The organism is Janthinobacterium sp. TPC_1 (assembly GCF_056037845.1).
In genome coordinates, this window is record NZ_CP195157.1 from 4625234 (window position 1) to 4681649 (window position 56416).

At 62.4% G+C, this 56416-nt stretch carries 49 protein-coding genes and 9 pseudogenes (1 of these 58 only partly in view); 34 read left to right on the top strand and 24 right to left on the bottom strand.

Annotated features, from left to right (window positions below; translation table 11 throughout):
• Window positions 1-27, top strand: a pseudogene (locus ACQVLG_RS22525) (hydantoinase B/oxoprolinase family protein); it begins 3545 nt to the left of the window's first position.
• On the opposite strand, the gene ACQVLG_RS22530 reads toward ACQVLG_RS22525, so the two are convergent.
• Window positions 9-956 carry an AraC family transcriptional regulator gene (locus tag ACQVLG_RS22530; protein WP_474291065.1) on the bottom strand — a complete coding sequence of 316 codons (948 nt, stop codon included), beginning with the start codon at window positions 954-956 and terminating at the stop codon, window positions 9-11. The pseudogene ACQVLG_RS22525 and the gene ACQVLG_RS22530 overlap by 19 nt on opposite strands.
• Window positions 957-1129: 173 nt before the next feature.
• Here ACQVLG_RS22530 and ACQVLG_RS22535 point away from each other — a divergent pair.
• The 4 genes and pseudogenes from ACQVLG_RS22535 to ACQVLG_RS22550 all read left to right on the top strand — a co-directional run bounded on the left by ACQVLG_RS22535 (window position 1130) and on the right by ACQVLG_RS22550 (window position 5573).
• Window positions 1130-2175: pseudogene (locus ACQVLG_RS22535) on the top strand (NAD(P)-dependent alcohol dehydrogenase).
• A 749-nt stretch (window positions 2176-2924) separates the two neighbouring features.
• A pseudogene (locus ACQVLG_RS22540) lies at window positions 2925-3899 on the top strand (PQQ-binding-like beta-propeller repeat protein); the annotation flags it as partial.
• 94 nt (window positions 3900-3993) lie between these two features.
• Window positions 3994-4911, top strand: a complete 918-nt coding sequence (locus ACQVLG_RS22545; protein WP_474291066.1) for an outer membrane protein assembly factor BamB family protein — start codon at window positions 3994-3996, stop codon at window positions 4909-4911.
• 11 nt (window positions 4912-4922) lie between these two features.
• Window positions 4923-5573, top strand: a complete 651-nt coding sequence (locus ACQVLG_RS22550) for a TetR/AcrR family transcriptional regulator (protein WP_474291067.1) — start codon at window positions 4923-4925, stop codon at window positions 5571-5573.
• Window positions 5574-5609: 36 nt separating this feature from the next.
• On the opposite strand, the pseudogene ACQVLG_RS22555 reads toward ACQVLG_RS22550, so the two are convergent.
• Window positions 5610-7060 (bottom strand): annotated as a pseudogene (locus ACQVLG_RS22555) (serine hydrolase).
• 251 nt (window positions 7061-7311) lie between these two features.
• On the opposite strand from ACQVLG_RS22555, the gene ACQVLG_RS22560 reads away from it, so the two are divergent.
• The 3 genes from ACQVLG_RS22560 (at window position 7312) to ACQVLG_RS22570 (ending at window position 9388) form a co-directional block, all read left to right on the top strand.
• Window positions 7312-7614, top strand: coding sequence for an HNH endonuclease (locus ACQVLG_RS22560; RefSeq protein ID WP_474291068.1), 303 nt, complete (start codon window positions 7312-7314; stop codon window positions 7612-7614).
• Window positions 7615-7689: 75 nt separating this feature from the next.
• On the top strand, window positions 7690-8172 hold the full coding sequence (locus tag ACQVLG_RS22565; protein ID WP_474291069.1) for a MarR family winged helix-turn-helix transcriptional regulator: 483 nt from the start codon (window positions 7690-7692) through the stop codon (window positions 8170-8172).
• A gap of 121 nt (window positions 8173-8293) precedes the next feature.
• Complete coding sequence (locus tag ACQVLG_RS22570) at window positions 8294-9388, top strand: S41 family peptidase (protein WP_474291071.1); 1095 nt, start codon at window positions 8294-8296, stop codon at window positions 9386-9388.
• 222 nt (window positions 9389-9610) lie between these two features.
• On the opposite strand, the gene ACQVLG_RS22575 is transcribed toward ACQVLG_RS22570, so the two are convergent.
• Both ACQVLG_RS22575 and ACQVLG_RS22580 read right to left on the bottom strand, forming a co-directional pair.
• Window positions 9611-9928, bottom strand: a complete 318-nt coding sequence (locus tag ACQVLG_RS22575; protein ID WP_474291072.1) for a hypothetical protein — start codon at window positions 9926-9928, stop codon at window positions 9611-9613.
• Window positions 9892-11238, bottom strand: a complete 1347-nt coding sequence (locus tag ACQVLG_RS22580; protein WP_474291073.1) for a response regulator — start codon at window positions 11236-11238, stop codon at window positions 9892-9894. The genes ACQVLG_RS22575 and ACQVLG_RS22580 overlap by 37 nt, the downstream gene beginning before the upstream one ends.
• 347 nt (window positions 11239-11585) lie before the next feature.
• On the opposite strand from ACQVLG_RS22580, the gene ACQVLG_RS22585 reads away from it, so the two are divergent.
• The 3 genes and pseudogenes from ACQVLG_RS22585 to ACQVLG_RS22595 all read left to right on the top strand — a co-directional run bounded on the left by ACQVLG_RS22585 (window position 11586) and on the right by ACQVLG_RS22595 (window position 17416).
• On the top strand, window positions 11586-12650 hold the full coding sequence (locus ACQVLG_RS22585) for a GGDEF domain-containing protein (protein WP_474291074.1): 1065 nt from the start codon (window positions 11586-11588) through the stop codon (window positions 12648-12650).
• 199 nt (window positions 12651-12849) lie between these two features.
• A pseudogene (gene purL, locus ACQVLG_RS22590) lies at window positions 12850-16894 on the top strand (phosphoribosylformylglycinamidine synthase).
• Between the two features lie 219 nt (window positions 16895-17113).
• Window positions 17114-17416 (top strand): cyclic-phosphate processing receiver domain-containing protein, encoded by a 303-nt coding sequence (locus tag ACQVLG_RS22595; protein ID WP_474295766.1) that lies wholly within the window; start codon window positions 17114-17116, stop codon window positions 17414-17416.
• 94 nt (window positions 17417-17510) lie between these two features.
• On the opposite strand, the gene ACQVLG_RS22600 is transcribed toward ACQVLG_RS22595, so the two are convergent.
• Window positions 17511-18308: a type II toxin-antitoxin system death-on-curing family toxin gene (locus ACQVLG_RS22600; protein ID WP_474291075.1), complete on the bottom strand. Its 798-nt coding sequence runs from the start codon at window positions 18306-18308 to the stop codon at window positions 17511-17513.
• A gap of 64 nt (window positions 18309-18372) precedes the next feature.
• On the bottom strand, window positions 18373-19179 hold the full coding sequence (locus tag ACQVLG_RS22605) for a lipid II flippase Amj family protein (protein WP_474291076.1): 807 nt from the start codon (window positions 19177-19179) through the stop codon (window positions 18373-18375).
• 359 nt (window positions 19180-19538) lie between these two features.
• Between ACQVLG_RS22605 and ACQVLG_RS22610 the strand changes: the two genes are divergently transcribed.
• A complete protein-coding gene (locus tag ACQVLG_RS22610; protein WP_046685140.1) occupies window positions 19539-19994 on the top strand; it encodes a tellurite resistance TerB family protein in 456 nt (151 codons plus the stop codon).
• A 26-nt stretch (window positions 19995-20020) separates the two neighbouring features.
• Here ACQVLG_RS22610 and ACQVLG_RS22615 read toward each other — a convergent pair whose 3' ends face one another.
• The 5 genes from ACQVLG_RS22615 to ACQVLG_RS22635 all read right to left on the bottom strand — a co-directional run bounded on the left by ACQVLG_RS22615 (window position 20021) and on the right by ACQVLG_RS22635 (window position 23369).
• Window positions 20021-20545, bottom strand: a complete 525-nt coding sequence (locus ACQVLG_RS22615; RefSeq protein ID WP_474291077.1) for a hypothetical protein — start codon at window positions 20543-20545, stop codon at window positions 20021-20023.
• 63 nt (window positions 20546-20608) lie between these two features.
• Window positions 20609-21001, bottom strand: a complete 393-nt coding sequence (locus ACQVLG_RS22620) for a hypothetical protein (RefSeq protein ID WP_474291078.1) — start codon at window positions 20999-21001, stop codon at window positions 20609-20611.
• A 33-nt stretch (window positions 21002-21034) separates the two neighbouring features.
• Window positions 21035-21484, bottom strand: coding sequence for a hypothetical protein (locus ACQVLG_RS22625; protein ID WP_474291079.1), 450 nt, complete (start codon window positions 21482-21484; stop codon window positions 21035-21037).
• Window positions 21485-21664: 180 nt separating this feature from the next.
• Entirely contained in the window at window positions 21665-22399 is a 735-nt protein-coding gene (locus tag ACQVLG_RS22630) for a helix-turn-helix transcriptional regulator (protein ID WP_474291080.1), read from the bottom strand.
• A 499-nt stretch (window positions 22400-22898) separates the two neighbouring features.
• Window positions 22899-23369, bottom strand: a complete 471-nt coding sequence (locus ACQVLG_RS22635) for an RDD family protein (protein ID WP_474291081.1) — start codon at window positions 23367-23369, stop codon at window positions 22899-22901.
• A 209-nt stretch (window positions 23370-23578) separates the two neighbouring features.
• Here ACQVLG_RS22635 and ACQVLG_RS22640 point away from each other — a divergent pair, with 209 nt between their 5' ends.
• The 6 genes from ACQVLG_RS22640 (at window position 23579) to ACQVLG_RS22665 (ending at window position 30094) form a co-directional block, all read left to right on the top strand.
• Window positions 23579-24262 carry a vWA domain-containing protein gene (locus tag ACQVLG_RS22640; RefSeq protein WP_474291082.1) on the top strand — a complete coding sequence of 228 codons (684 nt, stop codon included), beginning with the start codon at window positions 23579-23581 and terminating at the stop codon, window positions 24260-24262.
• Between the two features lie 14 nt (window positions 24263-24276).
• Window positions 24277-25035 carry a PP2C family serine/threonine-protein phosphatase gene (locus tag ACQVLG_RS22645; protein WP_474291083.1) on the top strand — a complete coding sequence of 253 codons (759 nt, stop codon included), beginning with the start codon at window positions 24277-24279 and terminating at the stop codon, window positions 25033-25035.
• Between the two features lie 993 nt (window positions 25036-26028).
• A complete protein-coding gene (locus ACQVLG_RS22650; RefSeq protein WP_474291084.1) occupies window positions 26029-27354 on the top strand; it encodes a hypothetical protein in 1326 nt (441 codons plus the stop codon).
• Window positions 27355-27363: 9 nt separating this feature from the next.
• A complete protein-coding gene (locus ACQVLG_RS22655; RefSeq protein WP_474291085.1) occupies window positions 27364-27558 on the top strand; it encodes a hypothetical protein in 195 nt (64 codons plus the stop codon).
• Window positions 27540-28709, top strand: coding sequence for a toxin-antitoxin system YwqK family antitoxin (locus ACQVLG_RS22660; protein WP_474291086.1), 1170 nt, complete (start codon window positions 27540-27542; stop codon window positions 28707-28709). The genes ACQVLG_RS22655 and ACQVLG_RS22660 overlap by 19 nt, the downstream gene beginning before the upstream one ends.
• Window positions 28694-30094: a toxin-antitoxin system YwqK family antitoxin gene (locus ACQVLG_RS22665; RefSeq protein ID WP_474291087.1), complete on the top strand. Its 1401-nt coding sequence runs from the start codon at window positions 28694-28696 to the stop codon at window positions 30092-30094. The genes ACQVLG_RS22660 and ACQVLG_RS22665 overlap by 16 nt, the downstream gene beginning before the upstream one ends.
• Window positions 30095-30553: 459 nt before the next feature.
• Here ACQVLG_RS22665 and ACQVLG_RS22670 read toward each other — a convergent pair whose 3' ends face one another.
• From ACQVLG_RS22670 to nadB, 4 genes are all read right to left on the bottom strand, one after another.
• Window positions 30554-31087: a hypothetical protein gene (locus ACQVLG_RS22670; protein ID WP_474291088.1), complete on the bottom strand. Its 534-nt coding sequence runs from the start codon at window positions 31085-31087 to the stop codon at window positions 30554-30556.
• A 231-nt stretch (window positions 31088-31318) separates the two neighbouring features.
• Window positions 31319-32047, bottom strand: a complete 729-nt coding sequence (locus ACQVLG_RS22675; RefSeq protein ID WP_474291089.1) for a hypothetical protein — start codon at window positions 32045-32047, stop codon at window positions 31319-31321.
• 370 nt (window positions 32048-32417) lie between these two features.
• Entirely contained in the window at window positions 32418-32831 is a 414-nt protein-coding gene (locus tag ACQVLG_RS22680) for a hypothetical protein (protein ID WP_474291090.1), read from the bottom strand.
• A gap of 140 nt (window positions 32832-32971) precedes the next feature.
• Window positions 32972-34585 (bottom strand): L-aspartate oxidase, encoded by a 1614-nt coding sequence (gene nadB, locus ACQVLG_RS22685; RefSeq protein WP_230538106.1) that lies wholly within the window; start codon window positions 34583-34585, stop codon window positions 32972-32974.
• 204 nt (window positions 34586-34789) lie between these two features.
• On the opposite strand from nadB, the gene ACQVLG_RS22690 reads away from it, so the two are divergent.
• The 8 genes and pseudogenes from ACQVLG_RS22690 to ACQVLG_RS22725 all read left to right on the top strand — a co-directional run bounded on the left by ACQVLG_RS22690 (window position 34790) and on the right by ACQVLG_RS22725 (window position 41901).
• Window positions 34790-34972 carry a hypothetical protein gene (locus tag ACQVLG_RS22690; protein ID WP_474291091.1) on the top strand — a complete coding sequence of 61 codons (183 nt, stop codon included), beginning with the start codon at window positions 34790-34792 and terminating at the stop codon, window positions 34970-34972.
• 689 nt (window positions 34973-35661) lie between these two features.
• Window positions 35662-35913, top strand: a pseudogene (locus tag ACQVLG_RS22695) (sugar transferase); the annotation flags it as partial.
• A 568-nt stretch (window positions 35914-36481) separates the two neighbouring features.
• On the top strand, window positions 36482-38326 hold the full coding sequence (gene prsK, locus ACQVLG_RS22700; protein WP_474291092.1) for an XrtA/PEP-CTERM system histidine kinase PrsK: 1845 nt from the start codon (window positions 36482-36484) through the stop codon (window positions 38324-38326).
• Window positions 38247-39602: a PEP-CTERM-box response regulator transcription factor gene (prsR, locus tag ACQVLG_RS22705; protein ID WP_474291093.1), complete on the top strand. Its 1356-nt coding sequence runs from the start codon at window positions 38247-38249 to the stop codon at window positions 39600-39602. Before prsK ends, prsR begins: the two co-directional genes overlap by 80 nt.
• 97 nt (window positions 39603-39699) lie before the next feature.
• On the top strand, window positions 39700-40143 hold the full coding sequence (locus ACQVLG_RS22710; protein ID WP_474291094.1) for a hemerythrin domain-containing protein: 444 nt from the start codon (window positions 39700-39702) through the stop codon (window positions 40141-40143).
• Window positions 40144-40177: 34 nt separating this feature from the next.
• Entirely contained in the window at window positions 40178-40474 is a 297-nt protein-coding gene (locus tag ACQVLG_RS22715; RefSeq protein ID WP_474291095.1) for a hypothetical protein, read from the top strand.
• A gap of 13 nt (window positions 40475-40487) precedes the next feature.
• A complete protein-coding gene (locus ACQVLG_RS22720; protein ID WP_474291096.1) occupies window positions 40488-41126 on the top strand; it encodes a hypothetical protein in 639 nt (212 codons plus the stop codon).
• A gap of 205 nt (window positions 41127-41331) precedes the next feature.
• A complete protein-coding gene (locus ACQVLG_RS22725) occupies window positions 41332-41901 on the top strand; it encodes a DUF1439 domain-containing protein (protein ID WP_474291097.1) in 570 nt (189 codons plus the stop codon).
• 138 nt (window positions 41902-42039) lie between these two features.
• On the opposite strand, the pseudogene ACQVLG_RS22730 reads toward ACQVLG_RS22725, so the two are convergent.
• Window positions 42040-42141: pseudogene (locus ACQVLG_RS22730) on the bottom strand (DUF7661 family protein); the annotation flags it as partial.
• Window positions 42142-42297: 156 nt separating this feature from the next.
• Between ACQVLG_RS22730 and ACQVLG_RS22735 the strand changes: the two are divergent.
• Together ACQVLG_RS22735 and ACQVLG_RS22740 are read left to right on the top strand one after the other, a co-directional pair.
• Complete coding sequence (locus tag ACQVLG_RS22735) at window positions 42298-43014, top strand: hypothetical protein (RefSeq protein WP_474291098.1); 717 nt, start codon at window positions 42298-42300, stop codon at window positions 43012-43014.
• A gap of 119 nt (window positions 43015-43133) precedes the next feature.
• Window positions 43134-45184 (top strand): annotated as a pseudogene (locus ACQVLG_RS22740) (M13 family metallopeptidase).
• Between the two features lie 31 nt (window positions 45185-45215).
• Here ACQVLG_RS22740 and fdx read toward each other — a convergent pair.
• The 4 genes from fdx to lpxO all read right to left on the bottom strand — a co-directional run bounded on the left by fdx (window position 45216) and on the right by lpxO (window position 47697).
• Window positions 45216-45548, bottom strand: a complete 333-nt coding sequence (gene fdx / locus ACQVLG_RS22745; RefSeq protein ID WP_474291099.1) for an ISC system 2Fe-2S type ferredoxin — start codon at window positions 45546-45548, stop codon at window positions 45216-45218.
• Between the two features lie 89 nt (window positions 45549-45637).
• Window positions 45638-46270, bottom strand: a complete 633-nt coding sequence (locus tag ACQVLG_RS22750) for a carbonic anhydrase (RefSeq protein ID WP_230538096.1) — start codon at window positions 46268-46270, stop codon at window positions 45638-45640.
• A gap of 30 nt (window positions 46271-46300) precedes the next feature.
• Window positions 46301-46711, bottom strand: coding sequence for a DUF6331 family protein (locus ACQVLG_RS22755; RefSeq protein ID WP_474291100.1), 411 nt, complete (start codon window positions 46709-46711; stop codon window positions 46301-46303).
• 86 nt (window positions 46712-46797) lie between these two features.
• The gene (gene lpxO / locus ACQVLG_RS22760; RefSeq protein WP_077404091.1) at window positions 46798-47697 is read right to left on the bottom strand and encodes a lipid A hydroxylase LpxO; all 900 of its coding nucleotides are present in this window, start codon (window positions 47695-47697) and stop codon (window positions 46798-46800) included.
• A gap of 142 nt (window positions 47698-47839) precedes the next feature.
• Here lpxO and ACQVLG_RS22765 point away from each other — a divergent pair, with 142 nt between their 5' ends.
• The 5 genes from ACQVLG_RS22765 to ACQVLG_RS22785 all read left to right on the top strand — a co-directional run bounded on the left by ACQVLG_RS22765 (window position 47840) and on the right by ACQVLG_RS22785 (window position 52285).
• Window positions 47840-48274, top strand: a complete 435-nt coding sequence (locus ACQVLG_RS22765; RefSeq protein ID WP_474291101.1) for a hotdog fold thioesterase — start codon at window positions 47840-47842, stop codon at window positions 48272-48274.
• A 266-nt stretch (window positions 48275-48540) separates the two neighbouring features.
• The gene (locus tag ACQVLG_RS22770; RefSeq protein WP_474291102.1) at window positions 48541-50121 is read left to right on the top strand and encodes a methyl-accepting chemotaxis protein; all 1581 of its coding nucleotides are present in this window, start codon (window positions 48541-48543) and stop codon (window positions 50119-50121) included.
• 80 nt (window positions 50122-50201) lie between these two features.
• Complete coding sequence (locus ACQVLG_RS22775; RefSeq protein WP_230538092.1) at window positions 50202-50738, top strand: hypothetical protein; 537 nt, start codon at window positions 50202-50204, stop codon at window positions 50736-50738.
• A gap of 58 nt (window positions 50739-50796) precedes the next feature.
• Window positions 50797-51651, top strand: coding sequence for a hypothetical protein (locus tag ACQVLG_RS22780; protein ID WP_474291103.1), 855 nt, complete (start codon window positions 50797-50799; stop codon window positions 51649-51651).
• Window positions 51652-51787: 136 nt separating this feature from the next.
• Complete coding sequence (locus tag ACQVLG_RS22785) at window positions 51788-52285, top strand: VOC family protein (RefSeq protein ID WP_474291104.1); 498 nt, start codon at window positions 51788-51790, stop codon at window positions 52283-52285.
• On the opposite strand, the gene ACQVLG_RS22790 is transcribed toward ACQVLG_RS22785, so the two are convergent.
• Both ACQVLG_RS22790 and ACQVLG_RS22795 read right to left on the bottom strand, forming a co-directional pair.
• Window positions 52282-53982: a TonB-dependent siderophore receptor gene (locus ACQVLG_RS22790; RefSeq protein WP_474291105.1), complete on the bottom strand. Its 1701-nt coding sequence runs from the start codon at window positions 53980-53982 to the stop codon at window positions 52282-52284. The genes ACQVLG_RS22785 and ACQVLG_RS22790 overlap by 4 nt on opposite strands.
• A 13-nt stretch (window positions 53983-53995) precedes the next feature.
• Window positions 53996-54517: pseudogene (locus ACQVLG_RS22795) on the bottom strand (TonB-dependent receptor plug domain-containing protein); the annotation flags it as partial.
• A 16-nt stretch (window positions 54518-54533) separates the two neighbouring features.
• Here ACQVLG_RS22795 and ACQVLG_RS22800 point away from each other — a divergent pair.
• Window positions 54534-54737: a hypothetical protein gene (locus ACQVLG_RS22800; protein WP_474295897.1), complete on the top strand. Its 204-nt coding sequence runs from the start codon at window positions 54534-54536 to the stop codon at window positions 54735-54737.
• A gap of 93 nt (window positions 54738-54830) precedes the next feature.
• On the opposite strand, the gene ACQVLG_RS22805 is transcribed toward ACQVLG_RS22800, so the two are convergent.
• Together ACQVLG_RS22805 and ACQVLG_RS22810 are read right to left on the bottom strand one after the other, a co-directional pair.
• A complete protein-coding gene (locus tag ACQVLG_RS22805) occupies window positions 54831-55766 on the bottom strand; it encodes a FecR domain-containing protein (protein WP_474291106.1) in 936 nt (311 codons plus the stop codon).
• Window positions 55767-55777: 11 nt separating this feature from the next.
• Window positions 55778-56284 (bottom strand): sigma-70 family RNA polymerase sigma factor, encoded by a 507-nt coding sequence (locus ACQVLG_RS22810; RefSeq protein ID WP_474291107.1) that lies wholly within the window; start codon window positions 56282-56284, stop codon window positions 55778-55780.
• Window positions 56285-56416 lie beyond the last annotated feature (132 nt).

Genomic DNA, 56416 nt, shown 5'->3' on the forward strand with positions numbered 1-56416 from the left:
GGGGGCGGTTACGGCAAGTTGGAGTAAGCCGTGCCGGCGCCGCTCAGTTGCGCCCGCACCTGGCCCACGTCGCGCATGGGGGCGCGGCCGAACTGGCGGCTGTATTCGCGGCTGAATTGCGATTCGCTGGCGTAGCCGACCCGGTAGCCGGCCGTGCCGGCGTCGATCTGCTCGACCAGCATCAAGCGCCGCGCTTCCTGCAGGCGCAGCAGCTTCTGGTACTGCATCGGCGTCATGGCCGTAATCGCCTTGAAGTGGTGGTGCAGCGACGACATGCTCATGTTCGCCATGCCGGCCAGGTGCTCGATGCGCAGCGGCTGCGCGTAATGGTGCCTGATCCAGTCGATGGCTTGCGCCACCTGGTGCGACTGGCTGCTGGCCAGCGCCATGTGGCGCAAACGCGCGCCCACGGGGCCATTGAGCAGGCGATACGTCAGCTCGCGGCGGATCAGGGGCGCCAGCGCGGCGATTTCGCCCGGCTTGTCGAGCAGGCGCACGAGGCGCAGCATGGCGTCGAGCAGCTCGGGCGAGACGTCGCTGACGGAAATGCCGCGCGTGGCGGGCAGGCTCTTCTGCTGCGCCGCGCCACCCGCGCTGCCTGCGCTTTCGCCGTCGAGCAGCGCCGCCACGTCGGCGATGTCGATGCCCAGCACCACGCACAGGTGCGGCTGTTCCTCGCTCGCCTGCGCCACGCGCACCTGCACGGGCAGGTCGACGGACGTCAGCAGGTACTGCATGCGGCTGTAGTGGAAGGTTTCGCTGCCCAGGGTGACGTCCTTCGCGCCCTGCGCGATGATGGCCACGCTGGGGCGCGCCGCGTGGAACAGCGATTCCGTGACGGACGACTGGCGGTGGAACGTCAGGTTGGCGATGGCCGTCGCATAGTCGCCGTTGCGCGGCGCGTGGCGGCTGATCAGGGCGGCGATTTCATCTTGCGGGGGAATTGGTGCGGGCATGGTGCGGTAGGCGTCAGGCGAGGAGGGCGGGGCTTGATCTTACGCAGATTTGGAGGATCGTGCAAAGGTCTTGCAGGATCGCGGTAACGGACACCGGGCATCTGGGGCACACTTGTGCAATCGCATGCACGGCACGCGTTCCCCGCCACACACCTATAGATACAGGAGTTTTCATGACCACCATCGCCAAAGGCTACGCCGCATTCGGCCCGACTTCCGCACTGCAACCATTCACGTTCGAGCGCCGCGCCCCGCGCGAAGACGACGTGGCCATCTCGATCAAATACTGCGGCGTGTGCCATTCCGACATCCACCAGGCGCGCGACGAATGGGGCGGCGCCGCCTTCCCCATGGTGCCCGGCCATGAAATCGCCGGCGTCGTCACGGCCGTCGGCGCCAATGTGAGCAAGTTCAAGGTGGGCGACCACGTGGGCGTGGGCTGCTTCGTCGATTCCTGCACCACCTGCAAGACGCGCAACGTGGATCTGGAACAGTACATGCCAGGCCGATCCAGACCTACAACGGCCTGGAAGCGGACGGCAAGACGGCCACGCAGGGCGGCTACTCGGACAGCATCGTCGTCAAGGAAGGCTATGTGCTGTCGATTCCCGACAACCTGCCGCTGGACGCCGCCGCGCCGCTGCTGTGCGCCGGCATCACCCTGTATTCGCCGCTGAACCACTGGAAGGCAGGTCCTGGCAAGCAGGTCGCCATCCTGGGCATGGGCGGCCTGGGCCACATGGGCGTCAAAATCGCCCACGCCATGGGCGCCGAAGTGACGGTGCTGAGCCAGACCCTGTCGAAGCGCGAAGACGGCCTGCGCCTGGGCGCCGACCACTACTACGCCACCAATGACGCGGAAACGTTCAGCAAACTGGCCGGCACGTTTGATCTGATCATCTGCACCGTGGGCGCTTCCATCGACTGGAACCAGTACATCAACCTGCTGAAAGTGGACGGCAACATGGTCATCGTCGGCATCCCGGACGGCGCCGTGCCGCCCGTGAACGCCTTCGGCCTGGTGGGCGCGCGCCGCAGCCTGTCCGGCTCCATGATCGGCTCGATCAAGGAAACCCAGGAAATGCTGGATTTCTGCGGCAAGCACAATATCGTGTCGGACATCGAGATCATCCGCATCCAGGATATCAATGAGGCGTTCGAGCGCGTGGTCAAGAGCGATGTGCGCTATCGCTTCGTCATCGATATGGCCTCTTTGTAACGCTCGAGAAAAAGCCCAGGGCGTTGTTGCCGCGTCTCGCCGTACATTCGTACTGTCTTCGACGCGGCGCCTAGCCCTGGGCCTTTTTCGAGCGTTCCATGAACGCTACCCGAAAAGCCAGGACCGGATTCGGTTCGCCAGACTTTCCCCATTCCCGCCAAAAATCAAGCTCCTGCATCAATTTTTCTTTCCTTGCGTCAAAAATCGGCATAAAATGAAACCGTACAGTACAGTTTCACTGCGTAGATTTAAAAAATCAGCCATCCCCGGCGTGTTGGCCTGGGCAGGGGAGGCGTCATGGATAAAAAATGGACACTTCAGTAAATAAAGGCGCGCCGGCGATCCCGGCGGTCTTCAGGGGCAAGCGGCTTGCCCTGACGGTTTTCGGTATCTTTCTTGGCTTTTCCGGCCTGGCCCTGGCGGCGGGCGGCATCGAACTCATTACCCTCGGCGGTTCCTGGTACTACCTGCTGGCAGGTCTCGGCTTGCTATTGGCCGGCGTGCTGTATTGGCGCCGCAAACCGCTGGCCAGTGCCGTCATCGCGGTGCTGGTTGTTGCCACCCTGGTCTGGGCCGTGTGGGAAACCGGCTTCGCTTTCTGGCCCATGGTGCCGCGCCTGGCGCCCTTCCTCGTCATCGGCCTGGTGGCCGCCGTGCTGCATCCGTGGCTGGCCGGTCGCAGGCACAATGGGCAGTCGCGCGGTTTCGCGGCCCTGTTCGCCGTCGTGCTGGCAGCTGGTTTCGCCTCGATGTTCAAGCCGCATGGCGGCGTGACGGACGCGACGACGCAGCCGCAGCAGGATGCCGTGACGGCGATCAATGACGGCAGCGCCAATTGGGCGCATTATGCAAATGGGCCGAAGGGCACGCGCTTCGCGCCGTACACGCAGATCGACAAGGCCAACGTCGACCAGCTGCAAGTGGCGTGGACCTACCGCTCGGGCGAACTGGCTGAAGGCGCGTCCGAATCGCAAAACACGCCGCTGCAGATCGGCGATACCATCTATACGTGTACGCCGACCAGCAAGGTCATCGCGCTCGACGCGGACACGGGCAAGCAGCGCTGGATCTTCGATCCCAAGCCGGTCAATACCAAAACGTGGAACCGCTGCCGCGGCGTGGGCTACTACGAGCCGGCGAAAGTGACAAAGCCGTTCCAGTTCGAGGGCATGCAGGCGGCCGGCGCGCCGCAAGCGGGCGCCTGCGCCAGGCGCATCGTGCAAGTGACCATGGATGCGCGCCTGATTCAGATCGACGCGCAGACGGGCAAGCAGTGCGAAGGCTTCGGCGACAAGGGTTCCGTCGACCTCACCGTCGGCCTGGGCAAGGTCAAGATGAACGTGCCGTACTACGCCTACACGTCCGCGCCGACGGTGGCGCGCAACCTGATCATCCTGGGCGGCTGGGTCTTCGACGGCCGCTCCACCGACGAACCGTCCGGCGTCGTGCGTGCCTACAGCGCCGATACGGGCGAACTGGTATGGGCCTGGGACCTCGGCAATCCCGCCATCACCAAGCTGCCGCCGGAAGGGCAGACCTACACGCGCAGCACGCCGAACATGTGGTCGGCGCCCGCTTTTGATGATGCACTGGGCCTGGTCTACCTGCCGACGGGGAACGAGCAGCCCGATTTCTGGGGCGGCAAGCGTCCGCCGCTGACGGAGAAGTATTCGTCGGCCATCGTCGCCCTCGACATGGCCACGGGCCGCGAGCGCTGGACGTATCAAACCGTCCACCACGATATCTGGGATTACGACGTGGCTGCGCAGCCGGCCCTGTACGACGTCCCACGGCAAGGGCGGCAAGATTCCCGCGCTGGTGCAGCTGACCAAGCGGGGCCAGATATTCATGCTGGACCGCCGCACGGGCAAGCCGATCGCCGAAGTCACGGAAAAAGCCGTGCCGCAGGAGCACGCGGCCGGCGACTGGGTGGCCAAAACGCAGCCATATTCGACCGGCATGCCGGCCCTCGGCGCGGAAACGCTGACGGAGCGCGACATGTGGGGCGCCACCTTCTTCGACCAGCTGGCGTGCCGCATCAGCTTCCGCAAGCTCAATTACCAGGGCGAGTTCACGGCGCCGAGCACCCGCGAAACCTTGATCTATCCGGGCTACTACGGCGGCTTCAACTGGGGCGGCGCGGCCGTCGATGAAAGCAATGGCTATATGTTCGTCAACGATATCCGCATGCCGCAAGTGGTCAGGCTGGTGCCGCGCGACACCGTGGACGTGGCCAAGCTGACGGCTGGCCACGGCGTGGGCAGCACCTATCCGATGGATGGCACGCCCTTCGTCATCGACCACAAGGCCTTCAATTCGCCGCTGGGCATACCGTGCCAAAGCCCGCCGTGGGGCGTGTTCGCCGCCATCGACCTGAAAACGCGCACCAAAGTGTGGGAGCGTCCGGCTGGCACGGTGCAGGACGCCGTCATTAACGGCGTGCGCGCGCGCCTGCCCATCCCGCTGGGCATGCCCACCCTGGGCGGCGGCGTGAGCACGGCGTCGGGCCTGGTGTTTTATGCGGGCACGCAGGATTATTATCTGCGTGCCATGGATATCGCCACCGGCCGCGAAGTATGGAAGGCGCGCATGCCCGTCGGTTCGCAAGGCACGCCGATGACGTATGTGTCGCCCACGTCGGGCCGCCAGTACGTGGTGGTGGTGGCGGGCGGCGCCCGCCAGAGCCCGGACCGGGGAGATTACGTGATAGCATACGCGCTTCCCAGGACACAGTAAGAGTTTGCTTCATGCCCCAGTTGCGCACCGTTCCAGCTTCCCCGAGTACCCGAAGCGAGGAGCGGCGGCGCAAGCTGCTGGTGGCGGCGGCGGACCTCTTCCTCGCCTCCGGCTATGACGGCGTCAGCATGGACGCCATCGTGGCCGAGGCGGGCGGCTCGAAAGCCACGGCCTACCGTTATTTCGGCAGCAAGCAGGAACTGCTGGTGGCCGTGGTGGAATACCTGTGCGCCGACTTCATCATCGCGCTGCGCCGGCTCGATACGTCGCAGGTCGGCCTGGAACAGGGCTTGCAGCTGATCCTCGATGAACTGGTGGCTGTCGTCACCAGCCCCCGCCACGTAGACTTTTATCGCCTCGTCGTCACGGGTGCGGCCGCCGTGCCGGCCGTGGGCCAGACCTGGTACGAACACGGCCCGCAAGTGTGGCACGCATTGATATTGCGCCTGCTGGAGCAGCAGCGCGCCCATGGCCGTATCGCGCCCGACACCGCGCTTTCCAACCTGCCGCAAATCCTGTTCGACGCCGTCTTTTCGCACCTGACCACGCGCACCGTCATGCTGGGACAGGGCGGCGATGCCGCCACGTTCCGGCCCTTGATTGCGGAGCTGATCGAGCTGGTGGTGGCGCGGGTGGAACGCAAGGCGGAGTCGGCCCGATAGGGCCGTAATCCGGGAATAGTCTGTTGGCCGGTGGTCTCAGGGATTTGTGCGCCGGAGCTTTTCCAGTTCTTCAGTCGCGTGGCGGTTGCCTGGATCCAGGGCCAATACCCTGGCATAGCCGGCGCGGGCGCCTTCGCGGTCTCCCGATGCAAGCAGGGCTTCAGCCAGGCTGTCGTGGACGTTATGGCTAAGGGGATAGGCTGCCGCATTCCAGCGGAAGACCTGGATGGCAGCTTCCGGCTGGTTCTTGCGCAACAGGCTATAGCCAAAAGCGTTGAGTGCGGATTCGCTCACATCGTATGTTGCGGACTCGCGTGCTCCCAGGCGGAGGTAGGCGGCACGCATTGCATCCAGGCCCTCGCGAAACAAGATGGGACTGAGGGCAGCCTGCAGGCTGCGTCGCGGCAAGGCCACCGGCTTGCCGTGCACAAGGTCCGCAATGTCTCTTGCCATCGCGACCACCGTCGCTCCCTGCCAGGCATTGTCAAGAATGACGATCGCCACCTGATCGGATAGCGAGCGCACAAATATGCTCTGGTAGCCAGGGACGCTTCCCGTATGCAGGACAACGGGAAGTGGCGTATCTTTTCGTACGGCCCAGTCCTCGACCTCCCAGCCGTAACCATAGCCCTTGCCCCTGTTGGTGAACATTTCGCGCTGGGACGTCTGCTTGAGCAGGCGGCCGCCGGCCAGCGCAGCGTCAAAGCGCACCAGGTCGAGCGCCGTCGCATACAGGCCGGCCGCGGAATAAGATACGGATGGATCGATATAGGGGGGCATCACGCGCGTGCCATCGTCGGTCTGCACGGTTCCCTGTGCAAGTTTCGCGATAATTGCGCGGCCATCGAAGACGCCGCTGTCCTGCATGCCCGCCGGCGCAAAGACATATTGTTCATATTCTCGGCATAGCTTTTCCCGGTGGCCGCTTCAACTATCATTCCGAGCAAGTAATAGCCGTTGTTGTTGTAGCGCCAGGTCCCGGGTTCGCTTGCCAGTGCGCCAGGAATCCATTCGTTTGCGAATTCTTTGGGCGTGTAATGACGGCGCGCGTCCTTGCTCCAGAATGGATCGGTGTAGCGGGATGGCAGATCGGCCAGGCCGGACGTATGCGCCAGCAGTTGTCGCACCGTTATTTTCCCTGCGGCAGTACCTGCATACGCCGCCGGGAGGTAGATGCCGACGGTTTCATCGAGGTTGATACGGCCAAGCTCCGCGAGCCGCATGACCAGGGTCGCAGTGAGCGGCTTGCTGAGCGAACCGATACGAAAGACGCTATCGTCGGTGACGGCTACCTTCCAGGCCGGCTGCGCGATGCCAAAAGCGGCCTGGTAGATGGGCTGGCCATCGCGCGCGACCAGCACGACCCCGCTAAAGTCGCGCTGTTGAGCGTAAGCGCGAACGAGTTCGTCAAGCGTGCTTGCCTTGACATTGACAGCGGCGCTCAAGGCGAATACGAGCGCAGCTATCAGACCTATCTTCTTTTGCATTGTTTCCCCTTGTTTGGCAGCGTGCTACCCGCCGCTCATGATAAAGGCTTAACAATACGCTGTGATTTTTCACCGCTTGACAGGCATGCGACGGACCGCCCGAAAAGAGGTGCAGAACGCACACTGGCCAGATATATGGCGTGGGTCTATTGCGCAATTGCGTAGGGCAGCTTCTGGCCGCTATGTTAACGTGATGCCGCCAAGGGGCGGATGATATAGTGGCGGGAATGTATACACTGAAAGAAACTGCCATGAAAAACGACGCAACCGCGCGCCCGCCCGCCAGCCAGGCACCTGCCAGGCTCAGTAAAGGGGACTTCGTCACCGCATTGCGCAAACTGCTGCAAGAAGAGGGAAAGGCCGGCAAGACCAGCGTGGACGTGCGCGCTGCGAACCTGCACACCGACGTTGGCGTGTATCCGGCGCGCGGCCACTCGATGCCGACCTGTTGCACGGTGATGTATGAAGAGATGCAGCCCGGTGACGAGATACTGCTGACGCCAGCCGGCGGGAAGGGGCCTACGCTGCTGGTACGGTACAAATTGCCGCGCTGACAATCGCGAATCAAAAGTTTTCAAAATAGAATAATTTTAGATAAGTCCTTATGTAAATAGTGCTACCATGGTTCCATGAAACCTGGACTCGGCACACAATTACGACATCTCATCGAACTGCTGGACGGCGCGGTCGAGCAAGCCTATGTGGAAGCGGGGCTCGATTACCGGCCGCGCTACACGCCGGTGATGCGCGTGCTGGCCGAGCAGCCAAGCGCCACCATCGGCGAGCTGGCGGCCGTGGCCGGCCTCACGCAGCCGGCCGCCACGCAGACGGTGGCCTTGATGGTGAAAAAGGGCCTGTTGACGGTGGCCGCCGGCGGCGCGGACGGCCGGCAGCGCGTGGTGCGCCTCAGCGCCGATGGCGAAACGCTGCTGCCGCGCCTGCGCGTGTGCTGGCAGGCGACCAAATCCGCGGCCGACAGCCTCGATGCGGAACTGGCGTTTCCCTTGTCCGCCTGCCTCGAACAGGCGATCGCCGTACTCGAGACGCGCTCCTTCGGCGCGCGCATCCGCGACGCCAATTTGCGGCGGCACCCTGACGAAACCCCCGAATGATGCAAGCACGCCTGACTGAACGCCGATTCGATGACGTTCCCAGGCGGGGGCGCATTGCGCACATTTTTTTTCCACAGCTATCAAACGTTTCGTAGCTTCGTAGTCCAACCTGGAGGAATGTATGTCAGGCAGAAAGAAGTTTGTCGCAGCAGCCGTATTGGGCACCTTGTTGTCGTTGCATGCCTTCGCGGCGGAGGACACGCCGTTGAACGCGTCCGCTCGCGCTGCGATCGTGCAGACGCTGGTCACGAAAATGAACGCGAATTACATCGAGCCTGCGGTGGCTGAACGGGTCGGCAGTGCGATCGCCAGGAAAAATGCCGAAGGCGGCTATGCGAGCGCCGCCAACGTGAAGGCGTTCAGTGCGGCGCTGGCGCAGGACTTGCGCGAATTGAGCGCTGACTTGCATTTCGGCACGGCGGTTTATCCAGGTTTGCGCGAGCGCAGTGGCACCGCCGAACTGCCCAGCCGCGCCAAGATGGACGAATGGCGCGAGCAAACCGCGCGGCGCGGCTATGACATCGAGAAGATCGAACGCCTTCCCGGCAACGTCGGCTACATCGAGCTGCGCGGCTTCGGCGGCCCGGAATACGTCGCCGCGGCGTACACGGCGGCGATGTCGCTCATGGCGGGAACGGATGCGCTGATCCTCGACCTGCGCCGCAACGGCGGCGGCAGCCCGGCCAGCGTGGCTTACCTGATGAGTCATTTCTTCCCGCTCGGCGACGAGCGTCACCTGATCGACATGTACGATCGCCCGACCGATACGACGCGGCAGTTCTGGACCGTGAAGACGGTCGCACAGCGTTACGACAAGCCCGTGTACGTGCTGACCTCGGCCCGCACGTTTTCCGCCGGAGAGGATTTCTCGTATGGCATCCAGGCGCAGAAGCGCGGCACGTTGGTCGGGGAAACCACGGGCGGCGGCTCCAATCCCGTGAGCTGGTACAACCTGGGGCAGGACATCATCGTCTCGATCCCGACCGCGCGCGCGACCAATGCCGTCACCAAAACCAATTGGGAGCACGTCGGCGTGAAACCGGACATCGCCGTGCCCGCGGCGCAGGCGCTGCAGGCGGCGCATGTCGCCATCCTGCGCACGCTGGTGTCATCGGCCAAGGAGGGCAACGAGCGCCAGGAACTGCAGCGCGTGCTGGCAATGGCGGAAAAAGGGGAGTCCGACAAGCCGGTCTACACGCTCAGAGGGGAGCGTTGATACAAGCCACCGAACGTGCCCGCGAAGAAGCGCGCGCCGCTCGCTAATCCGACCTGCGTGACTGACCTGCGCGTTTTTGACGCCAACGCACGTCACGACGCCTCTGAAAACCGTAGCGAGCAAGCCCAATGTCGGGTTGAGTAGCGCAGCCGTACTTTAGTACGGTGAGCAACGCCGACCCGAGAGTGGGCTGCGCAGCAGGTTTGCAGTGCGTCCCTCAAATCAAGTAGCAATACCATACTTGTGCTGCGTGGCCTCATACTGCTGCTTCAAGGACTCCAGCTGCGGATGCCTGGGGTCGATTTTGCGGATCACTTGCATCTGGTGCTGCGCCTGTTCGGCCAGCGGGGCTTCCCAGCCCAGCATGTTGAGCTGGCGCAAAATGGCCTCGACGGAGGCGAACAGCACGGGCAGGTTGCCCGGCGTCTTGCGCAGGGCCTGGCGCAGCACGAAGACTGCCCCCTTGAGCTCGCCGCTTTCCGACTTGCTGGCCGCATCCTGCATCAGTTCCTGCACCTGGTGCGTGATCTGCTGGCCCATGCCTTGCGCCAGATCATGCCGTCCCGCTTTTTCAAACACACGTCCACGGCCGCTTCCATCGTCACGTCGCTGTCGGCCTCGTTGACGAGCTTCATCATGACCTCGGACGCGGCCTGTTCCAGGTTGTTCTTCAGGCAGCTTTGCACGAGGCCCACCTTGAGCTGGGTCGACAGGCCGCGCGCGTCGTCCAGGGCGGCGGCGGCCAGCTGCAGTTCGGTGGCGGCGGCGATGTCGTTGCCCGACAATTCATGCAGCATGGCGGCCGAGATGGCGCGGCACGCTTCCACGTTGGCGCCGCCGCGCAGCGAGCGCTCCATGTCGCGCAGCACGCCGCTCGCCTGCGGCGCATCGCCCTTTTTTACCAGCGTTCTGACCAGGTTGACGTGGTCTTCCGGGTCGCGGAATTCGGAATACTTCGCCTTCGTCACCACCTGTTTATATGCCCGTTCGGCCGCGCCGATGTCGCCCGTGTCGTAGGCGATGCCGCCCAGGTGGCGCAAGCGGCGCACCATGTGCGGTGAAATGGCCACGGCGTCCTCGAGGATTTTCTTGGCCTGCACCTGCTGGCCCATGGCTTCATGGTTTTGCGCCAGCAAGTCGTAGGCGGCCATGAAGCGGGGATAGGCTTCCACCAGTTCCAGCAGCGCGTCCTGCGCTTCTTCGTGGCGCTGCTGTTCGAACAGGGTGCGCGCCAGGCCCAGGTGGGCCCAGGCCATGGGCCGCGTGGCCAGCATGTCGGCGTACAGCTGTTCCGCTTCCTTCCATTCGTCCAGGGCGAGGTGCAGTTCGGCGCGCAGGCGGGCGAAATCGGCGGCCAGGCGCGGGTGCTGCAGTTCGGCCGCGCGGCAGCTTTTCACGGCTTCGCGCAAGTCGCCCTTGTCGATCAGCTGATAGGTGGGCAGGAAAATGGCGCGCCGCTCAATGGCGCGGGCGATGCGCCCGCTCAGCACGTCGACGGTGAACGGTTTCAATATGTAGTCGGACGGGGTCAGCTCGGCCGCACTGATCACCTTGCTGTGGATGGCTTCCGAGGTCAGCATGATGAAGATCGTCCACAGGCCGATCAGCTTGTGATGGCGCAAGTCTTCCAGCAATTGCTGGCCATCCTGGCCGTCCGTGCCGCTGCCAAGGTCGTATTCGCACAGGATGATGTCGAACGGTTTCTTCGTCAGCAAGCGGATGGCCGTGCCGGAATTGACGGCATATTCCACCTTGGTGATGGCCGCCTGGTTCAGCATATTGTGCAGATTGCCCCGCATGCTGGGGTTCGGGTCGACGATCAGGACAGATAAGTCGCTAGTTTCTGGCATTGTTCAGCTCTCGTTCATCTGTTCGGTCATTTGCGGGAACTCTTCTTATATGTATCTGCCTGGCGGCAATATTTTTTATCAGCATACTGCAAAGCCGGGCGACACTGCCAGCAAAATGCATGCAATCGGGCGCGGGGCAGGGCGTCATGTGCCTCCGCTGGCGCCCGGCGTTGTATTTCATGGTGCCGCCAGCCTGCGCGCGGGTGCCGGCGCCGCATAATTCAGCAAATAGTTGACTAGCATGATAGTATCCTAATTACAACTAATGTTGGATGCCGCGCAATCCCGCGGCCAGGCATGCGCAAGGCTGTACCGGGCGCTTTCTTCTTTCTGGTGTCGATACCCGTATGCGCATTCCTGACCTTTCCTCCCTGCGGCGCATCGCCGTCCCCCTGGCATTCGGCGGCAACAGCGAACAGCAGCACACGTATTTCGCGGAATTGCACCGGGTCGGCATGGTCACGCAGTTGCTGGGCATCATCGCCTTCAGCCTGACCTGGCTGCTGATGCCGGCGCCGTATCATCCGAACCAGGCGCACGCCGTGCTGGCGCTGCTGGGCATGTTGACGAGCCTGGTGGTGCGCTACCGCTGCACCACCTTGCCCGTGCTGACCATTACGGGTGCCTGCGCCGTGCTGACCCTCACTTTTGGCTTGCGCACCATGGCCGACGCCATCGATCACGCCAGCTTCTGGGTCTTGCCCGTGGGCGTCTTCATGACCCTGGCCATCGCTTCCATCTTCAACGGCGGCCTCAGCTACCTGGCCGTGGTGGCCGGCGTGTGGTGGAACGTGGGCCACGGCCTGTATCCCGTGAATGCGGGCTTGCCCGACCAGTCGTGGGCGCCGCTGATGATCGCCGTCAGCGTGCTGTTCGGACTGGCGCTGAATGTCAGTTTCAGCCTATTGCGTTTACGCAACTATCACTCCAAGGTGGAATTGACGCGGCTGGCCTTCCAGGACAGCCTGACGGGCTTGAGCAACCGCCGCATGTTCACGCAGCGCGCCCAGCAGATGCATGGCGCGCCGCAGGGCGGCATGCTGCACTTCCTGATGATCGATATCGACGATTTCAAGATCATCAACGACCAGCAGGGCCACGACGCGGGCGACGAGGTGCTGGTGCGCACGGCCGCCATCATCGCCGGCAAGGCGCAAGGCCATCTGTGCGGGCGCCTGGGCGGCGAGGAATTCGGCATCGTCTACGCGGGCAGCCGCGAGGATGCGGGCGCCTTTGCCGGCGCCCTGGTCGAGGCCGTCAGCCAGGCTTTCCATACGGCACAATTCGTCTCGATCAGCGTGGGCGTGGCCGAGCTGGACCGGGGCAGGGAACTGGGCCACAGCTACCGGCTGGCCGACGAAGCGCTGTACCTGGCCAAGCGGCAAGGCAAGAACCGCTACGTGATCGCCTGATGCTCGCTCGCGCGGGCTGGTTGTTGCAAGTTGGCAAAAACTGCCGGTTTCAGGGGCAAAATGGCCCGGAAGCCATAAGTTCCGGTCATAAAGCAGGGGTAAAACGGGTATAATGCGCGCAAAGGAAATTTGCCGTACGAAAGATATTGTCATACCTACCTTTAACCCGCAGCCACGCTGCATCAACCACCTTCCAATCATGTTGATACTGCCGGGTTCCAATGCCCTGTCCCATTTCCGTAGCCACCGTCTGTTAAGCCAACTGCAAGCCGTCTCGCCTGCGATTGTTGCCGTACAAGCACGCTATGTCCATTTCATCGATGCCAGCGCGCCTCTCAGCAACGACGACAGCACGCGCCTTGGCGCCTTGCTGACGTACGGCGAGCCGGCCCACGCTGACAATACGGAAGGCGCTGCCGAAGAATTCTTCGTCATCCCCCGTTTCGGCACGATTTCGCCGTGGGCTTCGAAAGCCACCGACATCGCGCACAACTGCGGCATGGCGCACATCAAGCGCGTCGAACGCGGCGTCGCTTTCCGCATCAACCTGAAATCGGGCATCCTGGGCAGCGCCATTGGCGCCGGGAAATTGTCGGACGAGCAAGTACAGGCCGTGGCCGACCTGCTGCACGACCGCATGACGGAATCCGTGCTGCGCAGCGCCGACGACGCCAAGGACCTGTTCCGCACCCTGGAAGCGCGTCCGCTGGAATCGATCGACTTGCTGGGGCAGGGCAAGCGCGCGCTGGAAACGGCGAACACGGAACTGGGCCTGGCGATGTCGGAAGACGAAATCGACTACCTGGACGCCGCCTTCACCAAGGCCGGCCGCAACCCGACGGACGTGGAACTGATGATGTTCGCGCAGGCGAACAGCGAGCATTGCCGCCACAAGATCTTCAACGCCGACTGGACCATCGACGGCGTGGCGCAGCCCAAGTCGCTGTTCGGCATGATCAAGAATACGCATGAACTGCAGCCGAAGGGCACCGTCGTCGCCTACAGCGACAACTCGTCCATCATGGAAGGCGCCACCGTGTCGCGCTTCTACCCGCGCGGCGCCAGCCACGAATACGCGGCTTCGACGGAACTGACGCACACGCTGATGAAGGTGGAAACGCATAACCACCCGACGGCCATTTCCCCATTCCCTGGCGCCTCCACGGGCGCGGGCGGCGAAATCCGCGACGAAGGCGCGACGGGCCGCGGCGCCAAGCCGAAGGCTGGCCTGACCGGTTTCACCGTATCGAATTTGTCGCTGCCGGACGCCGTGCGCAGCTGGGAAACGGCCGCTTCCGTGACGGCGCCGCTGCCTCGCGCATTGATGCAGATGATGCAGATCAATACGGCAAGCCGGAGCGCATCGCGTCGCCGCTGCAGATCATGATCGAAGGCCCGCTGGGCGGCGCCGCGTTCTCGAACGAATTCGGCCGTCCTGTACTGGGCGGCTACTTCCGCACGTATGAGCAGAACGTGGGCACGGACAAAGACGCCGTGTTCGGCTACCACAAGCCCATCATGATCGCGGGCGGCATCGGCAATATCTCGGCGCAGCACACGCACAAGAACGACATCCCCGTCGGCAGCCTGCTGGTGCAGCTCGGTGGCCCGGGCATGCGCATCGGCATGGGCGGCAGCGCCGCCTCGTCGATGACCACCGGCAGCAACACGGCCGACCTGGACTTCGACTCCGTCCAGCGCGGCAATCCGGAAATGGAACGCCGTGCCCAGGAAGTCATCAACGCCTGCTGGCAAATGGGCGCGGACAACCCGATCATCTCCATCCACGACGTGGGTGCGGGCGGCTTGTCGAACGCTTTCCCGGAAATCACCAACGACGCCAAGCGCGGCGCGATTTTCGACCTGCGCAAGATCCCGCTGGAAGAATCGGGCATGGCGCCGAAGGAAATCTGGAGCAATGAGTCGCAGGAACGCTACGTCCTGGCCATCGCGCCGGAAAGCCTGCCATTATTCAAAGCCATGTGCGAACGCGAACGCTGCCTGTTCGCCGCCGTGGGCGTGGCCACCGAAGAGCGTCAACTGAAACTGATCGATCCGGAACTCGGTAACGAGCCGGTCGACATGCCGATGGACGTCTTGCTGGGCAAGCCGCCGAAGATGCAGCGCGACGTGGTCCACGTGGCCAACGATTTCCCGGCGATTGACCTGACGGGCATGGACCTGGTTGATGTAGCGCAAAAAGTGCTGCTGCTGCCGACCGTGGCCGACAAATCGTTCCTGATCACCATCGGCGACCGCAGCGTGGGCGGCATGACCGTGCGCGACCAGATGGTGGGACCATGGCAAGTGCCGGTGGCCGATTGCGCCGTCACCACCATGAGTTTCGAAGGTTATCTGGGCGAAGCGATGGCCATGGGCGAACGCACGCCGCTGGCCGTCATCGACGCGGCAGCTTCCGGCCGCATGGCCGTGGGCGAAGCCGTCACCAACATCGCCGCCGCCGCGATTGCCGACATTTCCGACATCAAGCTGTCCGCCAACTGGATGGCCGCCTGCGGCCAGCCTGGCCAGGACGCGGCCCTGTACGACACGGTGAAAGCCGTCGGCATGGACCTGTGCCCGGCGCTGGGCATCAGCATCCCCGTCGGCAAGGATTCGCTGTCGATGCGCACGACGTGGAAAGACGAGGGCACGGGCGCGGCGAAATCCGTCACCTCGCCGGTATCGCTGATCGTTTCCTCGTTCGCGCCAGTGACGGACGTGCGCAAGTCGCTCACGCCGCAGCTGAAGACGGACCAGGGCGACACGTCCTTGATCTTGATCGACCTGGGCCGCGGCAAGAACCGCCTGGCGCCTCGGCCCTGGCGCAAGTCATGGGGCAGCTGGGCAACGAGACGCCGGACGTGGACAGCGCGGAAGACCTGAAAGGCTTCTTCGCCGCCATCCAAAAGCTCAACAGCGACGACAAGCTGCTGGCCTACCATGACCGTTCGGACGGCGGCCTGTACGCCACCCTGACGGAAATGGCCTTCGCCGGCCATACGGGCATGTCCGTCAACCTGGACATGCTGACCATGGAAGGCGAGCATTCGAGCGACTGGGGCGACGCCAAGAACTGGACGGGCCAGGTAGCGGAACGCCGCAACGAACTGACCCTGCGGGCCTTGTTCAGCGAAGAGCTGGGCGCCGTGATCCAGGTGCGCGCGGAAGAGAAGTCGCTCGTCATGGACGTGCTGCGCACCTTCAACCTGGGCGCCTGCAGCCATATCATCGGCAAATTGAACGACCGCGACGTCATCGAATTCACGCGCGACGCCAAGCTGGTCTACACCCAGCCGCGCGCGGACCTGCACCGCCTGTGGAGCGAAACGAGCTGGCGCATCGCCCGCCTGCGCGACAATCCGGCCTGCGCGGACGCCGAATACGACCGCCTGCTGGACGTGCAAGACCCGGGCATGTCGCCGATCGTCACGTTTGACCAGAACGACAACATCGCCGCGCCATTCATCGCCACCGGCGTGCGTCCGCGTGTCGCCATCCTGCGCGAGCAGGGCGTCAACTCGCACATCGAGACGGCCTACGTGATGCACCAGGCAGGCTTCACGGCCGTCGACGTGCACATGAGCGACCTGATCGCGGGCCGCGTGAAGCTGGACGACTTCCAGGGCGTCATCGCCGTGGGCGGCTTCTCGTACGGCGACGTGCTGGGCGCGGGCGAAGGCTGGGCGAAGACGATTCTGTTCAACGCCAGCCTGGCGGAACAGTTCGCGCGCTTCTTCAACCGCACGGACAGTTTTGGTTTGGGTATCTGCAACGGCTGCCAGATGATGAGCAACCTGAAATCGATCATCCCCGGCGCCCACGCCTGGCCGAAATTCACGCGCAACAAGTCGGAGAAATTCGAAGGCCGCTTTGCCATGGTCGAAGTGATGGATTCCCCATCGATCTTCTTCAACGGCATGGCCGGCACCCAGGCCGGCATCGCCATCGCCCACGGCGAAGGCTACGCCGACTTCTCGCAAACGGGCGACATCACCCAGGTCACCAAAGCCATGCGCTTCGTCGACAACAAGGGCGCCGCCACGGAAGCGTATCCATACAACCCGAACGGCTCGCCGGAAGGCATCACCTCCGTCACCACGCCAGACGGCCGCTTTACAGTGTTAATGCCGCACGCGGAGCGCGTGTTCCGCAGCGTCCAGCAGTCGTATCACCCTGAAGCATGGGGCGAGGATTCGCCGTGGATGCGCATGTTCAGGAATGCACGGAAGTTTGTGGGGTAATTAGGTTGCTTGCAGGGCAGCGTTCTGGTTCTGGACGCTGTTGCTGGGGTAGGAATGAGAAAGCCGCTGTCGGGAGACAGCGGCTTTTTGTTTAAAAATGATTTTTGATTTTAGCTAATGAAGATCTTAAATTGCATTGCATATTTTGAAATTATGAGCAATGATTGAAAAGTGTATTTCTACTTGAAGTATGATTCTGGTATTGATCAGGTGAAAATTATGAAGGTATTTTTGGATGACTTGCGCGTTACGCCAAGTGGGTGGGTACGAACCTACTGGCCAGACGAAGTTTTTGATCTTTTGGAGACGGGGCAGGTTGAAGAACTTAGTCTAGATCATGATCTTGGAGATGAGGTTCGTGGTACAGGATATGATGTAATACTTTGGATTGAAGAGGCAGTTGCTCTGAGAGGATTTATTCCACCGAAAATAATTGTGCATTCTGCAAACTTGTCAGCGCGTGTGAAAATGGTGGCAGGCATTCAATCCATTGAAAAACTGTTCGAAGACAGAGTGGTTTAAAGTCTCTAGATGAAATTTTGCATTGATAATAGATGTCTTATGCGCATAGTAGCTGTCTGGTGCGCTATTGTGGTAAATTTTTTGTTCATAATTTTTAGACTCGAGCTAAACGGCGTAGCGTACCACGATAGCTGATGACAAAATGATCTGTAGGCAAGGATTTCGTATAGAATATTTTGCTATCAATTCCTTCTCGTTCTGAAAGTTCGCAGCGCTTGCGGAGATCTCTGAGTAATCCTCGTCCAACAACTTGTCCGTCACTTGGATAGGACATACGCATAACTCTAACTCTCTTCTTCTCAGTTCTTAAACCTAGCCAAGTACTTTTTTCTTCATACTTTACTACATCAACGGTATTGTTATGTAGATCCTCGAGGTGGTAGCCGTGCGCTTGCAGTATGGTCCTTAGTTCTCTAAAGGTTACTAAGCGTTCGCCATTTTCTACACGTCGCGTTCTTTTTCTCATCCATTGGGCCATCTGTTGAACCTCTCCATCGGATACATCTGTCGCCCCTTTGACTGTTGTAGTGGAAAAGCGATGACTCGCGATATCCAACATAAATTGATAAAGTTCGGAATGTGAGACATCTTCTTTGAATGTCAAATCATTCTTATCTAGGTGGCATAGCATAGCTACCAAACTCGTTCTTTTGTTTCCGTTGTGAAAGGGGTGGTTGGAACAAATTCCATAGGTAAGTGATGCTGCATTTAATATTGCAGAATCATACTTCATTTTATTTCCAAATCCTGTGTGCTGTCTGGAAATTGCTGACTCCAATAGGTGTTCTGATTTTATTCCGGAAGGACTAATGGGGTCTTCCGCAAGTTCAAAATCAGCAGTTAAAATCTCATGGATGGTTTTTACATCCTCAGTTCCTAGCATTGAAATCATGATATAAGTCTTTTTAGATTTTAATTTGTATTTTTTTAAATATTTTTTTAATAAATTTAACTTCCTACAGTTTTGTCGCCACCCCCACAATCACCACCGCCGACGGCACCAGCAAAAACTGCGCAATCAGCGTCCCCGCCAATCTGCTCCCCACCAGCCATACCACCGCCCGTCTGAACTGCGATTCTTCGATCTTTCCTTCGATGACGTCATCCGTCATGCCCGACATGTGCGGGTCGATGAAGACGGCCATCATGATGGTGGCGCCGCCGTTGATGATTGATGAAAGCGTGCTGGAGGTGACGCGCACGCTGGGGTCGAGCACGCCTGCGTACAACGCCGCGAAGACGCCTACCGTCCACAGGGCCGTGGCGATGACGTTCATGGCTGTCATGGAAATAGATACGCCGGATTTTTGGCGCAGGCCCGTGACGTTGGCGGGCTTGGGCAGGCTGGCGGAGGTCTTGAGGTAGGACAAGCCGCCCTTGAAGACGGCGTGCAGCAGCAGTTTCGGCACCGACCTGTGTACCTGGAAATGCTCGACGGCGCGGCAAAAGGCGCGCTGGAAGGTGGGGATCAGGATGGCGCCCAGTAGCGTCGCCAGGCTGGCGGAGCACAGCAGCCAGCGGAAGTCCAGCAATAGCGTGCCGGCGGCAACATGCTGGTCGATGCCCGTTTCCACGCGCTTGGCCAGGAATGGCCCGAGGAAGGAGTTCGACGTGCGCGACAGCAGCATCAGAATGCTGAACAGGGCCAGCGAGACGGCGATGCGCCGGGTGCGGATGCCGGCGATGCGCACGGAGTAGGCTAGGGTGCCGATGAGGTGGATGATGAACGTCAGTGCGCAAACCAACAGCAATTGCTTGTCCATCACAACCTTGCAGTAAAGAAAATGTAATTCCATGCTGCCATGAAGTTACTTATTTTTCAACTGCAAAGAAGTTAATTTTCGTGTTAATTGGGTTTCGTGGTGTTTTGTGTGTTTGTAGGCAGTCGGCTGTCTTTCACCCCAAGGCAGAAACTGGGGGCAGACCCTACAGGGGTAATGTCCCCCAATGGGGGACATTACGATCACGAAGTGACTGACCCCGGCCCTTGCTCTGGGTTTTGCCATGCTTTCATCGGAGGCAAGGCTTGTTCCCGCCGCTTGCAATTCAGGCATGCGCCCTCAGTTGGGTGGGAGTGGCAACGTAGAGCGCTGCCGCACCCACACCATCCCGGAGGTACACCATGAGTTTCGATTCCTTTTTGTCCAAACTGAAGACCAAGGCAAGCGAACTGAAAACCGAGGCCTTGAAGTACAAGAACAAGGATTTCCTGAACGCCGCGATGGCGGGCTCGGCCCTGATCGCCATGGCCGACGGCAGCGTCAGTGCGGAAGAGAAGCAGAAGATGGTGAAGTTTATTGAAAGCAATGACGCGCTATCGGTGTTTACCACCAGCGATGTCATCAAGGCTTTCCAGGAATATGTCGGCCAGCTGGAATTCGACAAGGATATCGGCGAAGCCAAGGCCTATCAGGCGCTGGGCAAGATGAAGTCGAATGTGGAGGCGTCGCGCCTGCTGGTGCGCATGATCATCGCCGTCGCTTCGTCGGACGGCAATTTCGACGCCAACGAGCAGCGCGTGGCCAGCAAGATCGCGCGCGAGCTGGGCTTGACTCCGGCGGAGTTCGAGTTGCAGTAAAGCCGGGCCAGCCGGCTCCGGCTGGCTTAACTCTTGTCCCACCACGGCGGCGTGCCCGACGACCACGGGCACGCCATGTCCACTTCGCTGATCCTGTAGCGGATTTCGATCACCTGGCCGGGGCTGAAGGGACCGCGTTTCCAGTCGCCGGAATCAAAGACGTAGCCTTTGCCCTTGATGCAAAGACTGGTCGGATTGTTGCCGATCGGGCCGGTCGAGTGCAGGGTGACGCGCACTTCGCCGTTGGCGTCCAGCGGGGCGTCGCCGCCCGTGAACAGTGCATCCGAGCCGACGTCGCAGACAGTGGTGCTGCCTATCTTGCTGCAGCGTTTGATATACGTTTGCTGGCGCGCCTGGGCCAGGTAATCGTCATGCCGCATCGGCTTGCCATCGTCATAGGTAAAGCGCAGGATGACTGGCGTGGGCTCGCTGGCAGGATGGCGCGTGGTGCTGGTGCAGGCGGCGCTGACCAGGGCCAGCAGGGGCCAGGCCAGCAGGCGCAGGCCGCGGCGCAGCAGGGATCGGGATTGACTGCCGGATGGATGCTGCATGGGGCGTTGCCATTTGTCTCATGAACGGGGCGCCGATCATAGCATGCGAAGGCGGCGGCTCCGCTAGGACGCGCCGCGATTCAATTCCTGCAGCACTTTCTTGCACAACACCCCATAGCCCACGCCCGTGCCGCGCTTGTGTGCGGCCAGGTCGTAGCCGGCGCTGATGTCGTCCCACGCCACGCTGCCGGGCAGGGGGCGCAGCTTGTCGTCCAGATCCATCTCGAAATGAATGAAGTGGCCGTCGGCGCTCAGCAGCTTGCCGTAGACGGCGGGCATGCCGGGCCAGGCCAGTTGCAGGTCGAGCATGAGGGCCGCCTCAAGCGCCACGCCATGGCTGGCCGCGCACTGGCGCAAGGCGTCCGGCAAGGGGCGGGCGCGCCACCAGGCCGCCGTCTGCTTGATGGCGGCCTGGGTCAGGGCGTTTTGCTGTTGCACGGAATACTGCTTGCTCATGGCTGCCACCCATGCGGCATGCGGTTTGCCGCCCTAGCGCGATGCCAGGCTCATGCTTTGCACGTGGGCAGGCACGATGCCGCCGCTGGCCATTTTTTCGGCCGGCACGACCATCCGTACTTCGCCGCCCACGCTGCCATCGTCGCGCAGGTCGATGCGCATGGCCAGTTGCTGGTCGAGCGCCACGAAGCTGTTGCTGCCGCTGGCGACGATCTGGTGTTCTTCCTGGTCATCGATGCGTGCATACATGATGGCGCCGATGTTGCCCGCATTGCGCAGGTAGAGCACTTGTCCGTTCGACAGCTCATAGCCGCCGCGGAACGGGGCAAACGTTTCCGCACTCATGAAATGTTTGTGTGCCGGCAGTTCGATCGTCTGCAGGCGTCCGCCTGGAACGACGACGGTCTGGCTGTCGGGGAGCGTTTGCGCATTTGCCAGCAGGGCGCAGACGCCCAGGGTGCCGGCGAGGATCCATGTTTTCATTTTTTTACCCATCCTTGAATTGTGGTGCCGTCCGCTGCCGGCGCGGCGATGTGCTTGCCAGGGAAACCGAACCGGCTCGTCCGCGCGTGCTGCTGTCACTATGACAAGGCGCGGCCTGCCGGTCTTGCCAGTGTAGTCAGGCAATATGCACCGCGCATCATCCGATCGGATGACACGGACTCAGGCATCGAGGATGGCCAGGTGCGCCGTTGCGCCGTGGATCAGGGCGATCAGCTCGCCCTGGCGCCGCGTATCCGTCTTTAAATAGGTGTGGTGCAGGTGCGTCTTGACGGTGTTGACGCTGATGCCGCCGCGCGCGGCGATTTCCTCGATGGTGGCCCCTTGCGCCAGCGCCTTGCCCACTTGCGCTTCGGCTTGCGTCAAGTCAAACAGCTGCCGCAAGGCCGGGACGGACGTGCACGTTTTTGTGGGGTCGCGCGCGATCAGCAGTGCGCACGTGGGCTGGCAATCGGCAAGCGCGGTGACGGTCAGGGCCAGCGGCGCTTGCTGCCTGCGCGCCAGGCGCAGCGACTGGCATTGTGCCGCGCCACCGGCGCCGGCGATCACCAGGCGCACGGCGCGCACCAGGGCGGGCGGGGCGGCGTGTTCCAGTTGCGCCGCATGCAGCGCATGTCCGGCGGGGGTGGCGAAGCGCAGCGCGAGGTTGGCATCGAGCACCAGCACGGCGGCGCCCATGGCGTCGAGCGCCGCCAGCGCGCAGTGGCTGGCCAGCTGCGCCTCGCGCAGGCGCTGCTGCAGGCACAGCGCGCGTTGCAGATGCGGCAGCAGTTCCTGCCATTGCTGGCCGCTCAGGCCAGCGCTGTCGAGCTGCGGCCAGTCGCCCGCGCCGCAGGCCGAGTCGTACATGGCGGCGATCAGTTTGCCCACATCCGCCGTTGCCGTACCTGTGTCCATGCTTGCCCCCAATCCTGATGACATCAGTGTGCCGCAGGCGTGCAGGTGCGGAACTGGGTAAGGGCGGTCTTGCGCGGCGATCCGCCCCGCCTTTGTGGGGAGGGGCTGGTCGCAGCCATCTGTCCTGGGCAACTATCAAGATAGTACAAACGCTGCCCCACCGCAATGCGGCGCCGCCGATGCAATCGTGCTCCCGGATTAAACATTCCCCGATACAATAAAAAATTGTCAAAAATATAAACTCATGGCATGGGGCGGGAGTCGCATGCCATGCTGATCGAGGAAGTCATATGGCCAGCAGTATTTTTTCGATGAGACCGCTTCTCGCGGACAGAATTCAAGTTCCAGCAACGCAACGGTTTTCGTTGTCAAAGCACGCCGTTGCATTTCGGACAGGAGCTTGACACTTTCCCTTAACGCCCTGGCGAAACCGCTCTTGATGCGTTTCCCGAAGGGCATGTTCGTCCAGGTTGGCGAGAGGTATCATCATCAAGTTTGCTTATTGCAATGGCAGGCCAGGAGAGGCCGACACTGCAGCGGTCTTGCGCCGTATCACCACCGTATCAGCGATCTTGTCATGCCACCCCTGCTTGCGCGAGTCCTTGCCAATCCAAAAGAACCCCAGGTAAAGCGGTAGCGCGGACAGGTAAGAACTGAGACAGCGTTTGACACACTGGCCGGCAGAAGGCTTGTTGCCCGTCTTCGCATCGACAATGATCGCGCCGATGGCCATCTTGCCAGGTGTTGTAGACAAGGTAATCCAAAACGCCAATTGAATCAGTGGCGGCATGACACATGAAATCATGAAGTGGGCCGGGCCACGGAACAAGGAATCTGTCGAAAAGTAGCTTCGGCCATATATGGCTATCAGCATCGGCATGATGATAATCAGCAAGAGCAAGGTGTCGATCAACGTCGCGCCAACGCGCGGCCAAAAGCCGACATAGTCCATTTCAGGATTCTGTTGCATTATTTTTCCAAAACGTCAGTAAATGGGCGGCCGCCAGCGTCGGGGCAGAATGGCGCAGTGTACGACCTTGTTGCTTTCATCGCAAGTTAGAGTTTTTTTGTCAGGAATTTGATAGCGCATGGTGCCATCCGCAGCAATCGGACGCATGGAAAACATATCCATAGGGTAAGCTTCGGGCCTAGGCTATTTCGCAACTCTATCAAAAGTACATGACATCCATAATGATCCCTGACGTCGCCCTGGTCGACAATACCGAACAACGCACGCCGCTGGTGCTCGTGCTGGACTGCTCCGGCAGCATGGCGGGCGAACCCGTCTCGCTGCTGAACGAAGGCCTGGCCTTGCTGGAACAGGAACTCAAGTCCGACGTGATCGCCGCCAAGCGCGTGCGCATCCTCGTGATTCAATACGGCGCGCACGATGAAGCCGTGGTGGCCAGCACCTGGTGCGACGCCATGGATTTCACGGCGCCCCGGCTTGAAGCAAACGGCACCACGCCGACCGGCGCGGCCGTGGAACTGGCCCTGGCGGAAATCGAGCAGGAAAAGCAGCGCTTCCGCCAGGCGGGCGTGGCGTACACGCGGCCGTGGCTGTTCCTGATGTCCGACGGCGAGCCGACCGATCCCTGGCTGCGCGGCGCCGAGCAGGCGCGCGCGGCCGAGCAGGCCAATAAAGTGGCAATCTTCCCCATCGCCGTGGGCGACAATGCGAATACCGGGACCCTGGGGCAGTTTTCCAGCCGTGGCGAGCGGGGCGTGAAGCAGCTGAAAGGCTTGCAGTTCCGCGAACTGTTCCTGTGGCTGAGCGCCAGCATGCAGGTGGTGTCGCAGTCGCGTCCCGGCGCGCAGGCGCAGCTGGCCTCGACGGACGGCTGGTCCGTCGTGAATACGTGAAAGCCCGCTGATCCATGACTGCGGTACACAATACCTGGCGCGTGTTCGGCGCCTCCGTCACGGGCAAGGCGCACCTGGATAAGGACATCCCTTGCCAGGATGCGCATGCGCACGCCGTCGTGAACGACGTTTTGGTGGCCATCGTCTGCGACGGCGCCGGTTCGGCCCGCCTCAGCGAGCAGGGCGCGCAGTTTGTTGCGGAGCAAACCGTGCAAGCGCTGGCCGGACGGCTGGAGCAGGGCGCCACCGTGCAGGATCTGCAGGACGGCGCGCTGGCGGGCACCCTGGCGCAGATCCGCGCCGCGCTGGACGACATCGCCCGCGCCGCCAACGCCACCCTCGATGACTACGCCTGCACGGTCGTCGGCGTGGTCATGGGGCAGGAGGCTGGCTTCTTCTTTCACCTGGGCGACGGCCTGGGCGTGGCGCAGCTGATGGACGGCGGCGAACTGATCTCGCTGCCCGCCAACGGTGAATACGCCAACGAAACCTATTTCATCAGCGGCGCGCGCTGGCGCGAACAGCTGCGTCTGCTTGCGATTCCGCAAGCCGTGCGCGGCGTCGTGCTGATGTCGGACGGCTGCATGCCCTTTGCCATGAGCAAGAACAATGCAGCGCTGTACGCGCCGTTCATGGATGCCGTGCAAGGCTATCTGCGCGCGGTCGACAGCGTGGAACTGGGCAATACGGCACTGGCGTCCACCCTGGCCGACCCGCGCACGCACCAGATCACGGGCGATGACAAGACCTTGCTGCTGGCCTTGCGCGCATGAGCCGGAAGCAGGGAGTCGCGCCCGGTCTGAGTCCGGGCGGCAAGATATGGCTGGATAAGGTTCGCAGCCTGGTACTGGGCAAACTCGTCAAGAGCGGCGGCGCGGGCAGCGTGTATCTGCTGCCCGGCGCGCCCGCGCAGGTGGCCAAGCTGTACCACCCGCACCTGGACCGGGCCGCCAACCGGCGCAAGCTCGAAGCGATGCTGGAATTGTCGCCCGAATTGCCCGACCAGCTGGAAAACGGCAAGCGCTACGTGCAGATCGCCTGGCCGCAAGCGGCCGTGTTCGACGACCAGGGCGGTTTTGCCGGTTTCGTCATGCCCCTGCTTGACATGGCGCAAACGGCCGAGCTGGAACAGATCATGCAGGAGCGGCAAGCGCGCGCGGCGGGCTTGCCCACGGGACTCGGTCCCAAGCTGACCCTGGCCGCCAACCTGGCCGCCGTCCTCGACGCGCTGCACCAGCAGCAGCATTACGTGGTCGACTTAAAACCCGTGAACCTGCGCTTTTACCGCGATTCGCTGTACATCGCCATGCTCGATTGCGACGGTTTCAGCATCCAGGGCCATGCGGAGCGTTTTCCTGCCGAGCAATTCACGGCCGACTACCTGGCGCCGGAATTCCAGCGCAAGGGCATGCCTGCGGGCACGGAAATGGCGCAAGACCGCTTTGCCCTGGCCGTCGTCATCTTCCAGTTGCTGAACTTCGGCATCCACCCGTACAGCGGGCGGCCCGGCAATGCGCAGGTGGCCACCGATATTCCCGGCCGCATCCGCGACGGTTATTACGCGTATGGCGTGAAGCGCCACAAGCTGCTGGCGCCGAACGCCACCAGCGGCCACGCGCTGATGCCGCCCGAGCTGCGCGCCATGTTCGACCGCGCGTTTTCCCAGTCGCCAAACGCCCAGCGGCCCTCGGCGGCCGACGGCCGACTGGGCGCAGTTGCTGCGCGGTTATGCGCAGCGCAGTGGCGGCAAGTTGGTCGTTTGCGCCGTGAATCCCGAACATCAGCATTTTGCGGGCCAGGGTTGCGCGGCCTGCGCGCGCGACAAGGTGATCGGCGCGGCCGCGCAAGCCTCGGCTCAGGCTGCGGCGCAGGCAAGGCAGGCGGCGCCGCAGCGTTCGCGCGCCTTGCCTGGCAAGCCGGCCCCGGCCCCGCAAGGGCAGTCCGCCGTGTCGGACACGGGCTGGGTGGTCATCATCATCCTGATCGTGGTCTTCGTGATCGGCTTTGCGATCTGGACCGCCGTACCGGCCGATGCGGAAAAGAAAACTGAGCAGCAAGCCACGACGGTGCCCGTAGCCGGGCTGGAACAGTTGGACTGGCATGCGCGCAAGGCCGGTGCATTGCAGCAGTCGGACGTGCGGCGCGCCGTGCGCAACTTGTCGCAAGCCATGGGCAAGGGCGACGATGCCGCCATCGGGCGGGGCTTGCAACTGCTGTACCGCAGCGAGCGGGAAAAGTCGTCAGGCTACAGCGGTGACCTGGCGCGCGCGCGCTTGCGCACCTCGATGATGGAAAGCATGGGCTGGCTGCCCGGCTACCAGTCCAGCCTGTCCGATACCTACCTCGACTTGCTGCAAGCCGATCCGCGCGACCACCTGGCTGCCGCGGCGCTGGCGCGCACGCACCTGAGCCTGAACGAGCCGCAAGCGGCGCGCCAATACTTCGAGCAAGCCGTGTGGGCCCGTCCGACCGATGGCGTGGCCTGGCTCGGCATCGCCGCCACGGCGCTGCTGCGTGGCGGGGGCGGCGAGCAGGATGCCGCCAACCTGGTGGCGCTGGCGCAAGTAACGGCGCAGCGCCATGCGGCGCAGAATGCCATGCCGGCCGAAGAAGGCGAAGCGGCCGACAACGGCGTCGAGCGCACGGCCAGCCGCATGGAGCGCGCGGCCAATATGCTGCGCCTGGTGCAGCCGGGCGCCTATCCGAAGCGCTGGGACAAGGCGCTGGCCGACGGCGCCTTGCTGGCAAAGAGGCTGGCAGCCTTGCCGGCGCCGCCAGACCAGGGCGCCAGCGTACAGCGCGACAGCATGGCCACCGTCGCCTACCGCGTGTTGAGTGAGGCGCAGGCCAGCGGCGAAAGCCGCCTGACCTTGTCCATCGCTGCCGATGGCAGCCTGACCGCTGCGCGGGCCGAGCAATTCATGGAGCCCATGCTCAACAAGGTCATCCTGGATAGCCTGAAGAGCTGGACTTTCAACCCGTCCGTGAAAAATGGACAATTCCAGGACGGCAAGGTTGACGTGCTGGTGCGCTACCGCAATGGCCGTGCCAGTTTCGTGCCTGCCGACGCGCCCGCCACGGCGGAAAATTAAAGGAAGAGCATGAAAATCAAGACCCTATGCGTGCTGCTTGGCGCTTCCCTGTTGTACTCGGGCATGGCGCAGGCGGACATCGTGCAGCGCCAGGTGCTGGCAAGCATGGCCGGCGACCCGACAGCGAAGGCGGCGATGTGTTCACTATCGCGGGCACGACGGCCTGCGGCGGCAGGCAGATCCGCATGGATGCGCGTTCAGTGAACCTGGACGAGGCGCCGTACGAGGCGCTGAAAGCCGAACTGGCCCGCCACATCCGCAGCAAGACGCCCATGCTCGTCACCGTGAAAAAATGCCCCGAGGATGCAAGCGTGCCCATCGTGCGCCAGATCGCCGCCTGCACGCCAGCCGTCTGCGCCGATGGCCGGGCGCGGCTGTACCTGCACGAAGGTTTCTACCCCATCGAGCAGGAAAACGCACCGAACGTGCTGTTGCTGCCCTTGCCGAAAGGCAAGCTGCCAGGCACGTGGAAGGTCGATATTTATAGCCTCGCCAGCCACAAGCTGCGCCTGAAGGGCCAGGTCAACAAGGCCGATTATGCCTCCGGCGAACTGGTGGGCGGCTATGTCACGTATTACCCGAATGGCAAGATCGAGAAACAGGTGGCGCAGGATGGGCAGGGGCGTCAGGACGGTGTTACCAGCCAGTATTTTGCGGATGGCACCCTGGAAAAGCGCGGCAACTGGCGCGACGGCTTGCCTGAAGGCGAACACCAGTTGTATCACGCCACGGGCAAGCTGCGCGAAACGAGCAGCTACCGCGATGGCAAGCAGCTGGACGGCTCCAAGCAGATATCGGCTGAAAATGGCAAGCCGAGCACGAGTTATGTACTGCGCGGCGGCAAGATCGAAGGCGAGATGCTCACGTATTTCCCTGATGGAAGTATTTCCAGCCGCTCCGCAATGAAGGAGGGGAAATACAATGGTTTGACGACAAACTATCACCCTGATGGCGCCGTGCGCGGCACCATGACCTTGCACAATGACTTGCCCACGGGCGAGGCGCTGGAATTCTATCCGGACGGTAAGGTGCAAAGCCGCCAGCAGTATGCCGACGATGGCGGCTTGCTGAGCCTGCAGCGCTACAGTCCGCAGGGCGTGCTGGTGCTGGAACGACGCTGGGATGCGCAATGGCGCGAGCAGGGCACATCGCGCTCGTGGTACGAAAGCGGCAAGCCCGAGCAATCGATCGAGTACGTGAATGACCGGCGCGACGGCTGGAGCCGCAGCTGGCACGAGGATGGCAGCCTGAAAAGCGAATGCCGTTATGTGGCCGGCAAGGCCCAGGGCGGCTGCGGCGAGGCGCCGCCGGCGCCGGAACTGCAGCGCAAGGAGCAGGCATGGCGCGCCTTGTGAAGCACGTGCTTGGCGCCATGCTGCTGTTGCCGGTGCTGGCCCAGGCTGAGATCGTGCAGCGGCAAGTGGTCAGCGCGATCCAGGCCGAGCCCGGCAAGGGCGGCGGCGACGTGCTGACCCTGGCCGGAGCCAGCGGCTGCGGCGGGCGCCAGGTGCGCATGGATGCCCGCTCGGTCGGGCTGGATGCGGCGCAATACGCGGCCATGAAGCAGCAGCTGGCGCCGTTGATACGCGAGGCGACGCCCTTGCTGATGCGCATCAGATCGTGTCCGGCACCCGGCGCAGCGCTCGCCATGCCCGAAGTCAGCAAGCTGGGCGGCTGCGAGCCGCAAGCGTGTGCCGATGGCAAGGCGCGGCTCTACCTGAACCACAACCTGTCGCGCGGCGAAGTGATGGAAGAGGCACGCTATGCGCTGATCCTGCCGTTGCCGCCCGGCAAGCTGCCCGGCACCTGGCAAGTCGAGATCTATCACGTGCGCGAAGGAGAGCCGAAGCGGCTGACGGGCCAGGTCGACGCCCCCGATTACCTGCGCGGCAAGCTGGTGGGCAATTACAGCATGTATTTCCCGCATGGACAGCTGGAAATGCTGGTGGAGCAGGACGGGCGCGGCGTGCAGGAAGGCGTGCAGACCCGCTATTACCCGGATGGCCAGGTTTCCATGCGCGGCAGCTGGCGCAATGGCGTGCAGGAAGGCGAAGAGCAGACTTATCACCAGAGTGGCAAGCTGATCGAGTCGCGCACCTACCGCAACGGCGCCCGTGCCGATGGCGTGATGGAAACGTTCGATGAAAACGGCAAGCTGCGCACGCGCATGACGCGGGTCAAGGGCGAGACGGACGGCGAGCTGCTGCTGTTCTATCCCGACGGCACCGTGGAAAGCCGCAGCCAGCATGTGAATGGCATCATGACGGGCCCCAGCACCGGCTATTTCCCGGATGGCAGGGTACGCAGCACGGTAAGCTATGTGGACGGCAAGCCCGCCGGCGACAGCGTCGAATATTATCCGGACGGCAAGGTCGCCAGCAAGCGCACGCACAGCGGCCACTACGTATTGCGCAGCGAGCAGCGCTTCAGCCAGGCCGGCGTATTGATCGTGGACAAACGGTGGAACGGGGGCGGCCGCGAGGAGGGCGCCTTGCGCTCGTGGTACGCCGATGGCAAGCCGAGGCAGCTGATCGAATACGTGAACGGCGAACGCCAGGGCTGGACGCGGCACTGGAGTGCAGACGGCAGCCTTGAAAGCGAGTGTCGCTATGTGGGCGGACGAGCCGCAAGGGGAGTGCACAGGCGCGTCGGCCAAGATGTCGTACACGGAGGATGGCATCGCGCCGCTGATACCGGAACCGTGAGCCGGGGGGGGGGGGCATTGCCGTTCGATCACTGATGCGTGGCCAGCCTTTTTGCCAGGCGTGTACAGGTTAATGCAGGGATACCGGATGGTGGATGGCATCCACGATTCGTCCGGTCGCGGCACCGTGCCGGTGGCGTCAAACACCGTTGCCAGCCCGGACTGAACCGTGGCGCATGGCTACTTGCGCCGAGCAGGGCCCTTTGTGGTCGGCTGCTTTTGCCCTATTGTGTTGAAAATGTCGAGCGGCAACCATTTCGGGATGTCTCAAATCTCCAAGCAGTCGGTGATCGTTCAATAGCGGCGGTTCTGGCCAGTCCAGGCTGGCAGGAATTCTATCTACAGGTCAACGTACCCGCGTTTTTCAACACAATAGGCCGGTTGCTGTCGTTGACAGCTCCCGCCCCAAACCGGAAGTTCAGCAAGCTTCTAAGCGATCATTCAGCCTGTAAATTTAGCCGCGCTCACGCTTTGGGCGGCGAGCTGACAAACTAATCAGTCCAAGCAGCTAACATCATCAAGAATCCAATTTCGGCGACCTTGCTGCCATTCAGAAAGCGAGTCAGGCGAAATGTAAGATGACCAATTCTCGATATATTCGGCGATGGCTGCCGACGTTTGGTCATTAGTACGTTCGAGGTACGACAAAGTCTCATTAAGCCCAGCGCCGATGAAATACCACCCATCTAGCTCACCAATGTCCTGATTAAGGTACTGCGCCCTCCATATATTCACCGTATCGCTTGGCTCTGCGCAGCAGTAAAGCAGAAATGCGCAGTGGTAGATACATTCGGAAAACGCCCCATTGTCCTTCACAGTTCCGTCCCACAGCGCATTCCGGAATGCAATCTCTTCATCGAAGAGACGAAGCAACAATTGCCGGAATTGCCGGAATTGCTGGGGTTTTCGATCAACGATGAATCCATACATCGCCAATCGGTCAGCAGGGTTTCGAAGACGCGCCGCCAAGGTGGTAGGTAATGCGCCAGTTTCCAAGACTTGGATGAGTTCGTGCTGGATGAGCTTCATTGTCAGCCTCCCGGTTGGTTCAGCTGTTCCTGTCGGTGTTCGCTGGAACAAAGTGTTGGGCGAAAATTTTAAGAAAACTTCCACCATGGCTGCGGTGCCGCAGTAGTATTTAAATGTCCGCTTCTGGCCGAAAGCGGAACTTCCCGAGACCATGTCTACCTCGGCCTCCTGTGTCAAACATTGTTGTTTTGTGTCTGACTTTAATAAGCGCGCTCCAGTGAGACTGCCGGATTAATCCACTGCATCGTTGAGCAGCGTATCCATTAGTGAAAAAGCGTGACCGCATCCGGCGCAACATGCGCTGCCAAACAGGAAAGGCAAGCGAAACGCGATGTCATCCAGCAATGGCAAAGCGTCCGCTTGCGCTTGCAACCAGGCAAAGGCGGCAAGGTGGGGTGAATTGTCGGCAGGGCCGGCAATCACCAGCAGCGTTTTCGCTGTTGGCGTAAAGACCGGATCCTCGGCGGCGACCGACAGCCCTTGCGCTACCGGCCACACATAGAGCTCTACGCCGCAGGCAGGGCATGCCAGGCAGAACTCCTCGTTGGCAAAGCCGCCCAGCACTCGCGCCACGCCGGCAAATCCGGCGAATGATGCGGCGGCCTTAAGCAGGTAGATGCCGCTCACCGTGTCCTCGACCTGCCGCAGGTCGGCGGTTGCCATGACGAGCGCGGCCGGGACTGCGGCATTAAAGGCCGCGACATAAGGGGATGCCTTCAATTCCTTGTCGAGGCCGGCGCTTTCATGAATCGACGCCGCCAGCGACAGCACGCCGGCGCGCAGGTCCGGCGATGTCACCGTCGCCGCCAGGGAAACCAGGTGCGGGAATGCGGCGACCGAAGCCGGATAAATCGAGCCCTGGTGACAAATATGGCCATACAAAATCGTCCAGGGCCTCGGCGTCGCCCCGCCGCAGGTCCTGCAGCAGCGCGGGAATTTTTTCAGCGCCGCCGTAACCATCCGTCAGGCTTGCCCATGCGGCAGAACGCAGATCGAGTGGCGTCGTTTCAGTCTGTTTTTCCATTGCATCAACTTAAACGATGGACGACAGGCAGTCAAGCCTGACGCTACGGGACCGTGTACTGCCCGGGGCCGGTCCAGGCGCTGATCCTAAACGGGCCGGTGATATGGCCTTGATCCCTGTAGTACGTTACCACCTCGGCCGACAAGGATTTCATAGGAAAGGGCTTGATATTCATAGACTTTCGCGTAGAGGGTTGCAACGGCCAGAACCGCCGCTGTTGAACGATCACCGACTGCTTGGGGTCTGAGACCTCCCGAAATTGTTGCCGCTCGACTTCTTCAACACGATAGGCCACTTGAATCCACCTCAAACTCCATACCTGTTCCGAGCAGCGGCCTCAAGCTCAGACTGGGGCAAGCCTGCTTGCCGCCAAAATGCAAAAAAATACTCCAATGTTTCGGCAGTAGCGCCACTATCCATGGGATGCAGGACGCAGATGGCCGTTCTTATTTTCAAGACGTCCGGCTTGTCCGATTGGTCACGCCCTTCGATTGCTCGCCAGAGGCGTACGCGCTCAGCGATGACTTCCTCAGCCGTCGCCGCACCGGTCATGTATCGATACGCCACCGCTGCTGCTGACCTGGCAACCGCAGGCAATTGCTCAGTCACACTTCCGATAGCCTCAATCATGAATCGCTGAGCTGAAGATTGTTCTGCAGGGTCATCCAGGTCCACCGCCGATGCAATCGCATCAAAAAGTTTCTTATTTAACATTTGCATGACGTTTCGGTGATTGCGCGATGCCTGCAGCGGGGGGGCCGCCTGTGGCAAATGGCGTTCCCCCAAGGCACAGACCGGGGTCCTACCCTCGGTACGACCCCGGACCTTGCATGGGTTCCATGGTGGAAGGGCCTGGCGGCTTACCTGTGCGGCGGCGTCAGCACGCTGGCTATCGCCTTCGGCAAGGTTTCCGGATAGTCTCGGCTGAAGTGTAGGCCACGGCTTTCACGGCGGGACAGGGCGCTGTTGACGATCATCGAGGCCACGTCGACGAGGTTGCGCAATTCCAATAAGTCGTGCGTGATGCGGAAGTTGCGGTAGTACTCGTCGATCTCTTCCTTCAGCAGGGCGATGCGGTGCTGGGCCCGCTCCAGGCGCTTGGTGGTGCGCACGATGCCCACGTAATTCCACATGAAGCGGCGCAGTTCGTCCCAGTTGTGGGAAATCACCACCTCTTCATCCGCATCCGTGACGCGGCTTTCATCCCAGTCGGGCAAATACGGCGTGCCCAGCTTTTCCTTGCTTTCGATATCCTGCGCGCAGGCGCGGCCGATGACGATGCATTCGAGCAATGAATTGCTCGCTAGGCGGTTCGCGCCATGCAGACCCGTGCAGGCCGTCTCGCCGACCGCATACAGGCCGGGCAGGTCGGCGCGGCCGGACAAATCCGTCACGACGCCGCCGCACGTGTAGTGGGCGGCCGGCACGATGGGAATCGGCTGCTTGGTGATGTCGATGCCCAGTTCCAGGCAGCGCGCGTAAATCGTGGGGAAGTGTTCGATGAGGAATTCGGCCGGTTTGTGGCTGATATCGAGGTGCACGTAGTCGAGGCCGCGTTTCTTGATCTCGAAGTCGATGGCGCGCGCCACCACGTCGCGCGGCGCCAGTTCGGCCCGCTCGTCGTGGGCCAGCATGAAGCGCGTGCCGGCGGCTGCGCCCGCTTCGGGCGGCAGTTTCAGCAAGCCGCCTTCGCCACGGATGGCTTCGGTGATCAGGAACGATTTTGCATACGGGTGGTACAAGCATGTCGGATGGAACTGGATGAATTCCATGTTCGACACGCGGCAGCCGGCGCGCCAGGCCATGGCGATGCCGTCGCCGCTGGCCGTGTCGGGGTTCGTTGTATATAAATACACTTTTCCGGCGCCGCCCGTGGCCAGCACGGTGTGCTCGGCGGCAAAGGTGTGCACCTTGCCCGTTTGCTCATCCTGCACGTACAGGCCGTGGCAATGCGGTTGCGCGTTGCGCTGGGCCGGCTTCATGCCCAGCTTGTCGGAGGTGATCAGGTCGATGGCGCAATGGTGTTCGAACAGGCTGATGTTCGGGTGGGCGCGCACCTTTTCTTCCAGGGTTACTTGCACGGCGTGCCCGGTGGCGTCGGCCGCGTGGATGATGCGGCGCTGGCTGTGGCCGCCTTCGCGTGTCAAATGAAAACCCAGCTCGGCCGAGGCGTCGCGCGTAAACGGCACGCCTTGCTCGATCAGCCATTCGATGGCTTCGCGGCCGTGCTCGACGATGTAGCGCGTGGCGCTCTCGTCGCACAGGCCGCCGCCCGCGATCAGGGTGTCTTCGATGTGCTGCTGGTGGCTGTCGCCGGAGTCCAGCACGGCCGCGATCCCGCCCTGCGCCCAGTTGCTGGCGCCGTCGAGCAGCGCGCGTTTGGAAATGATCGCGACGGTGCGCGTCTCAGCTAAATGCAGTGCAACCGATAAACCCGCCAGGCCACTGCCGACAATCGCTACATCAAATTTCATGACATTTATCTCTTTTAGGGGATGCATACTATATGCCATTTCCCCTCATTCGGTAATGTGTTGAGATAAATTCTGCAAGCGAAAGATAGCTGGGACCGTAGCTTGTGGCGCATCAATGTCTTCGCGGAACAGTTCGCCATCATGGCAAGACAGCAGCAGGCCGCCCCGTGCGCGGCGTGACGCTTTTTGCCGCAGGGGGGAACCATGATCCGCATCTTCAGCCATTATGTCTCGAAAACAGCGTTTATCCTGCTGTTGCTGGAAATCCTGATCCTGCTGCTGTCGGCCACCCTGACGTCCTTGCTGTGGCTGGTTGACGGCAGCCGCGTGCTGCGCGTGGGCGAGATTTACCTGTCGTCCGCGATCTTTGCGCTGGTCATCGTCTGAGCATGAGTGCGCTGGGCATGTACCAGCACCGCTCGCGCGAAGACATCCGCAACACCTTATTACGCATCCTGCCGTCGTTTGCGCTGGGTTTTGCCGTGCTCAGCGTGCTGATCCGCTTCGTCCCGTCCCTGCATTTCGGGCGCGGCAGCGTGCTGATCTTCGGCCTGGGCGCCATCGGCGTGCTGCTGGCGCGCCTGGTGGTGTTCAAATCCTCGCAATCGGCGCTGATGGAAGGCCGGCTGATCCTGGTGGGCGGCGGGGCGCTGGCGCGCGAATGCATGGACTTGGCGGCCAGCAAGATCGGTTTCCACCAGTTTACGGTGGTCGGCTGCATCGATGTGGCGGGCGAACAACGCTGCGTGCCGGCCTCGGCCTTGCTGCCGGCCGAACCGTCGCTGCTGGCCATGGCCCAGCGCCATGCGGCGCATGAAATCGTCGTCTCCGTCAGCGACCGGCGCAATGGCGCGTTTCCTGCCAAGCAATTGCTGGAATGCGCGCTGGGCGGCGTCAAGGTCATCGACGCGGCCACCTTCTTCGAGCGCGAAGCATGCCAGATCCGCATCGATTCCTTGCAACCGAGCTATCTGATCTATGGGGGCGGCTTCGACCAGAGCTTTTTCCGCGCCGCCTCGAAGCGCCTGTTCGACCTGGCCGCCAGCGGCGTCATCTGCCTGGCGGCGCTGCCCGTGATGCTGGTGACGGCGCTGTGCATCCGCCTGGAAGACGGCGGCCCCGTGTTTTATCAGCAAGAGCGGGTAGGGCGCGACGGCTTGCCCTTCAACGTGCTGAAATTTCGCAGCATGCGCTGCGATGCGGAGCGCGACGGCAAGCCCATCTGGGCGCTGGCCGACGATGCGCGCATCACGCGCGTGGGCAAGCTGATCCGCAAGCTGCGCATCGACGAGCTGCCGCAGATGCTCAATGTGTTTCGCGGCGAGATGAGTTTTGTCGGCCCCCGTCCCGAGCGCGCCTACTTTGTCGAGCAGTTGAAGCAGCAAAGTGCCGTACTACAACATTCGTCACAGCATCAAACCGGGCATCACGGGCCTGGCGCAGGTGCGCTACCAGTATGGCGCCTCCGTCGACGATGCCGTCAAGAAGCTGCAATACGATCTGTATTATGTAAAGAACAACAGCCTGTTCCTCGACTTGCTGATCTTGCTCGACACGGTGCAGGTCGTGCTGTTTGGCAAGGGCAGCCGATGATACGGGCGCAGTCGGACTGGCTGGCGGCGGCCGACGCGGCGGCGCTCAGCCATGGCCTGGCGTCGCTGGCCTTCTTCCTGCTGGCGCTGCTGCTCATCAGCAACTGGCGCGCGCGGCAGAACGTGCGCGCCTTGCTGGTGGCGTGCCTGGCGACGGGCGGCTGGGCCACGGGCACGGTGGTGCTGGTGCTGCTGGGGCAGCGCATTTCGCTGGCCGGCGATGCGCTCGAATTGCTGCGCACCCTGGCCTGGCTGGTGCTGGTGCTGCTGCTGATCGAACCGTCGCGGCCCCCGCTTGCGCCTGGTGCTGCTGGGCATCGTCCTCACGGCGCTGGCACCCGCCTTGTCCGCGCTGGCCTCGTGGTTGCTGGCGCTGCCTTTGCCGGCGCGCATCATCGCCAGCGTCAGCCGTTTGCTGCTGGCCGTGCTGGGCATGCTGCTGGTGGAGCAGTGGTACCGCAACACGCCGCCCCTGAAACGCTGGGGCATCAAGTTTGCCTGCCTGGGCGTGGGCGGCCTGTTCGCCTACGACTTTTATCTGTACAGCGACGCCTTGCTGTTTCTTGCGATCAACGACGACATCTGGGCCGCGCGCGGCATCGTCGACGCCCTGTGCGCGCCGCTGCTGGCCGTGTCGGCCGCGCGCAATCCGGGCTGGGCGCTGGGCTTGTCCGTCTCGCGCCAGATGCTGTACCGCTCGGCAGCCTTGCTCGGTTCGGCCATCTATCTGCTGGCCATGGCGGCCAGCGCCTACTACTTGCGCTATTTCGGCGGCACCTGGGGTTCCTTTATGCAGATGGCTTACCTGGGCGGCGCGGCCCTGCTGCTGGCCGGCGTGCTGTTTTCCGGCAGCCTGCGGGCCAAGCTCAAGGTGACCATCAATAAACATTTTTACAATGCCATCTTCGATTACCGCGAGGAATGGCTGCGTTTTACGCGCGCCTTGTCGGAAGACGGACCCGCCCTGGGCGAACGCACGATACAGGCCATGGCGCAACTGGTGGAAAGCCGCGCCGGCGCCTTGTGGATACTGCGCGAGCCTGGCCAGTTCGCCCCGGCCGCCAGCTGGAACTGGCCCCACAGCACGTGGAGCGAGCCGGCGTCCAGTCCCCTGTGCCAGTTCCTGGAGGAACGATTATGGGTGATCGACGTGCCCGACTGCCAGCGCGATCCCCGCCAGTACGGCGGCTTGCTGCTGCCGCCAGCGCTGCTGGCGCTGCCCGACGTGTGGCTGCTGGTGCCGCTGATGCTGCATGGCCAGCTGTTCGCCTTGGTGGCGCTGGCGCGGCCCCGCACGCGTATCGGCCTGAACTGGGAAATCCGCGACGTGCTGAAAATCGCCGGCAGCCAGGCCGCCAGCTACCTGGCGCACCGCGAATCGCTCGATACGCTCACGGTGTCGCGCCAGTTCGAGTCGTTCAACCGCATGTCCACCTTCATCGTGCACGACCTGAAAAACCTGGTATTTCAATTGTCGCTGCTATTGAGCAATGCGGAAAAGCACCGCGCCAATCCCGCCTTCCAGGAAGACATGCTGGGTACCTTGGACCATTCCGTGCAGAAAATGAAGACCTTGCTGCAGAAACTGGCGCGCGGCGAGGCGCCGGAAGCGCCGGCGCCGCTGCTGCTCGATAACCTGCTGCGCCAGGCCGTGGCGGCCAAGGCCAGCCTGGCGCCCGCGCCCCGGCTGGACATCGTCGATGGCGAACTGACGGTGCTGGCCAACCGCGCACGGCTGGAACGGGTGCTGGGCCACTTGATCCAGAACGCCATCGAGGCGACGGCCAGCGATGGCACGGTGGACGGTGGACGTGCGGCTGCGGCGCGAGCAGCGCACGGCCGTGATCGAGCTCGACGATACGGGGCAGGGCATGAGCGAACAGTTCATCCGCGAGCGCCTGTTCAAGCCGTTCGACACGACCAAGACGGCGGGCATGGGCATCGGCGTCTTCGAAAGCCGCGAATACCTGCGCGAAGTGGGCGGCAGCCTGGAAGTGCACAGCGAACCGCAAGTGGGCACGACGTTCCGCGTGATCCTGCCGCTGCATGCGGCATAGCAAAGGAGTGCCATGGGCAAACAGAAACTGCTGGTCATCGAAGACGACCCCGGCCTGCAAAAGCAGCTGCACTGGAGTTTCGACGGCTATGACGTCTTGCTGGCGGGCGAGCGCGAAACGGCGCTGGCGCTGGTGCGGCGCCACCAGCCGGCCGTCGTGACGATGGACCTGGGCTTGCCGCCCGACCCGGACGGCGCCACGGAAGGCCTGGCCACGCTGCAGCAAATCCTCGCGCTGGCGCCGGACACGAAGGTCATTATTCTGTCGGGCAACCAGGAGCGCGCGCATGCCTTGAAGGCCATCGCGCTGGGCGCCTACGATTTCCACCAGAAGCCGTTCGAGGCCGACATGCTGGGCCTGGTCATCGCCCGCGCGTTCTATCTGCACGCGATGCAGCAGGAAAACCGCCGCATGCTGCAGACGCAGGCCGATTCGCCGCTGGCCGGCATCGTCAGCCGCGACCCCGGCATGCTGAAACTGTGCCGCAGCGTGGAAAAGGTGGCGCCGTCGTCGGCCAGCGTCATGCTGCTGGGCGATTCGGGCAGCGGCAAGGAATTGATTGCGCGGGGCTTGCACGCGCTGTCGAGCCGCCATGCCCAGCGTTTTGTCGCCATCAATTGCGCGGCGATTCCCGAAAACCTGCTGGAAAGCGAGCTGTTCGGCTATGAGCGGGGGGCGTTTACGGGCGCGGCGCGGCAGACGCTGGGCAAGATCGAACTGGCCCACGGCGGCACCTTCTTTCTCGATGAAATCGGCGACATGCCGATGGCGCTGCAGGCGAAATTGCTGCGCTTCCTGCAGGAGCGGGTGATCGAAAGGGTGGGCGGGCGGGCCGAGATCGCCGTCGACGTGCGCATCGTTTGCGCCACGCACCAGGATCTGAAAGGGCTGGCGGAGCAGGGGCGTTTCCGCGAAGACTTGTATTACCGCCTCAGCGAAATCGTCCTGCGCATTCCACCGCTGCGCGAGCGGGCCGGCGATGCGGCCTTGCTGGCGCAGCATTTCAAGAACAAGTTCTGTGCCAGCGAAGGGCGCGGCAGCCTGCATTTCAGCGCCGGCGCGCTGCAGCTGATCGAAAGCTATGGCTGGCCCGGCAATGTGCGCGAAGTGGAAAACTGCATCAAGCGGGCCGTCATCATGAGCGACGGCCCGCAGATCGCCGCCGACGACCTGGGCTTGCCCGCCAGCGCCCAGGTCGCGCCCCCGGATGAGCCGCTGAACCTGCGCCAGGCCCGCGAAGGAGCCGAATACAAGGTGATGGTGCGGGCGCTGGCGCGGGCCGACGGCAATATCGCCAAGGCGGCGGAACTGCTGGGCGTGAGCCGGCCCACCCTGTACGACCTGATGAACCACCACGGCATCAAGTAGGCAGGCAGTGTATTAAAAATCAAGATTGTGTAAGGCGTCGCACATACGCTGGCGCCGCCGTGGCGCATCCTTGCCTCATCTACAACGAGGAGGCGCCATGAATGCGATCAGTTTATTGATGCAGGACCATAAGGCCGTGAAGGCCCTGTTTGCCCAATATGAAGGCTTGAGCGACCGCTCATTTGCCACCAAGAAAAAGCTGGCCGACCAGATCTGCCAGGAACTCACCGTGCACACGCAGCTGGAAGAGGAAATCTTCTATCCGGCCGTGCGCCGCCCCATCCACGATGGCGATCTGATGGATGAAGCGCTCGTCGAGCACGCGAGCGCCAAGGAACTCATCGCGCAGATCGAAGCGATGGATCCCGCTGACGACTTGTATGACGCCAAGGTCAAGGTCTTGTCCGAGCAGATCGAACACCACGTGGGCGAAGAAGAGGGCGACATGTTTCCCAAGGTACGCCAGACGGGCGTCGACCTCGATGCGCTGGGCCGCGAAATGGCCGCGCGCAAGGAACAGCTGACGGGCGTCGCCGCCTGAGCGCCATCAACATTGACAACCAAGGGAGTATTCCATGCAAGCTACGCAATTGTCCGTGTCGGACCTGAACAACCCGGGCGTGTCCTGGGGCGCCGTGCTGGCGGGCGCCGCCGCGGCGGCCGCCCTGTCTTTCATCCTGCTGATCCTCGGCGTGGGCCTGGGCCTATCGTCCGTGTCGCCGTGGTCGTTCAATGCCACGGCCATCGGCGTGTCGACCATCGCCTGGCTGGCCTTCATGCAACTGGCCGCCTCCGGCATCGGCGGCTACATGGCGGGCCGGCTGCGCGTGAAATGGAGCGCCATCCACACGGATGAGGTGCATTTTCCGTGATACGGCGCACGGCTTGCTGGCCTGGGCCGTGGCCACCCTGATCACCGTGGCCGTGCTGGCCGGCGGCACGCGCGCCGTGCTGAGCGGCGCCATCGATGCGGGCAGCGGCGTGGCGGCGGCAGTGGGCCCGGCCGTGGGGGCGGGCGCAGGTGCTGCAGGTGCTGCCAGCGCCAGGCAAGGCGAGGGCGGCAGCGGCGCCAATCCCCTCGATTATTTCTCGGACATGTTGCTGCGCGTGGCTCCGGCCCCGGCTGACGCTGCCACCGGCACGCCGGCGATGGCAAATCCTGGCGTGACGGCCGCCGACCAGCGCGTGGAAATCGGCAAGATCTTCGCCACCAGCCTGTCCTCGGGCAGCCTGTCTGCAGATGACCGCGCCTACCTGGGCCAGGTCGTGGCCAGCCGTACGGGCTTGAGCCAGGCCGATGCGCAAGCGCGCGTCGACGCCGTCTACGGCCGCGCCGTGAAAGCCGCCGCCGATGCGAAGGCTGCCGCCCAGCAAGCGGCCGACATGGCGCGCAAGGCCGGCGCCCACACGGCTTTGTGGATGTTCGTCGCCTTGCTGCTCGGCGCTTTCGTGGCCAGCCTGGCGGCAACGTTCGGCGGCCGCCAGCGCGACCATGAGCGCGTGTTGCGCCACGTCACCATCTGAACCCCCACCATAAAATCAAGGAGTCTGCCATGCGTTCCATCCTCTTGCTGTTGCTGGGCATTCCATTGCCCATCGTCATACTGATCGCCCTGTTCGTCCGCTAAGCGGGCCAACAAAACCGGCGCCCGCTGCAAGGTGGGCGCCGGTTTTTGCGTGAAAGCGGGCGCATGTGTAAGATGGCGCCATCTTTCCACCGAGACTATCCATGACCGTGACCGCCATCCGTCCCTTGCTGAAAACCGCCGCCATCGCCGCCTTTGCCTGCGGCGTGCTGGCCTCGTGTTCCACCCTGATCGGCCCGCGCGACGTGAATGTGTCGCTGAGCAAGATGCAGCAAGGCCTGGAGCGCCGCTTTCCCATCGACAAGCGCGTGCTGTCCGTGCTGGACGTCAAGCTGACGCACCCGCAACTGTCCCTGCAGCCCGAGCGCGAAAGAGTCGCCCTCAGCGTGGACGCCAGCGTCTTGCCGCCGTTCATACGCCAGAGCTGGCGCGGCAGCCTGGCCATGTCGGGCCGTTTGGTGCTCGACGCCCAGCGCAACGCGGTGTATTTGAGCGAAGCGAGCGTGGACAAGGTCACCATCGACGGCATGGACGAGTCGCAGCAGCGCCAGTTCGCCAAAGTGGCAAGCCTGGTGGCCGACCAGCTCATGCATGAAACGCCGATCTACACCTTCAAGCCCGACGAATTGCGCTATGCGGGCGTGCAATTCGTGCCGACGCAGATCAGGACTACCAGCAATGGGTTGACGGTGACGTTCGAGCCGGTGAAATAAGCTAGGCCTGGAATGCGGGCGTGGTGAGTTGCGTGGCCGTGTTGTTGCGCGGCGTCGCCTCTTCATGGAACAGGTCGCCGCCAGGTATTCGCATAGCGCATCTGCTTGAATATCGTCCGGAATAATGAAATCGGCGGGGCGGCGCTTGCCTTCCGCGCCGAGATAGAATGCGCGCCATGCTCCCGGATTTCCCCGGACGGCAATCAGCGTGCCGAAAATATTGAATCTGTATTCCTGCATCAAGCTGCTCCATTCCCTTGCTCAGGTTTGATATTTGTTGTGCTATAGTAATATTTACTTATATAGTAACATTTACTTATCCAAGGGCGGGCAATGGTCAATATCAGCACGGCGGGAATCCAACCCGGGGCACTGTCTGCCGCGGATGGCAGCAAGGTGTCATCAGGCAAGGCAGCATCGGACAAGGCCCAGACAGCGCCAGCCGCTGCTGGCGCCGTGGCGGACGATGTCGTGATCTCGACCCTGGCCGGGCGTTTGTCGGCGGCCGCGATGGCTACCAGCGCCACCATCCGGGGCTACGACCACGCTACGCTGGGTGCGTGGGTGAATGACAATACCACCGACATCCTGTATCCGCTGGACGCCGAACACAAGGCGGCCGCCGCAAAGCAGGTACCGCAACCGAACGATGCGGCAGCGGCAAAGTCGGCCGCCGCCGCCACCGCTTATGTCGAGAGAAAGGGCCCCAATCCGTTTGCCGGGCTTTCGCGAGAGCAATTGTCCGCCATTTCGAACGATGACAGCGGGACATTTACCATCAACGAGCGGCGCGCCGCCTTTATGCAGGCGTATCAGGAAGAAGAGGCCTGGCGCACGCAAGTCGTGGCGCAAGCCATGCATGAATACAATACCACCGGCAAGACGACCAATTTCTTCAAATCCGTGCTGGCGCATTACCAGGCATTGCCCCAGCTGGAACAGTCGCAATATCCGGCCAATTATGCGAGCGACCTGGAAGACAAGATCAAGCTCGATTTTAATTATTTCAATCATGCGGCCGGCAATGGCGGGCCAACGCCGGGTTCGCTTGCGGACATGCTGAAAAATCAGGATAAAAAAGGCCTGGATCTGTTTGATCTGCTGATCCGCTGATCCCTGGAATTGTTCAACTGTCATTGTTGCCCCGCAGGCAGGCCGACTATAATCCGGTCTCTCATGCCTGGACACGGCATGTTCCCCAACATGAAGTGAAAACAATTAAAGGAATCTTCGTGAAACGTTCACTCATCAGCGCCGCCTGCTGCGCCTTGCTCGCCTTATCTTCGCCACCGCTGTACGCCCAAGCTAGCAATGCTACCGCGCCCGTATCGGGCATCGACCTGAAAACCCTGGACCCGGCCGTCAGCCCCAAGGATGATTTCTACGGCTACGTCAACGGCGTGTGGACCCGCAATACGGAAATCCCGGCCGACAAATCCGTCTGGGGCACGTATATCGAATTGCGCGAAATCGCGCAAGGCCAGTTGCGCGGCCTGATCGACGCCACCGTCAAGAACCCCGGCAAGCCCGGCAGCGAAGCGCACAAGATCGCCGACCTGTACACGAGCTTCATGGACGGGAAGAAGGCGCGCGATGCGGCCGGCTTCAAGCCCCTGAAGGCCGAACTGGCCCGCGTCGCCAGCGTGAAAGACAAGAAGGACTTGCCGGCGCTGTTTGCCTATTTGCAAGGCAATGGCGTCGCCACGCCGTTTTCCGCCTATGTGGCGCCCGATGCGCAAGATCCCGAGCGCTACACGGTCAACATCAGCCAGTCCGGCCTGGGCTTGCCCGACCGCGATTACTACCTGAAGGAGGACGACGCCAAGCTGCAAGCCGTGCGCGCCAAATACCTCAAGCACGTCGAAACCATGCTGGCCATGAGCGGCGACAAGGCCGCAGCCGAACATGCGGCGCAGATCCTCGATATCGAGACCCGTCTTGCGGCAGCGCAATGGACGCGCGTACAGATGCGCGATCCCGTCAAATCGTACAACCGCGTCGATTTCGACAAGTTCGGCGCACTGGCGCCGGCCTTCGACTGGAACGCGTATTTCGCCGCCGCCGGCCTGGCGAAAAAGGAAAGCTCGGCCGTGGTGCGCCAGCCCAGCTTCATGACAGGTTTTGCCGAGACCGTGGCCGCCGTGCCGCTGGAAGCGTGGAAGAGCTACCTGAACTGGCGCATCATCGAAAGCTATGCTTCCTACCTGGACAGCGCCACCGTCAAGGAACGCTTCGCCTTCGACGGCACGGTGCTGCGCGGCGTGCCGCAAAGCGAACCGCAGTGGCAGCTGGCGCTGCGCTTCACGGATGGCGCCATCAGCGACGCCGTCGGCAAGCGCTACGTGGACATGTATCTGCCGCCGGAAACCCGGCCACGCGTGATGGCCATGTTCGACAATTTCGTCGCCTCGTTTAAGGATGGCATCGAGCAGCTGGACTGGATGGGCCCGGAAACCAAGAAGGAAGCGCAGCTCAAGCTGGCCGCCCTGAAGCCGAAGATCGCCTATCCCGATACCTGGCGCGACTACAGCAGCATGCAGACGCGGCCGAACGACCTGATCGCCAACGTGCGCGCCGCGCGCGCGTGGAGCCGCCAGCAAAACCTGGCCAAGCTGGGCAAACCGGTCGACCGCGACGAATGGTCGATGACGCCGCAAACCGTCAACGCCAGCTACAGCCCGGCACTGAACGCCATCACGATTCCGGCCGCCATCCTGCAGCCGCCATTTTTCAATGTGAAAGCGGAAGATGCCGTCAACTACGGCTTGCTGGGCATTACCTTCGGGCATGAAATCAGCCACGCCTTCGACGATTCCGGTAGCCAGTACGACGCCAAGGGGCGCCTGCGCAACTGGTGGACGGCGGAGGACCGCGCGGCCTTCAAGGCGCTGGCGGCCGGCCTCGTCAAGCAGTACGGCGCCTACAGCCCCGTGCCTGGCTACCACATCAACGGCGAGCTGACCCTGGGCGAAAACATCGGCGACAATTCCGGCCTGTCGATCACCTACAAGGCGTATCAGCGTTCGCTGGGCGGCAAGCCGTCGCCCGTCCTCGATGGCTTGACGGGCGAACAGCGCGCCTGTACATCGGCTTTGCGCAGAAATGGCGCGCCAAATTGCGTCCGGAAGCGGCAATCGCGCAGATCAAGAGCGATCCCCATTCGCCGGGCGAATTCCGCGCCAAGGGCACGGTCAAGAACCAGCCCGGCTTCTATGAGGCGTTCGGCATCAAGCCGGGCGACCCCATGTATCTGCCGCCGGAGCAGCGCGTGATCATGTGGTAAGCCTGGGTTAAGCAGCTCGCCGCGCCGGGGACTATTCCTTGGCGTGGTTGAGCGTGTACCTGGGCAGCTCGACCGTCAGGTCTTCCTGGCTGACGCGGGCCTGGCACGACAGGCGCGAGTGGGGCTGCAAGCCCCAGGCCTGGTCGAGCATGTCTTCCTCATTGTCGCCCAGTGCGTTGAGCGAGTCGAAACCCTGCACCACGATGACGTGGCAGGTGGAGCAGGCGCCTACCTGGCCGCACGCGTGTTCGATGTCGATCTTGTTGAGCAGCAATGCGTCGCAAATGCTCATGCTTCCCGGCGCGTCAATGACGGCGCCGTCCGGAGCCAGCTCGGGATGGGGTAATACGGTGATGGTTGGCATACGATAATCTCCTTGAATATCGCTACCTTGAACCTTCCCGCCTGGACAAGGTCAAGCGCATTCTGCGCCTGACCCCGGCCGTGCCGCGCCTACAGCTTCGAGGCCGGATGGTCCGCCAGCGGGACAAATTGGCCGGTCGATTCGTCGAGCGCATCGAGCGAGCCGTTTTCGATGTCGTACACCCAGCCATGCAGGGTCAGGCGCTTTTGCGTGATGCCCAGCGCTACGGAAGGGTGGGTGCGGATGTTGTTCAGTTGCGCCACGACATTGGCCCGCACCATGCCGTCGATGCGCTCCTGTTCCGTGGCGTGCTCGACGGATTCGTTGATCATGCGCGCCGCATCCGCGTGCCGCAGCCAGCTCTTGACCGCCGGCATGTGCTCGAGGCAGGTGCAGGTGGCGATGGCTTTCATGGCGCCGCAGTCGGAATGGCCGCAAATGACGATGTCCGTCACCTGCAGGGCCGCCACGGCAAATTCGACGGACGCGCTCACGCCGCCCGGTTCCGGGCCAAACGAGGGCACGATGTTGCCCGCGTTGCGGATCACGAACAGCTCGCCAGGTTCCCGTTGCGTCACCAGTTCCGGCACCATGCGGCTGTCGGAACACGAGATGAACAAGGCCTTCGGCGTCTGGCCCGTGGCCAGCGTCTTGAACAGTTCTCGGCGTTCAGGAAAGACTTCCTTCTGGAAACGTAGAAATCCGGCAATGATGTCGCGCATAAATAAAGAAGAAAGTGGTGGAAGCCGGTATTATCGCCGATTTGGCGCCGCTCCTGCTTGCGGCCCGCCAAGGCAGCGCTCGATATGCTCGAGCAATTGCAGGAACACGCGTTTGTCGGCCATGTGATTCATCGTGTTGCTCGTGAAGACGTCGCTGGCGGCCGCTGCCACGGCGCTGCGGGCTTGCGCGCAGGCGGCGTGCAGTTGCGCGCGCTCAAGGTCTACCAGCGCCGCAGCGATGCCTTCGGACGTGAAATCGAAGGCATCCATGCCGCAGCAGCCGGCCACGCAATAGGTTTCCAGGCGGCAGATCAGCGGCCACAGTTCCCCCAGCAGGCCATCGATGTCGACGGCCTGGTCGTAGCGGCCGTCAAGATCGATGAATTCGATCCAGGCGTCCTCGCCGATCTGGATATCGTACTGGCGGTCGCGTTCGGTCATTTTTCAACATTCTCCTGGTGAGTGGCATCGCATTATAAAAAAAAACCGCCCGAAGGCGGTTTTTGTCAAAGAGGCGATGCCGGTTTCTAGATAAAGTAGATCAGCGCGATCACGCCCACGACGAGGGCCACGCGCGTGACCTGGTAGGCCGTCTTGTTCCACGCCTTGAAGCGGCGGCGGTACTGGCCCATGGTCCAGGAAATCTGGAACAGCTTGCTCACGCCGCCCACCTGGTCGCCCAGCTCGTTCGGCGAGGCGGCGGCCGTCATCAGGGTGCGGCCCAGCCAGCGGTTCAAGCCTTGCGCCCAGCGGTAGCGCATCGGGCGCTCGATGTCGCAGAACAGGATGATGCGGTCGCTGTCGGCATCGTTGCGGGCCCAGTGGATATACGTTTCATCGAACATCACGGCCTGGCCGTCGCGCCAGCTGTGGCGCTCGCCATCGACGTCGATGAAGCAGCGGTCGTCGTTCGGCGTCTGCAAGCCCAGGTGGTAGCGCAGGGAGCCGGCGAACGGGTCGCGGTGCGGGTTGAGCTTGCCGCCTTGCGGCAGTTCCGCGAACATGGCCGCCTTGATCGACGGAATCGATTGCAGCAGCGCATAGGTTTGCGGGCACATCTGCTGCGCCGACGGGTGGTTGGCGTCATACCATTTCAGGTAGAAACGCTTCCAGCCATACTTGAAGAAGGAATTGAAACCCACGTCATTGTTCTTTTCGGCCGCCTTGATCTTTTTCATTTCCTGCATGCGCAGCGCTTCATCGCGGATGATCTGCCAGTTCTGCTGCAGCGGCGCCAGTTCCGGGAATTGCTCGACGGCTAAATAGGGCGTGGCCGGCACCTTGGAAAAGGTGTGCATGAACAGGTTCAGCGGCGCCATGAACGAGGAGTGATCGAAGATCTGGCGGCGGAACGGCAGGCGCACCTTGCCCCGAAAATGAATATGTAAAACAGAAAACACAAAAATGCCCAGCAAGGCCCACTTCATACACAACCTCGTTTTTTAAGAATGGGGCAATTATAACCAGTTAATGCCGGCGCCACCCCGTGCCACGGTGAAGGAAAGATGAAGCGGCGCGCTCGGGCGCTCTGTCCTACAATGGTTTTATTTCATCTGTGAAGGAGTAACAATGGAAATCTGGCACGCACCGCTCGACCTGGCCACCCTCAACGCCGCCAGCGAGGGCACGGCCATGCGCCACCTGGGCATCGAATTTAGCGCCTTCGGCCCGGACTGGATCGAGGCGACCATGCCCGTCGACCACCGCACCATGCAGCCGTTTAAACTGCTGCATGGCGGCGCGTCCGTGCTGCTGGCCGAAACCCTGGGCAGCATGGCCGCGAATGCCTGCCTCGATTCCAGCCGGCAAGTGAGCGTGGGCCAGGAAATCAATGCCAATCACGTGCGCGGCGTGCGCGGCGGCCAGGTGACGGGGCGCGCCACGCCCATCCACCGGGGCCGCAGCAGCCAGGTCTGGGAAATCCGCATCAGCGACGACGATGGCAAACTGTGCTGCATCTCGCGCATCACCATGGCCGTCATCGATACGCCAGGCCAGCGTTAATTGTCTTTTTTGATATGCATCAAGGCATTAAAAGTGGACACGTGGAATCATCCGTAACGCTGTTCGCTTATAATTCAGTGTGCTGTTGTATGGCGCAGGGTCTGTCCCGCGCGCCTGCATTGCCCGAAATTAGAAGCTGACTGCCCAAAAAACGCCAGTTAGAGACCCATCCTGCACCATGCAGGAAAGGCAACACGACGGCGAGCAGATCGCTGGTTTTTAAATAACCAGCAACAATCAACTTTATTTACAGGGCAATAACAACAATGATGTCATTCAATCGTTTGACGATAGGCGCGCGCCTGAGCGCAGGCTTCGGGCTGCTGGTCGTGCTCATGCTGGTGCTGGCCGCCTTCGCGCTGCTGCGCATCGGCGCCATCTCCGGTGCCATGGACGCGCAAGAAAAAGTCCAACTGGAAAAACTCGAACCGCTGTACGTGGCGCGCGAAGCGCTCGACCAGACGGGCCTGGCCGCCCGCAACGCCTACATTTTCCATGACCAGGCCGCCGCCGAAAAAGAGCTGGCCATCCTCGACAGCCAGAAGGCGCTGTACCTGGACGCGCTGGCGAAGCTGGCGCCGCAGTTCGCCGGCGATGCGCAATTCGACAAAATCAGCACGGGGCTGAAAACCATGGCGCAGGAACTGCAGCGTCCGCGCCAGTTCCGCGCCACGGGACAGATGGAGCAGTACGGCACCTTCCTCGTCGAAGAATGCAGCCCCCTGCGGCGCCGGATCGTCGCCGACATCGATGCCGTGCTGAAAAACGTGCAGCGCGAATCGGAGCAGGCCAGCGTGGCCGCGCGCGCCATCTATGGCCAGTCGCTGCGCTGGATCGGCGTGCTGGCCGCGCTCAGCGTGCTCATTTGTATTGCGGTCGCCACCGTCATCACGCGCGGATTGCTGCGCCAGCTGGGCGGCGAACCGGCGTATGCGGCCACGATTGCCGGGCGCATCGCGCTGGGCGAACTGGCCATCGACGTGCACACGCGCCACGGCGACGACAGCAGTTTATTGTTCGCGATCAAAACCATGCGCGATAATCTGGCCGCCATCGTCGGCAAGGTGCGCCACGGTACGGAAAGCATTGCCACGGCCTCGACCGAGATCGCCTCGGGCAACCGCGACCTGTCGCAGCGCACGGAGCAGCAGGCCGGTTCGCTGGAAGAAGTGGCTTCGTCGATGGAAGAACTGATTTCCACTGTGCGCCAGAATGCGGACAACGCCCAGCAGGCCAACCACCTGGCGCGCGAGGCGTCGAAGGTGTCGGAGCAGGGCGGCAGGGCGGTAGCCGAAGTGGTGCACACCATGGGCCTGATCAATGCCTCGTCGAACAAGATCGTCGACATCATCGGCGTGATTGACAGCATCGCCTTCCAGACGAACATCCTGGCCCTGAACGCGGCTGTCGAGGCGGCGCGCGCGGGCGAGCAGGGCCGCGGCTTTGCCGTGGTCGCCTCGGAAGTGCGCAACCTGGCGCAGCGTTCGAGCGCCGCCGCGCGCGAAATCAAGACCCTGATCGACGATTCCGTCAGCAAGGTGGGCACGGGCACCTTGCTCGTCGAGCAGGCCGGCGTCACCATGCATGACGTGGTGGCTGGCATCGGCAGGGTGACGGGCATCATGGCCGAGATCAGCCATGCCACGCAGGAGCAGGGCGCCGGCATCGAGCAAGTCAACCGCGCCATCGTCGACATGGACCGCGTGACCCAGCAAAACGCGGCCCTGGTCGAGCAGGCGGCCGCTGCCGCGCACGAATTGCAGCAGCAGGCGGCGCAGCTGGAGCAGGAAGTGGGGATTTTCAAGCTGGCCAAGCCGGCCAACGGCCCCCTGCGCCTGGCGGCCTGAGGCCGCTCATACTGCAGCGCGGCGCGCCAAGCGCCATATTCCGCGCTACAATGAGAGCTGGATCACCGCCAGGACTACTCATGCAAGTGCGCAGCAGCCACGATCTATCCAGCCCGGACGACGACAAGCCCGCGCCGCCCGTGCTGCACCAGGCCTTGGCCGGCCTCGGCTGGGGCTTGCTCACCTGCATGCTGTGCTTTGCCATCCTGTTCCTCACCAAATGGCTGTTGCCGCCCGCATACTGGGGCGCGCACACGGGCCTGGCCAAGTTCAAGCGCGAAATGTCGCTGCCGCTGCTGGTGTTCTGGGTCGTCATCTATTCTCCCATCCTGGAAACCTTCCTCGGCCAGTTGCTGCCGCTGGAAATCCTCAAGCGCCTGGGCGCCACGCGCCAGCTGAGCATCTTCATCGGCGCCATCCTGTGGGCCATCGTGCATTTCATCAGCGGCGGCCTGCTGCACGCCATCGTCGCGCTGGGCTCGGGCGCCATGTTCAGCTTTGTCTACCTGCGCTACCGCGAGCCGGGCGTCGCTGTTGCCTATGCAACAACGACATTTTCCCGCGCCTGCAACAATATCGCCATCCTGGTGGCCGTGTTTTACGGCCTCGACGCCTGAACAAAGAGCTGCATATAGCTTGTCACCGTCACTGTCATTGTCCAGGCAATGACCTGGTATGCGCCGCCGAAAATATATTTACATTCAGCAACATTTCGCTTTCAATGGCAGGATAGGCCATGGAATATTCCATGGAATAATCAATGCCTGTGAAATGGATGCGCTGCCAGTGAAAAATTATCTTCGTGCGAATAATATGAAAAACCTGCTTGTTTTCCTGTTCCTGGCCTCGAATGCATTAATCGTTCGGGCGGAAAAAACAACGCACATTTATCTTGATAATGGAGAATTGAACTACGTCGGGAATATTACCCAGGCGGGCAACCAGGAGGTATTCGCATTATTCGACGCGCTGGACAAGAAACCGGCAGTGCTGTCGATACGCAGCAAGGGCGGCAACACCGACGCCGGCATCGCTCTGGGCACCTGGATCCATCAGCAAGGTCTTGTGGTCAAGGTGCTGGAGTATTGTTTTTCCTCCTGCGCCAATTATGTGTTCACGGCCGCGCCTAAGAAAATCGTCAGCAACTTTGCCGTCATCGGCTATCACGGCGGACTGAGCAGCAGCAATTTCGGCGTCGATGCGGAGCAGGAAGCCAGGTTCGCGGCAATGCCCGCAGCGGAACAATCGGTCGCCCGCAAGCGCTTTGATGATTCAGTCAGACAAATGGTGGAATTGAAAGCGTGTGAAGAGCGGAAATTTTTTGCGCTGGTAAAAGTCAATCAGGAAATCACCACCGTGGGGCAAGCACTCCAGTATACGCAGCGTTATGGCAGTGACGATCGCTTTCTCGGTTGGACTTTTTCCGTAGGCGGTTTTGAAAAACGGGGCGTAGCGAATATCCGCGTGCTGAATGCTCCCTGGCAGCCCAAATTCATTCACTCAGATTTTTCCGTATTTGTGATCGATTAATTTGCATGTGACGGTGATTGTTTGCGCCGCTGCAAGGCTGGCATCCGGCGCGCCGTGACGTCGCCGGATTGGCTATGATAGGCGGCGGGCCTTCCCGCACAGGGAAGGTGTTTCTACTTCGACCAAGGGAGACATCATGCACAGCGTACAAAAGATTACCCCATGTTTATGGTTCAACGGCAATGCCGAGGCGGCGGCCCGGTTTTATACGGAAATATTTCCTAATTCCAAGATCGGCCAGATCCTGCGCTACGGCGAGGAAGGCAAGGAAATCCACGGCCAGGAGCCGGGCAGCGTGCTGACGGTGGCCTTCGAGCTCGATGGCCAGACGTTTACGGGCTTGAACGGCGGGCCGCAATTCCAGTTTTCCGAGGCGATCTCGTTCCAGGTCAATTGCGAAACCCAGGATGAAGTCGACCACTACTGGAACCTGCTGTCCCGGGGCGGGCCGCCGGAAGCGCAGCAATGCAGCTGGCTCAAGGACCAGTTCGGGGTATCGTGGCAAATCGTGCCCACCCTCATGATCCGCCTGCTGACGGACCCCGACCCAGTCAAGGCCGGGCGCGTGATGAAAGCGATGATGGGCATGAAAAAGATCGACATCGAGGAGATCAAGCGGGCCTATGCCGGTTAGAAGCTGGCCCGCAAGGTCAGCTGCGCGTTACGCGGATCGCCATAATAGCCGCTGCCGTACAGGCCGTAGCCACTGTAATAGCGCTTGTCGAAGACATTATTGAGGTTCAGCACGGCACTGAGCCGCTTGCTGAACTCGTAGCGGACCATCAGTCCCGCCACGCCAAAGCTGCCTTCGTCGGCGCGTGCCGGCACGTCGCCTGAAAGGACGGTGTGGTAATACGTCCGGCCCTGCCAGTTGACATTGCCGCCCACGCTCAAGCGCCGCCATTCGCCACCCAGGCGGTAGCTGGTGGCCAGCTTGAAGCTGCGTTCGGGACGCGTCGTATCGATGCGCTGGCCATCCTTGTCGCGCGGGCGGCTGAACGTCGCTCCCGCTTGCACTTGCCAGCCAGGCAACAGCTGGCCTGCCACTTCCAGTTCCACGCCGCGCGTGGTGGTGCCGTCGATGGGCCGGTAGACTTCCCGTTCGTTGGCGTCCGTGCCCACGTAATCGGCCAGGTTGTCTTGCTGGATGTGAAACAGGGCGAAGCTGGCGTTCAGCTTGCGCTCGAAAAACTCGCCCTTGATGCCGCTTTCCCAGGATTTTCCCGTGGTGGGCGGCAACGCCCTGGCATTGGCGTCGCTGACCGATTGCGGCTCGAAGATGCTGGCATAGCTGAGGTAGGCGGAATACGTGCCGTTCAAGTCATAGACGGCGCCCGCATACGGCACCAGCCGGTGTTTTTCCTTCGCGTCGTCGCGGCCCGTGTCGCCCGAGCCATAGATCAGCTCGCCAGTGCGTTCATAGCTGTTGAGGCGGCTGCCGACGATCAGCGACAAGCCATCGGCCGGCTTGAAGCGCGCCGCGCCATAGGCTGCATATTCCTTGAAGCTGTATTGTTGCGTCTGGCTGACGGCCATGCTCGCAGGCAGGGGCACGTTGTTGTTCCAGTGGCGGTAATCGATTTCCACATTGCCGCCGCGATAAGCCACGTAGTCGGACTTGCGGTGACTGGCGTTGACGCCCAGCACCAGTTCATGCTGGCGGCCCAGCCACTGGAATGGTCCCGTGGCGTAGGCATCGAGCGAATTGCTGTCGATGCCATAGGTTTTTGCGCCGCGCTGCACCGTGGCCAGGCCCGTCGCTGAATCCGGATAGGGCCCCCAACTGATGATGTTCGCTTGCAACTGGTCCGTATCGCCCTTCCAGTGGCTCGCTTCCGCCTTCACCTGCCAGCCATTGTCGAACAGGTGCTCGGCGGCGGCGAACACGCGCGTGCTGGTGCTGCCCGCATTCGTCCAGCGCGCTGCGGGATTGAAGGCGCGCTCGAACCGCGTCCGGCTGCCATCCGTGTAGAACAGGGGATTCTGGCCGAAGGACGAACCCTTTGAATCGATTTTCTGGTAGTCGATGCCGGCCAGCACGCGCGTGCGCGGCGACAAATCCGCTTCGATGACGCCGTACACCACGCTCTTGTTCTGCTGGTAATAGTCGATATAGGAGCCATGATCCTGGTGCGCGGCCACCAGGCGCGCGCGTACGGAAGCGTCTGCATTCAAGGGGCCGGAGACATCGGCCTCCGCGCGGTAGCGGTCCCAGCTGCCGATGCCCGCCTGCGCGTATGCCTGGAACTGGCGCGTGGGTTTCTTGCGCACCAGGTTGACGGCGCCGGCGGGGCTGCCGGCGCCGCTCATCAGGCCATTCGCGCCGCGCACCCACTTCCACCCTGTCGTAGATAGCCATGTCGCGGATGCCCAGGCCGTTCGAATTGGTGCTGAAATCGAAGGTGGGCACGCCGTCATACTGAAAGCTGTTCAGGCTGAAGCCGCGCGCATAGTAATTGTAGCGCTCCGTATCGTCGTGCGAGACGGTCACGCCCGGCGTCTGCTGCAGCACGTCGGCCAGGCTGAGGACACCCTGGTCATCCATCTGCTGGCGCGTGATGACGGTCAGCGATTGCGGCGTTTCGCGTGGCGACAGGGTAAAACGCGTGGCCGTGCTGGCCAGCGCCGCAGCATAGGCGCCACTGCCTTCCGTCTCCAGCACCGGCTCGCCGTCGGCCGTGACCGTGATTTCGGCCAGTTGCTGTGCGCCATCCACCGTCGCGTTTGCCGACCTGGGTAGCGGGCGCAGGACGAAGTCGTTGGGCGCCAGTTGCAGCGCCGCCAGGCCGCTGCCGCTCAGCAGCGCATCGAGGCCGGCCGCGGCGCTGTAATTGCCGGACAGGCCGGCCGTGCGCAAGCCGCGCACCTCGCTCGCCTGGTAGGTGAGCGTCAGGCCCGCCTTGCGTGCCAGCTGTTCCAGCGCCGCATCGAGCGGGCCGGCGGCGATCTGCAGGGCATGGACGGCGCTGGCGTTGCCGGCCAAGGACTGGTTTTGCTGGGCCAGGACGGGCGCGGCGCCAAGCAGCAGCAGGGTGCTGGCGACGGCGGCAGCCAGACGGGAACGGACGGGAGCGGGGAAGGGCTGAGGGCAGGGCAGGAAGGATGGGGTCATATATCGCTATCAAGTTGGGTGGTATCAAGCTGTATGCCGTGCGGCCAGCCCCATCCCCTCATCTTTTTTACGCTTGTTTCAGCGTGACCCAGAAACGCGTACGGTATACGGCCACGATGGGCTGCGTGTGCAGCAGTACGCGCAGGGCCCGCTCGGGATCGTCCAGCTGGAAGACGCCGGAAACGGGCAAGTGGGCGATATCGGCGTCGCACAGCAGCAAGCCATGCCGGTGGCGCGCCAGTTCGGCCACCAGCTGGCCCAAGGGCATGTCGCGCGCGGCGATCACGCCATCGAGCCAGGCGGCCGGATCGTCATGGGCCGTCTCGCGCCAGGTGCGCGCGCCATCCGTCAGGACGCTGTCGCCGGTCTGCACCAGCAAGGGCCGCGCCGCGCTTGCGGCTGTCTGCAGCTGCACCCCGTGCTCCTGCACGGCCAGGCGCGTCAGCATGCCATCGGCGCCAGCGAGGCGGCGCACCGTGAAGCGTGTGCCCAGCGCCAGCATGCGCGCTTCGCCCGTGTCGACGAGAAACGGCCGGCGCTGCGGGTCGGCTTGCGTGGTAATGGCAATTTCGCCATGCAGCAAGGTCAGCAGCCGTTGCGCGCCATCGAAGCGCAGCCTGACGGCCGTGCCCGCATTCAGGTGCAGCAAGCTGCCGTCCGGCAGGCGCACGGCCAAACGCTGCCCCGTGCCCGTGCGGTAGTCGGCGCGCGTGTCGATGGCGAACCAGGTGGACGTACCGGCAAAACCGATACCGGCCAGCACTTTCAGGGCCTGGCGGCGCTGGCGGCGGCGCGCCAGGCTGGCGTCGAGGGTGGCGCGGCTCGCTTCCGGCGGCAAGCCCGAAAACTGGCTGCCGATGGCGGCGAGGCGTTGCCACGCCTGTTCGTGGCCGGGATCGGCATCACGCCAGCGCTGCAGCGAATGCAGCGCGTCCGGCGTGGCGCCATGCATTTGCAGGCGCACGGCCCAGGCGATGGCTTGCTCCACGGGGTCATCCGGCAAGGCTGTGGCCGTCACTGGAAATAGACGCGGTAGCAGGCGCGCCAGGCGCTGGCCAGGTCGCGCTCGACGGTGGCCAGCGAGACCCCGAGCCTGGCGGCGATGGCGGGACCCGTCAAGCCGTCCAACTGGGCCAGCAAGAAGGCCAGTCTGGCGCGCGGCTTGAGGGCATCGAGCGCCGTATCGAGGCGCACCAGGGTGTCGATGATCAGCAGCCGCGTTTCGGGCGACGGTGCCGTCTGCTCGGGCAGGGCGGCCAGTGCCTGCAGGTAGGCGTATTCCACGTCGCGGCGCCGGTAATGGTCGATCACCAGGCCTTGCGCGATGCGCGTCAGGTAGGCGCGCGGTTCGCGCAGGGCGGGCTGCGGCCGTTCGCGCCGCTGCAGCAGGCGCATGAAGGTGTCGTGCGCCACGTCGGCCGCATCGGCGCCGCAACCCAGTTTATGCCGAAGCCAGCCCTGCAGCCAGCCGTGGTGGGCGCGGTACAGAGTGGCAAGGTCGGGCGGTGCGGCAGGGGTCATGGCGGCAAGGACGATGATGGTTGATGGTTAATTGAGAATCATTCTCAATTATTGCATTGCCAGCTTGCGCTGGCAAGTGCCGCCGCCAGCGGCCGCACCGTTGGCGCGCCCTGTCCAATTGGGCCGGCATTT

What these genes read in the sequence shown, in the direction of transcription:
- ACQVLG_RS22530 (WP_474291065.1), bottom strand. Translation starts at nt 956, where the DNA reads ATGCCCGCACCAATTCCCCCGCAAGATGAAATCGCCGCCCTGATCAGC.
- ACQVLG_RS22550 (WP_474291067.1), top strand. Translation starts at nt 4,923, where the DNA reads ATGCCCCAGTTGCGCACCGTTCCAGCTTCCCCGAGTACCCGAAGCGAG.
- ACQVLG_RS22560 (WP_474291068.1), top strand. Translation starts at nt 7,312, where the DNA reads ATGAAAAACGACGCAACCGCGCGCCCGCCCGCCAGCCAGGCACCTGCC.
- ACQVLG_RS22565 (WP_474291069.1), top strand. Translation starts at nt 7,690, where the DNA reads ATGAAACCTGGACTCGGCACACAATTACGACATCTCATCGAACTGCTG.
- ACQVLG_RS22570 (WP_474291071.1), top strand. Translation starts at nt 8,294, where the DNA reads ATGTCAGGCAGAAAGAAGTTTGTCGCAGCAGCCGTATTGGGCACCTTG.
- ACQVLG_RS22575 (WP_474291072.1), bottom strand. Translation starts at nt 9,928, where the DNA reads ATGGGCCAGCAGATCACGCACCAGGTGCAGGAACTGATGCAGGATGCG.
- ACQVLG_RS22580 (WP_474291073.1), bottom strand. Translation starts at nt 11,238, where the DNA reads ATGCCAGAAACTAGCGACTTATCTGTCCTGATCGTCGACCCGAACCCC.
- ACQVLG_RS22585 (WP_474291074.1), top strand. Translation starts at nt 11,586, where the DNA reads ATGCGCATTCCTGACCTTTCCTCCCTGCGGCGCATCGCCGTCCCCCTG.
- ACQVLG_RS22595 (WP_474295766.1), top strand. Translation starts at nt 17,114, where the DNA reads ATGAAGGTATTTTTGGATGACTTGCGCGTTACGCCAAGTGGGTGGGTA.
- ACQVLG_RS22600 (WP_474291075.1), bottom strand. Translation starts at nt 18,308, where the DNA reads ATGATTTCAATGCTAGGAACTGAGGATGTAAAAACCATCCATGAGATT.
- ACQVLG_RS22605 (WP_474291076.1), bottom strand. Translation starts at nt 19,179, where the DNA reads ATGGACAAGCAATTGCTGTTGGTTTGCGCACTGACGTTCATCATCCAC.
- ACQVLG_RS22610 (WP_046685140.1), top strand. Translation starts at nt 19,539, where the DNA reads ATGAGTTTCGATTCCTTTTTGTCCAAACTGAAGACCAAGGCAAGCGAA.
- ACQVLG_RS22615 (WP_474291077.1), bottom strand. Translation starts at nt 20,545, where the DNA reads ATGCAGCATCCATCCGGCAGTCAATCCCGATCCCTGCTGCGCCGCGGC.
- ACQVLG_RS22620 (WP_474291078.1), bottom strand. Translation starts at nt 21,001, where the DNA reads ATGAGCAAGCAGTATTCCGTGCAACAGCAAAACGCCCTGACCCAGGCC.
- ACQVLG_RS22625 (WP_474291079.1), bottom strand. Translation starts at nt 21,484, where the DNA reads ATGAAAACATGGATCCTCGCCGGCACCCTGGGCGTCTGCGCCCTGCTG.
- ACQVLG_RS22630 (WP_474291080.1), bottom strand. Translation starts at nt 22,399, where the DNA reads ATGGACACAGGTACGGCAACGGCGGATGTGGGCAAACTGATCGCCGCC.
- ACQVLG_RS22635 (WP_474291081.1), bottom strand. Translation starts at nt 23,369, where the DNA reads ATGCAACAGAATCCTGAAATGGACTATGTCGGCTTTTGGCCGCGCGTT.
- ACQVLG_RS22640 (WP_474291082.1), top strand. Translation starts at nt 23,579, where the DNA reads ATGACATCCATAATGATCCCTGACGTCGCCCTGGTCGACAATACCGAA.
- ACQVLG_RS22645 (WP_474291083.1), top strand. Translation starts at nt 24,277, where the DNA reads ATGACTGCGGTACACAATACCTGGCGCGTGTTCGGCGCCTCCGTCACG.
- ACQVLG_RS22655 (WP_474291085.1), top strand. Translation starts at nt 27,364, where the DNA reads ATGAAAATCAAGACCCTATGCGTGCTGCTTGGCGCTTCCCTGTTGTAC.
- ACQVLG_RS22660 (WP_474291086.1), top strand. Translation starts at nt 27,540, where the DNA reads ATGGATGCGCGTTCAGTGAACCTGGACGAGGCGCCGTACGAGGCGCTG.
- ACQVLG_RS22665 (WP_474291087.1), top strand. Translation starts at nt 28,694, where the DNA reads ATGGCGCGCCTTGTGAAGCACGTGCTTGGCGCCATGCTGCTGTTGCCG.
- ACQVLG_RS22670 (WP_474291088.1), bottom strand. Translation starts at nt 31,087, where the DNA reads ATGAAGCTCATCCAGCACGAACTCATCCAAGTCTTGGAAACTGGCGCA.
- ACQVLG_RS22675 (WP_474291089.1), bottom strand. Translation starts at nt 32,047, where the DNA reads ATGGTTACGGCGGCGCTGAAAAAATTCCCGCGCTGCTGCAGGACCTGC.
- ACQVLG_RS22680 (WP_474291090.1), bottom strand. Translation starts at nt 32,831, where the DNA reads ATGCAAATGTTAAATAAGAAACTTTTTGATGCGATTGCATCGGCGGTG.
- nadB (WP_230538106.1), bottom strand. Translation starts at nt 34,585, where the DNA reads ATGAAATTTGATGTAGCGATTGTCGGCAGTGGCCTGGCGGGTTTATCG.
- ACQVLG_RS22690 (WP_474291091.1), top strand. Translation starts at nt 34,790, where the DNA reads ATGATCCGCATCTTCAGCCATTATGTCTCGAAAACAGCGTTTATCCTG.
- prsR (WP_474291093.1), top strand. Translation starts at nt 38,247, where the DNA reads ATGGGCAAACAGAAACTGCTGGTCATCGAAGACGACCCCGGCCTGCAA.
- ACQVLG_RS22710 (WP_474291094.1), top strand. Translation starts at nt 39,700, where the DNA reads ATGAATGCGATCAGTTTATTGATGCAGGACCATAAGGCCGTGAAGGCC.
- ACQVLG_RS22715 (WP_474291095.1), top strand. Translation starts at nt 40,178, where the DNA reads ATGCAAGCTACGCAATTGTCCGTGTCGGACCTGAACAACCCGGGCGTG.
- ACQVLG_RS22725 (WP_474291097.1), top strand. Translation starts at nt 41,332, where the DNA reads ATGACCGTGACCGCCATCCGTCCCTTGCTGAAAACCGCCGCCATCGCC.
- fdx (WP_474291099.1), bottom strand. Translation starts at nt 45,548, where the DNA reads ATGCCAACCATCACCGTATTACCCCATCCCGAGCTGGCTCCGGACGGC.
- ACQVLG_RS22750 (WP_230538096.1), bottom strand. Translation starts at nt 46,270, where the DNA reads ATGCGCGACATCATTGCCGGATTTCTACGTTTCCAGAAGGAAGTCTTT.
- ACQVLG_RS22755 (WP_474291100.1), bottom strand. Translation starts at nt 46,711, where the DNA reads ATGACCGAACGCGACCGCCAGTACGATATCCAGATCGGCGAGGACGCC.
- lpxO (WP_077404091.1), bottom strand. Translation starts at nt 47,697, where the DNA reads ATGAAGTGGGCCTTGCTGGGCATTTTTGTGTTTTCTGTTTTACATATT.
- ACQVLG_RS22765 (WP_474291101.1), top strand. Translation starts at nt 47,840, where the DNA reads ATGGAAATCTGGCACGCACCGCTCGACCTGGCCACCCTCAACGCCGCC.
- ACQVLG_RS22770 (WP_474291102.1), top strand. Translation starts at nt 48,541, where the DNA reads ATGATGTCATTCAATCGTTTGACGATAGGCGCGCGCCTGAGCGCAGGC.
- ACQVLG_RS22775 (WP_230538092.1), top strand. Translation starts at nt 50,202, where the DNA reads ATGCAAGTGCGCAGCAGCCACGATCTATCCAGCCCGGACGACGACAAG.
- ACQVLG_RS22780 (WP_474291103.1), top strand. Translation starts at nt 50,797, where the DNA reads ATGCGCCGCCGAAAATATATTTACATTCAGCAACATTTCGCTTTCAAT.
- ACQVLG_RS22785 (WP_474291104.1), top strand. Translation starts at nt 51,788, where the DNA reads ATGCACAGCGTACAAAAGATTACCCCATGTTTATGGTTCAACGGCAAT.
- ACQVLG_RS22810 (WP_474291107.1), bottom strand. Translation starts at nt 56,284, where the DNA reads ATGACCCCTGCCGCACCGCCCGACCTTGCCACTCTGTACCGCGCCCAC.